The sequence below is a fragment of the Streptantibioticus rubrisoli genome, assembly GCF_024436055.1.
GTDB lineage: Bacteria > Actinomycetota > Actinomycetes > Streptomycetales > Streptomycetaceae > Streptantibioticus_A > Streptantibioticus_A rubrisoli.
Genome location: NZ_JANFNH010000004.1, coordinates 226038 through 283194, shown reverse-complemented (window position 1 = coordinate 283194; position 57157 = coordinate 226038). Strand labels below are relative to the sequence as shown.

The following is a 57157-nucleotide window of genomic DNA, read 5'->3' as shown; positions in this document are numbered from 1 at the left end:
GCCGCCAACATCGCGGGCGGCGCGGCGCTGCTGGCCTACTACCAGCAGGCGCTCGGCCAGCCGCTGAGCGCCGGTCCGTCCGCCTGGTTCGGCGCGGTGGCCCGCTACTCGGGCGCCGATGACACGGCCACCGCGGTGAACTTCGCGACCGATGTCTTCCAGACCATCCACGACGGCGCGTCCCGTACCACCGACAGCGGCCAGCACCTCACGCTGGCCGCCCAGCCGAACGTCAAGCCCGATCCCAAGCAGGCCGCCAAACTGGGCCTGCGCACCGCGGACGCCAGGAACACCGAGTGCCCGCAGTTGGTGGCCTGCGAGTGGGTCCCGGCGCCCTACGCCCGGTACGGGCCGGACGCCAACGACTACGGCAACCACGATGTGACCAACCGGCCGCACGACTCCTCGGTGGACTACATCGTCATCCATGACACCGAGGGCACCTGGGACACCACGCTCAAGCTGGTGTCGGACCCGCGCTACCTGGGGTGGCACTACACCGTGCGCTCCTTCGACGGCCACATCGCGGAGCACATGAGCACCAAGGACGTGGGCTGGCACTCGGGCAACTGGTACGTCAACTCCAAGTCGATCGGCGTCGAACACGAGGGGTTCCTGGCCGATCCGGACGCCTGGTACACCGAGGCGATGTACCGCACCTCGGCCCGCCTGGTGCGGTACCTGGCGCACAAGTACCGGATCCCGCTGGACCGTCAGCACATCCTGGGCCATGACAACGTGCCGGGCACCGAGCCGTCCACCGTCGCGACCATGCACACCGATCCGGGTCCGTACTGGGACTGGGCGCACTACTTCGAGCTGATGGGCGTGCCGTTCCAGCCGTCTCCCGGCGCGGGCGGCGGGCTGGTGGTGATCGACCCGGACTACGAGGCCAACCAGCCGTTCTTCACCGACTGCGGCGGCAGGGACCTGTCGTGCGCGCCGCACGGTTCCGGGGCGGTCCGGCTCCACAGCGCGCCCAGCGAGACCGCGCCGCTGGTCAGGGACGTCGGGCTGCACCCGAACGGTGACTCCACGACCGGCGTGAACGACACCGGAGCCCGCGCCTCAACCGGGCAGCAGTTCGCGGTGGCCGACCAGCGCGGCGACTGGACGGCCATCTGGTACCTGGGCCAGAAGGCGTGGCTCCACAACCCGCACAGCGCCCCCGTGGCGATCGGCAGACGCGGCTGGGTGGTCACCCCGAAGCCCGGCCGCCCCTCGGTCCCGGTGTACGGCCGGGCCTTTCCGGAGCCGTCCGCGTACCCGCGGGGCGTCACCGCGCAGCAGCTAGTGCCGCTGCAGTACGCGCTACCCGCTGGCCAGCGGTATGTGATCGGCGACTGGATGCGCGGCGAGTACCTCTTCTCACCGTCCTTCGACCGGTCCAGGCAGACCTGGGTGCGCGGCAAGGTGTTCTACTACGAGATCCAGTTCGGCCACCGGATCGCCTACGTCAGGGCGGACGACGTGGTGATCCACCCGTCCACGGGCGACTGATCCGGCGCGCAAGACAACGGCGCCCTCGGTCGGAACCGAGGGCGCCGCTTCGCGTTCAGCCCTGCTGGAACATCTCCGCCGGGAGCGGCTTGAGCAGCTGGTACAGGTCGTCGGTGATCGGCCGGTCCCAGGTGGCGATGGTGACCTGGACACCGTCACTACGGTCGAACTGGGCGCAGGCGATGCGGCTCTCGCTGACCTTGATGCGGCGGACGATCAGCAGGCTGTCGCCGTGCATCACCGGGGTGTCCTCGCGCTCCACCTCGTGCACCGGCTCGTCGTTGCCGAGCGCCGCGAGCAGCTGCGCCACCTCGAACGGCACCTGTCCCTCGGCCAGCTCGCGGGCGGGCGAGCCCTCCGGCAGGTTGCCGATCAGCATGGCGGGGCCGCGACCGCCGAACAGGTCGTAGCGCAGGAAGATGCCCTGGCAGCTGCCGTCGGGTCCGGGCAGCAGCCCCGCCCCGAGGTTGCCCGGCCAGTCACCCGGGTCCATGGCCAGAACGTCGAAGTCCGGGCCGGTGGGCGTGGCGGCGCTGCGTCGGCGGAGGAAGGACATGCGCACATGGTACGTGCCCCGGGCGCGCGAGCGAGTCCGGGGATGAGGGGCGCCCCCGCCGGGGGCGACGGGTGTGCCCCGGCCTTGACCCACGTGGTCGCGGTGCGCCGGGCGCGCTGCGCCGACGGTACGTACGTCCCGCGAACCGCCGCTCGAAGCCGTCGGCGGTGAACGAGGAGTCGCATCCACCGTCCGGGGCGACGCTGAGGACGACCGTCCGCGTCCCGCCCGGCTGGACCGTGAATGAACCGCTGCGGGGCCGAAGGGGCGGACCGTGCGCGTCGATGTCGTAGGGGGCCGCCGCCGTGGGTCAGCGCATTGAAGCAGTCCTGTCAGCTATCTGCGACAGGGGCGGAGCACCGAAGCCACGGTCGTCCTCGAGGGCGCCGAAGTAGTGGTCGAAGGACCGGTTCTCCCGCACAGGGACGATGACAAGCCCAACATCGCTCAGGATGCCACCGCGGTCCGCGCCCAGGCAGATCAGCTCGAACTGCCCCTGGACGACGAGGAGTTGCAGTACGGCCCGGCCGAACTGTGGCGGCACCCCCGTCCAACTCGCCGCCTTCCACCGGGATCCCGATCCGTACCGGACTCGCGGTGATCGCCGCCGACCGGCGGATCCCCGCGCTCACACGATCTGTCTGTGGTGGTCACCCGGGTCACCCGGCAGCTCACCGTCGTCCATGAGGGCGAGCTGCCGAAGGTGTTGGCCAGAATGGTCAGGTGAGGTCGAACTCACCGTCCCGGGCGCCGAGTACGAAGGCGTTCCACTCCGCCGGGGTGAAGATCAGCGAAGGGCCGTCCGGGTTGCGACCGTCACGCATGGCGATGTAGCCCTCCACGAAGGCGATCTGCACATCGCCCTTCCCCTGGTTGCTGGCCTGCCATACCGCCCCCGACAGATCGAGTTGCGGCTTCTTCCCGCTGGCCAAGGGCTGTCCGGTCTTGCTGTCAGCCACGTCCGCTCCTTCCGGCATTGATGTCCGCGGCCCAGCCTAGCGAGGGCGGGCGGTGCCCGACAGCCGTTCACCGAGGCCGGACGGCCCTGCGGTCACACATCGGGACGCTCGCTTCCCACCAGCCACATCGAGAAGAACTGGGAACCGCCGCCGTAGGCGTGGCCGAGCGCCAACCGGGCGCCGTCCACCTGGTGTTCGCCCGCCTGCCCACGCACCTGCAACGCGGCCTCGGCGAACCGGATCATGCCGGAGGCACCGATGGGATTGGTGGACAGCACACCGCCCGACGGGTTGACCGGAAGATCGCCGTCGAGTTCGGTCACCCCGCCCTCGGTGAGCTTCCAGCCCTCGCCCTCGGCCGCGAAGCCGAGGTTCTCCAGCCACATCGGCTCGTACCAGGAGAACGGCACGTACATCTCCACCACGTCGATCTCCCGGCGCGGTTCACCGATCCCGGCCTGCCGGTAGACGTCCGCGGCGCAGTCCTGACCGGCCCGCGGCGAGACGTAGTCCTTGCCCGCGAACATGGTCGGCTCACTGCGCATCGCGCCACCGCGCACCCAGGCGGGCGGACGCGGCGCCCGCCGGGCCCCGGTGGTGTCGCTGAGCACCAGCGCGCAGGCGCCGTCGGAGGACGGGCAGGTCTCCAGATAGCGAATGGGGTCCCACAGCATGGGCGAGGAACGCACCTTCTCCAGCGTGATCTGCGGGTCGCGGACATGCGCGTACGGGTTCTTCAGCGCGTTGCGCCGGTCCTTGTAGGCGACCAGCGAGCCCACGCTCTCCGGTGCGCCGCTGCGCCGTATGTAGGCCCTGACGTGCGGGGCGAAGAAACCGCCCGCGCCCGCCAGCAGTGGCTGCTGGAACGGGATCGGCAGCGACAGGCCCCACATGGCGTTGGATTCCGACTGTTTTTCGAAGGCGAGGGTGAGCACCGTGCGGTGGACCCGGGCGGCGACGAGATTGGCGGCCACCAGTGCCGTGGAACCGCCGACCGAGCCCGCGGTGTGCACCCGCAGCATGGGCTTGCCCACCGCGCCCAGGGCATCGGCCAGGTACAGCTCGGGCATCATCACGCCCTCGAAGAAGTCCGGCGCCTTGCCGATGACCACGGCGTCGATGTCGCGCCAGCCCAACTCGGCGTCCGCCAGCGCCCGTTGGGCCGCCTCCCGGACCAGTCCGGCGATCGAGACGTCGTGCCGGGCGGCGACGTGCTTGGTCTGGCCGATCCCTATGACGGCCACCGGTTCCCTGCTCATGAGGCCTCCAGTACGGCCACCAGGTTCTGCTGCAGGCACGGCCCCGAGGTGGCGTGCGCCAACGCCCGCCCGGACTGGCCGCGATGGATACGGGCGGCGGCCTCGCCGAGCCGGATCAGCCCGGTGGCCATCACCGGGTTGGCGACCAGCGCGCCGCCCGACGGGTTGACCTGCACGGAGTCGTCCAGATCCAGCACCCGGCGCAGTAGGGCCTCCTGGGAGCTGAACGGGGCGTGCAGTTCCGCGGTGTCCACCGGGGCGTCGAAGGCCCCGGCGCACTCCGCGGCCAGCCGGGTGGACGGCGAGTCGGCGAGGTCGCGCACCCCGAGGGAGTGCGCCTCGATGCGGTGGTCCATGCCCCGGATCCAGGCGGGTCGCGGGCACAGCCCGCGAGCGGTGTCCCCGGCGGCCAGCACCACGGCCGCGGCGCCGTCGCTGATCGGCGGGCAGTCCTGGCGGCGCAGCGGCCGTACGGCATAGGCATCGTCATGCGCGCCGTACCGTGTCGCGATGTCGGCGAGCTGGCGCTCGTCGGTCAGGCCCGCGTCGATCAGCGACTGTGCCTGGAGCGCGGCGAGCGAGACCGAGTCGGGCCACAGCGGCGCCACGTAGTACGGATCCAACTGCCGTGTCAGCACATCGCGTAGCTCGCCCGCTGACGACTTGCCGTAGGCGTAGACCAGCGCCGTCTCAGCCTCGCCGGTGAGGATCTTCACCCATGCCTCGTACAGCGCCCACGCGCCGTCCATCTCGACATGGGACTCGGCGATCGGCGGCCAGGCGCCGACCCCGTCGAGCGCCATGGTGAACGAGAAGGCGCGCCCGGCGAGATAGTCACTCGACCCCGAACAGGTGAAGTCGATCTGGTCGGTGGTCAAGCCCACCTGCCCCAGCACCTGGTGCAGCACCGGCATCAGCATCTCGACCTCGGACAACTGCGAGCTGTCCCGCAGGTGTTCGCTCTGCCCGAAGGCGACGATCGCCACGTCACGGGTCACAGCAGCTCCTTGTAGCTGTCGTAGTCGGCGTCGGGCTCACCCGTGGGCCGGTAGTGGTCGGGGTACCGGCCACCCTCGGTCCACACCGGCTCCACCCGCAGCCCCATCCGCACCTGGTCGTACGGGATGCCGCCGATCCGGCCGTGCAGCGCCAGGTCGGCGCCGTCCAGGGCGATGTGCGCGTAGACGTAGGGGACTTCGATGTCCAGGTTCTTCGCCTTGATGTTGACCACGCAGTACGTGGTGACCGTGCCGCGCGGCCCCACCTCGACCTGCTCGGCGGTGGCCACCCCACAGGTCGGGCAGGCACCGCGCGGCGGAACGTAGACCTTGCCGCAGGCCGGGCAGCGCTCGCCGACGGTGCGGTGCCCGGCGAGCGCGTCGAGGTAGCGGGACTGGGCCCGCCCGGGCGAGTACGTGTAGTCGAGCCGGGCGGGGGCGACGATCCCGCTCACCGCGTCGGCGAACTCACCGCCGAACACCCGGGGTTCACCCCCGACCGCACCCCCGTCATCGGGCTCGAAGCAGGCGATGTCGGTGATGGCACCGCTACGGTCGGCGGCCCAGCGGATCCGTACCCGCATCCCGGTGTGGACGGCTGCGGCCTCGAGGGCGTCCAGTGCGTGCAGCATGGCGGTGTCGGCGCCGTCGAGCCTGACCAGCGCCCACGCGAACGGCCGGTCAAGCGGCTGGTGTCGGCGCGGCCGGGGGTTCCAGGCCCAGCTGGTGACGGTGCCGGTGGCGGCGACCTCGACCAGTTCGCGGATCTCCTCGGCGGTGACCGGGTCGTACTCGACCGGCGGCACCAGCACCCTGCCGTCGCGGCAGCGCACCCCGAGCACGGTGCGCTCACGCAGTCCGGTGAGGAAGGCGCTCTGCACCGGGCCGAGGGAGCGGGTGAACGGGAACTCCACGACCAGCGGCGCCCTGAGGGCTGGGGGCATGGCAGTATCTCCTTCCGTCACGCGCGCCGGTACTCGGCGGGCCGCTTCTCGGCGAAGGCACGGGCGCCCTCCTTGGCGTCCGCGGTGGCGAAGATCGGCCAGCCGCGCCGCAGTTCGCTGGCGAGCCCCTCGGTCTCGGACAGTTCCGCGGTCTCATAGACCGAGGCTTTGACCGCCTCGACGGCCAGCGGACCGTTGGCGTTGATCAACTCGGCGATCTCCAGCGCCTTCTCCCGCGCCGTGCCATCGGGGACCACCTGCCCGATCAGCCCGATGCGCTCGGCCTCCCGCGCGCCGTAGGGGCGGCCGGTGAGCAGCATCTCCAGTGCGTGGGTGCGGGGTATCTGCCGGGCCAGCCGGACGGTGGAACCCCCGATGGGGAACAGCGCGCGGCGCACCTCGAACAGCCCGAAGACCGCGCTCTCCCCGGCCACCCGGATGTCGGTGCCCTGGAGAATCTCGGTGCCGCCCGCCACGCAGTGCCCCTCGACGGCGGCGATGACCGGTTTGCGGGGACGGTGGTGGCGCAGCATCGCCTTCCAGTGCAGATCGGGATCGGCGGTGAGCCGATCCCGGTACTGCTGCCCGTCCAACTTCCCGCCCTCGGACAGTGCCTTGAGATCCATACCGGAGCAGAACGTTCCGCCCGCGCCGGTGAGCACCACCGAGCGGATGGCGTCGTCCTCGTCGGCCTCCACCCAGCCGTCCCACAGTCCGACGAGCATCGGCAGCGAGAGGGCGTTCTTCGCCTCCGGCCGGTTCAGGGTCAGTACGAGTGTCGCGCCGAGGCGCTCCACGGTGAGGTGTTCGGTGCCGCCCATGGCATCTCCTCCAGTCGTGGACTCAGTAGAACAGGTTGCAGTAATACCTTCAACAGCAAATCTAACGCTTAGTCAGATCGGTCTCATCCCAGGCCTTCACACCTCCCACGAACGGCGCTCTAATGGGGCCGGACCCCCGGGTGCCGGTCAGGAGGAGCCGTGGAGTACAACCTCGCCGACCTCTTCGAATCCGTCGTCGACGCCGTACCGGACCGCGAGGCGCTGGTGTACGGCTTCGACTCGGAGCGCCGACTGACCTACGCCGAACTGGACGCCGCGGCCAACCGGATCGGCCACCACCTCGCGGCGGCCGGTGTCGGCCCGGGCCAGCACGTCGGACTGCACCTGTTCAACGGCGTCGAGTACCTGCAGACCGCCCTGGCCTGCCTGAAGATCCGCGCCGTCCCGGTCAACGTCAACTACCGCTACGTCGCGGAGGAGTTGGCGTACCTGTACCAGGACGCGGACCTGGTCGCACTGATCCACGACGCGGAGTTCGACGACCGGGTCGCCAAGGCGGCCGGAAGGTGCGTCACGCTCCGGCACGTGGTGCGCGTCGGCGACGACACGACGGGACCGGCCGCCGTCTCCTTCCAGCAGGCGGAGGCCTCAGGATCACCCGAGCGGGACTTCGGGCCACGCTCCGCGGACGACCAGTTCATCATCTACACCGGCGGCACCACCGGTATGCCCAAGGGCGTGATGTGGCGGGCGGAGGACCTGTTCTTCTCCGGCCTCGGCGGCGGCGCGCCGACCGGCGAACCGGTCAGGCGGCCAGCGGAATTGGCCGAACGGGTGGCGGCGAGCGGCGACGGACTGGTCTTCTTCCCCACCGCGCCGCTGATGCACGGCACGTCGACGCTCACCGCGTTCATCGGCTTCTTCTTCGGCCAGAAGGTGGTCATCCACCGCAAGTTCGTTCCGGAGGAAGTCCTGCGGACCATAGAACGCGAACGGGTGACCAGCGTCTCACTGGTCGGCGACGCGATGCTGCGGCCGTTGACCGACGCGCTGGGCGGCCCTGTGAAGGGAGTCGACTGCTCGTCGCTGCTGACCCTCTCCAGTTCGGGGGCGATCCTCTCCGACACGGTGCGCGCGCAGTTCCAGGCGCTCGTCCCGAACGTACTCATCCTCAACAACTTCGGCTCCTCCGAATCCGGCTTCAACGGCACCGCGACGGACGACTCCGGGCCGCGCCGGGGCTTCCGTTTGAAGGTCAACCCACGCACAGCCGTGGTGGACCCCGACACCCACCTGCCCGTCGCCCCGGGCCAGACCGGCCACCTGGCCCAGCGGGGACACGTCCCGCTGGGCTACTACAACGACCCCGAGAAAACCGCACGGACCTTCTTCCGCGACGCGTCCGGTGAACGCTGGGTGTTGCTGGGCGACCTGGCCACGGTGGACGACGACGGAATCGTGACGGTCCTGGGGCGCGGCTCGCAGTGCATCAACACCGGTGGCGAGAAGGTCTTCCCGGAGGAGGTCGAGGAAGCGGTCAAGTCTCATCCGCACGTGTACGACGTCCTCGTGGCGGGTGTCCCCGACCCCCGCTGGGGCAGCCATGTGGCGGCCGTCGTCCAACTCCGCGACACCGAGGGAACATTGACCCTCACCGACCTGCAGACCCACTGCCGCACCCGCCTGGCGGGCTACAAGATCCCGCGCACGCTCGTCATCACCCCCCAGATCCACCGCTCCCCAAGCGGCAAGGCGGACTACCGCTGGGCCGCGGCCATCGCCATGGCCGCGGCCAACCCCACGTGACACCCCGGCCGGAGCACGGCGGCGGCCCCAAGACGCGGGAGTGGTGCCGCAGCCTGCGGACGGTGATCAGATCCGCGGCCAAGTGATCGACTGATCGTCGGGCGTAGCAGCCCGCACGTCCCGAAGCGCGGCAATGTAGACGCCTACCCATGGGACGCAGCCCTCGACGCGCTGCCCGCATAGGCCCTGGACGCGATGAGGCCCTGCACCGGATGCTCTTCCGGGCAGGGCCTCGATGGTGTCGATCAGATCCACTCGTCGGGCCAGCCGTCGCGCCTGAGGAACTTCTCTGCGGCTTCGCCGAACAGGAGGAGACCGGCGAGCGTCTCCGGCCCCGCGGAAGCGATCGCGCGGACGTACTGCACATCTCCGGTGACCAGGGTGACCTTGGCCCCGTCGTCATCCACAGCCAGTAGGAGGCCGTAGCCATCTGCCAGTGGCGGAAGATCGACGGCTTTGCAGATACGGCGGTAATGAGCCGGGCCGCCGACATCCTGCGGGGTGGCGAACGCGATTTCGCGAGGCGTGAGCATGAAGCGCTCCTCCGGTCGACCTGGACGGGTTACTTCTTGCTGCGCTTCGCCATCCAGACGTGTTTCATGGCCCATCCGGCGGCCAGGACCAGGCCGACGAGGGTGACGCCGATGAACGGCAAGTTCGCCCCCCAGGGTGCTGTCAGTCCACGGCCGCGCAGCCCGACGGCGCCCCGGCGTGGACTCGGCAGGCACGCGACGGAAGACGACCCCCAACCGGCAGCAGCCCAAAGGGGATCGCACTCCCCGCAACCCAAATGACCACTCAGCCCCCGCCCCCGACCCGCACACAGACAGCGCGCTCAATCGCCCCGCAGCCGCCGCTTGTAGAGCTTCCCGTTGGGGTCCCGCGGCATCTCCGCGACGAAGTCAACGGACTTGGGGCACTTGTACTTCGCCAACACCCGCCCGCAATGCGCCATGAGCTCCCCCGCCAACTCCGCCCCCGCGACCGCACCCGGAGCCGGTTCGACCACCGCCTTGACCTCCTCCCCCCAGTCCTCGTGCGGCACGCCGAACACCGCCGCGTCGGCCACCGCCGGGTGGGTCAGGAGCGCGGCCTCCACTTCGGCCGGGTAGATGTTGACCCCACCCGAGATGATGAGGTCGATCTTCCGATCGCGCAGATACAGATAGCCGTCCTCGTCGAGGTACCCGAGGTCACCCACCGTGAAGAAGTCCCCTATCCGGTTCTTCCGGGTCTTGTCCTCATCCTTGTGGTACCGAAACCCTCCGGTACTCATCGACATGTAAACCGTCCCCAACTCCCCGGGCGGTAGCCGATTCCCCGCGTCATCGAAGATGGCGATCTCGCTGATCGGCCAGGCGCGCCCGACGGTGCCCGGTTTCTTCAACCACTCGGCGGCGGGAGCGAAGGTCCCGCCGCCCTCGCTCGCGGCGTAGTACTCCTCAACGCACGGCCCCCACCACTCCAGCATGGCCCGCTTGATGTGTTCGGGGCACGGCGCGGCGCCGTGGATGGCGTGCCGCATGGACGACACGTCGTACCGCCGTTTGACCTCGTCGGGCAGCGCCAGCAGCCGGTGGAACTGCGTCGGCACCATGTGCGTGTGCGTGCACCCGTAAGCGTCGATGACGCGCAGCATCTCCTCGGGCGCCCATTTGTCCATCACCACCACGGGGTGCCCGATGTGCAGTGCCGCCGCCGCGAACTGGAGCACCGCGGTGTGGTACAGCGGCGAACACACCAGATGCACGTTGCCGTCGAACGGCTTGATCCCGAAGAAGCCGAGGAATCCGCCGAGATGGGTCTCCTCCGGAGGCCTCCCGGAGAGCGGACGCCGAATCCCGCGCGGCCTTCCGGTGGTCCCCGAGGTGTAGTTCATCACCCCACCGGCTGTACGACCCGGCGGCGCCGTGGACGGCTGCCCGTCCAGCAGTTCGGCGTACGGCCGAAACCCCGTAGCACCGCCCACCGAGAACCGCTGGCCTGCCGGTAGCGCCGCCTCGTCGGCCGCGGCCCGTGCCTGCTCCGCGTACCGTTCGTGCGCGATCAGCACCTTGGCCCCGGAGTCCGCGACGATCCACGCGATTTCCGGCCCGACCAGATGGTGGTTGACCGGCACCAGGTAGAACCCGGCCTGCGCGGCGGCGAGATAGGCGGTGAAGAACTCGACGCCGTTCGGCAGTACGACGGCGAACGCGTCACCGGTACCGAGCCCGGCGGCCCGTAGACCGTGCACGAGTTCGTTGGCGGCGGCGTGCAGCCGCCCCGCGCTCCACCGCTCGCCGTCCGGAGCGACCAGCATGGTCCGGTCCGGGTCCTGTGCGGCCTGCGCCCAGAATCTGTTGGCGATCGTGGTCATCGGGGGCGACCTCCTTCACGTCCGGCGATCCGGTTGACACGGGTGATGGCCCGCTCGAAGCCACGGACCAGGTCGTCGAAGACCGCCCGGACCGGGCGTTCGGTGTTGAGCCGCCCGACGATCTGGCCGACGGGCGTACCGAGCAGCGGCTCGACCTCGTACGTCTGGATGCGGGAGACCGCCTCGGCGACCAGCAGCCCCTGCAGCGGCATCGGCAGCGGATCCGGGGTCGCCGGATCGTCCCACGCCTCGGTCCAGCGGGTGCGCAACTGGCGGGCGGGCTTGCCGGTCAGGGCGCGGGAGCGGACGGTGTCCCCGGACCCGGCGGCGAGCAGCTTCCGGGTGAGCGCCGGTGAGTTCAGTTCCGCCTCACGGGTGGTGAGCCAGATCGAGCCGAGCCACACGCCCTGGGCGCCGAGTGCCAGCCCGGCGGCGACCTGTTCGCCGCTGCCGATGCCCCCGGCAGCCAGCACCGGAAGGGGGGACACCGCGGCGACCACCTCAGGGGTGAGCACCATGGTGGCGATCTCACCGGTGTGCCCGCCCGCCTCGTAGCCCTGGGCGACGACGATGTCGATGCCCGCCTCCTGGTGGTGCCGGGCGTGCCGGGCGCTGCCGGCCAGCGCGGCGACCAACGCGCCGTTGGCGTGGGCGCGTTGGATGACATCGGGCGGCGGCGACCCCAGTGCGTTGGCGAGCAGCTTGACCGGGTGGCCGAAGGCGACGTCGAGTTGGCGGCGGGCGACCTCCTCCATCCAGCCGGTGATCCGCCAGCCGGACTGCTCACCGACCGGCAGCTCCGGCACGCCATGGCGGGCGAGGGTGTCCTTGACGAACCGCCGGTGCCCTTCGGGGATCATCGCCTCGATCTCGGCGACGGTGACGCCCTCGACCTTCTTCGCGGGCATCACCACGTCGAGCCCGTACGGCCGCCCTGCGGTGTGCGCGTCCAGCCAGTCGAGGTCGCGGGCGAGGTCGTCGGCGGCCCCGTAGCGCACCGCGCCCAGTACGCCGAGGCCGCCCGCCTGGCTGATGGCCGCGGCGACCGCGGGGAACGGCGTGAAGCCGAAGATGGGGTACTCGATGCCCAGCCGCTGGCTCAGCTCCGTCTCCATGGGGGGCAGGATGCCGCACACCACCGACAAGGGGAAGAGATTTTCTGACGTAGCGTCAGTTCGTTAGGTGGCTGTGGTGGCGTACTCCCGGCGGATCGCCGCCACCCTGCGGTACAGGTCCACCGCCTCGGCGCCGCGGCCCAGTTGCTCCAGGCAGTGCGCCTCGTCGTTGCGGCTGGTCAGGGTGTCCGGGTGGTTGGGGCCGAGCGCCCGCTCCCGCCCCTCGGCGACCACGCGGTAGATGCCCAGGGCCTCGTCCCAGCGGCCCAACCAGCCCAGCGCGACGGCGACTTCGCGCCCGCTGACCAGGGTGTCGGGATGTTCGGCGCCCAGCGCCCCGGCGCGGGCCTCGTACACCTGGTGGGCCTCGGCGAGCGCCTCCTTCCAGCGGCCGAGCCTGCCGAGGTTGACGCCCATGCCGTGCCGGGCCCGCAGCGTCTCGGGGTGTTCGGCCCCCTGGACCCGCGCGCGCACCGCGGCCAGATCCCGGTAGAGCTTCAGCGCCTCCTCACTGCGCCCGAGCCGCCCCAGGCAGATGCCGACCTCGTAACGGGCGGCCAGGCTGTCCGGATGGTCCGGACCGAGGCTGGCGGAGCGGGCCGCGACCACGTCCCGGTACTCGGCGAGCGCGTCCTCCCAGCGGCCCAACTGGCCGAGGGTGTAGGCGACCTCGAAGCGGGTGACCAGGGTGTCCGGATGCCCCGCGCCCAGCACCCGGGACCGGGCGGCGGCCACATCGCGGGCCGTCTCGTAGGACTCCTGGAGCCGACCGAGCCGACCGAGGTTGAAGGCGAGGTTGTGCCGGCAGCGCAGGGTGTCGGGGTGCTCGGCGCCCATGGTGCGCTCCCGCGCGCCGAGCACCTCGGTGTAGACCTGGTGGGCGTCCTCGTGGCGGCCGAGCCTGCCGAGGGCGAACGCGGTCTCCTGGCGGGCGGCGAGGGTCTGCGGATGGTCGGCGCCCAGTGCCCGGCTACGGGCGGCGACCACCCGCTCGTACTCGTTCAGCGCCTCCTGGGCCAGGCCGAGTCGGCTGAGCGCGAAGCCCAGTTCGTAGCGGCTGGCCAGCGTCTCGGGGTGCTCGGCGCCGAGCGCGTCCTCGCGGGCCTGGGCGACGGCGCGGTGCACCTCCACCGCCTCGCTCCAGCGGCCGAGCCTGCCCAGGCTCAGGGCCGCGTTGTGCCGACTGGCCAGCACGGCGAGCAGTTCGGGATCGGCGGCGTGCCGCGGCCGGGCGGCCCAGGCGGCGTTGTACCAGGCTCCGGCGAGCGGGGTGTCCTCGGCTGCCGGGCGGGGTCCGCGGCAGCCGATCGCCTGCGGTCCACCGGTCAACGTACGGGCCCAGTGGGGCAGTTCGCTCGCGCGCTCCGCGCTCGCCTGGATGGCGGCCAGCCGCTTGCCGATCACCTGGGCGTCCTGCGGGCGGTCGTCCGGCTCCTTGCCGAGCAGGTCGAGGATCAACCGCTCCAGCGGCTCCGACAGTTCGGGGCGGCGCTCGCGCGGCGGTTCGGGGGCGGTGTCCCGGTGCCGCACCAGTACCGCCCAGGCGTCGTCCATGTCGAACGGCGGGGCGCCGGTGGCCAGTTCGTAGAGCACACAGCCGAACGAGTAGAGGTCGCTGCGGTGGTCGACCTCGCCACCTGCGATCTGCTCGGGCGACATGTAGTGCGGGGTGCCCATCGCCATGCCGGTGCCGGTCAGCCGGGAGGTGAAGCCGATGTCGTGGCCGAGCCGGGCGATACCGAAGTCGCAGATCTTCACCGTGCCGTCGGGCACGCGAATGATGTTGGCCGGTTTCAGGTCCCGGTGCACCACTCCCTGGGCATGGGTGTACGCCAGCGCGGCGGCGACCTGCTCGGCGATGTCCAGTAGGTCGGGCACCGGCAGCGGGATGCGCTGTCCGTCCTCCAGCAGTTGCAGCAGGTTGCGGCCGTCCAGCAGTTCCATGACGAGGTAGAGCACCCCGTCGTCCTCGCCGAAGTCGTGCACCACGGTGATGCCGCGGTGCTGCAGCGAGGCGGCGACCCGCGCCTCGCGGCGGAACCGCAGCTCCATCGCCCGCGAGTGCGCGGGGTCGCTGGAGGTCTTCATGGGCTTGAGGCACTTGACCGCGACCTTGCGGCCCAGCGCCTCGTCCTCGGCGCGCCACACCTCGCCCATGCCACCACGGCCGATCAGCTCGATCAGCCGGTATCGCTCCCGGATCAGCCTGTTCTCCCCCATCGCAAGTCGCCGCCCCCCGTTGTTCCGCTTCCGTCACCCGGCGTTTTCCAGTATGGCCGCGCCGTGCAGGGTACGGCACGGCGCATCACGGCCGGGTTCGCGCACCCCGCTTTGGCGCCGCGTGCGTTTGGCGGGGACAGACCTGGGGAAGGGGCGGTCGGTCAGCGGCGGACCCTCGGCATGCCAAGGCCGATCCACGAGATGATCTCCCGCTGGATCTCGTTGTTCCCGCCGCCGAAGGTGAAGATCACCGCGCTGCGGTATCCCCGCTCCAACTCCCCGTGCAGCAGCGCCCCGGCCGACCCCTCCTTCAACGGTCCGGCCGCCGCGGCGACTTCCATCAGCCAGGCGTACGCGTCGCGCCGGGCCTCCGAGCCGTAGACCTTGACCGCGGAGGCGTCCTGCGGGGTGAGCGTGCCGCGCTGCAGGGCGTCCACCATCTGCCAGTTGAGCAGCTTCATCGCGTCCAGCCTGGCGTGGGCGCGGGCCAGCCGGGCGCGCACCCAGCCGAGGTCGATGACCCGACGGCCATCGCCGAGCTTGGTCTGGGCGGCCCAACGCCGCACGTCGTGCAGGGCGCGGACGGCCATGGTGCCGTGCGCGGCGAGGGTGACGCGTTCGTGGTTGAGCTGGGTGGTGATCAGCCGCCAGCCCTTGTTCTCCTCGCCGACCCGGCGGGTGACCGGCACCCGGATGTCCTCGTAGTAGCTGGCGGTGGTGTCGTGCCCGGCGAGGGTGTGGATGACGGTGCACGAGTAGCCGGGGTCGCTGGTCGGGACGAGCAGGATGCTGATGCCCTGGTGCGGCGGCGCGTCCGGGGCGGTGCGCACCGCGAGCCAGACCCAGTCGGCGGTGTCGCCGTTGGTGGTCCAGATCTTCTGGCCGTTGACCACGTACTCGTCGCCGTCGCGGACCGCGCGGGTCTTCAGCGCGGCCAGATCGGTTCCCGCGTCGGGTTCGCTGTAGCCGATGGCGAAGTCGATCTCGCCGGAGAGGATCTTCGGCAGGAAGTACGCCTTCTGCTCGTCGGTGCCGAACTGCATGATCGTCGGACCCACGGTGTTGAGCGCCATCAGCGGCAGCGGCACCCCAGCCTGCGCGGCCTCGTCGAAGAAGACGAACTGCTCCATGGGGCTCAGCCCGCGCCCGCCGTACTCCACCGGCCAGCCCACGCCCAGCCAGCCGTCCGCGCCGAGGCGGCGGATGGTCTCCCGGTAGAAGGCCTTCTGGCCCGCCGGGTCGCGGTGCCGGGCGTAGGCGTTGTCGGGCACCAACCTACCGAAGTAGGCGCGCAGTTCGTCACGCAGGCGCTGCTGCTCGGGGGTGTAGTCCAGGTGCACGGCCCCTCCTGAGGTCTGGTGTGCCCGGCGGTCCCGCGGTGTCGGCGCACAGAGTAGAACGCGTTGCAGAAACCTGGAAGGGGCGCACAGCAGAGCCACTTGACGCCTGTGCGAAGGGCCTCGGCCGATCGCGGCCCGCGGCCGCGGGCCACCGGTGGACGAGGATCCGCCGGAGGCTACGGCTTGCGGGCCACCGCCGCATAGCAGGACGCCTCCGCCGCGCTGACCGCCTCCGCACCGCGTGGCTCGTCGGGACGCCACCGGTGCGAGACGGTGATGCCCGGCTCCAGCAGCTCCCAGCCGTCAAAGAACCGTGCGAACTCCGCCCGGTCCCGCAGCCGTACCGGGGTGCCCGCCGCCCGGTAGATGGCGGTCACCTCGGCCAGCGCCTCGGGCGCGAAGTCGGCCGTGGCGTGCGAGACGGCCAACGTACTGCCGGACGGCAGCGCCCGCTTGAAGTGCTCCACGACGGCGTGCGCACCGCCGCCCCGCTCGTCGTCGACGAAGTGCAGCAGGGCGTTCAGGCTGAGCGCCACCGGCCGCGACAGGTCCAGGGTCCCCAGCAGTTGGGGCGCCGACAGCACCGCCTCGGGGTCGGTGACATCGGCCTCCACATACGCGGTGCGGCCCTCGGGGCGGCTGCGCAGCAGCGCGGCGGCATGGGCCAGCACGATGGGGTCGTTGTCGGTGTAGACCACCCGCGCCTCGGGCGCGATCCGCTGGGCGACCTCGTGCAGGTTGGGCGAGGTCGGGATGCCGGTGCCGATGTCCAGCCACTGGCGCATCCCGGCCCGGGCCAGGGCGCGGGTGGCGCGGTGCATGAACTCCCGGTTCACCCGGGCGGCGAGCCCAGCGGCCGGGAAGACGCCGAGGACCTTGACCGCGGCCTCCCGGTCGGCGGCGAAGTTGGTCCTGCCGCCGAGGAAGTAGTCGTAGATACGGGCCGAATGCGCCCGGTCCAGCCGCAGGTCGACGCCGGACGAGCCGAGTCCGTACTCGCTCATGACCGCCCCTCCCGTGCCGAACCGATGCGAACCCGGAGTTGGAGTAGTCATACCATTACGCTGCGGAAGATTTTTACGGGGCCGCGTTACACACCAGGACCGTTTGTCCGATTGGCTGACAGGCGAGGGCGCAAGCCCCCTCGAACCGACGCCGCCGTCCGTCAGCGACGGGCGCGGTCGTGAAATCCAGCAGAGGACCGTGTGAACACCAATCCCCCGCACCCATCCGCGTCCGACGGCCCGTCCGGCCCTCCGCTGCGGCAGCCCGTGCGCCGCCTGGCCTTGACCTTCGAGGCCTTCCACGACACCCACCACCTGCTGTGGCTGCGCTACGCCCATCTGCACACCGGCAGCCGCGCCGCCGCCCTGCGCATCGAGGGCGCCATATCCCGTCAACTCGCCGCCTGTTGGCCGCATGTGCTGCGCCAGGAGTCGGTGCCGTTCTACGCCTGGACCGTGCTGAAGGAACACGTGGCCAACTGGCTCAGCGCACACAACCGTCCGGTGGCGCTCACCGAGACCGCCGCCTTCGACGCCGTCTCCCGGGCACTGCGCGAGGCGCAGGAGCAGTTCGCCGTCCTGGAGAGCAGGCTCGGACTGTACTCGGCCATCTCCGAGTTACCCGAGCGGCAGTGCGACGTGATCGTGCTGCGCTTCGCGCTGGGATACGACGACGCGTTCATCGCCGCCTTGTTGGGAGTGGAGGAGAGCACCGTACGGTCGCATGTCAGCATCGCGAGGAGGAAACTGGCGGCACGGCTGGGGATTCCGTGGCGGGAGTGAGGGGGGCCGGACGGATGCGTTCACGCCGCGCTGGCGAGAGCATCGAGGCGCTGCTCGGCACGGCCGAGGTGCTGGCGCACGAGTACGAGGACTACGACCCGGTCGCCGCCCGGGAGGCGGTGGCCCGCAGTATGGGCACCGCGGGCGCCGCGCCCCCCACCACCGCGCCCGAACAGGCCCGGCACGAACTCGACCTGGCCTGCGCGCTGGTGCTGGGCGCGCCGGAAGCGGCGGCCAGTTTGGACCGGCTGGTCGACCACGAGCGGATCGACCCGGAGGGCGCCCTGGTCTTCGGCGCCCTGCTGCATCTGGCCGGTCACGGCGAGGCGGCCGAGTTCTGGTGGCGGTTCGCGGCGGGCGGCGGCAGCCGTACCGCGGCCTACTGCCTGTTCCTGGACCACCGCCGCCGCGGCGAGTTCCGTGACGCCGACCACTGGCGCGGTCAGGCCACCCGGCCGTCGGGCGCCGCGCACCCGCATCGCGCCCCCGAACGGGCCGACGGACCGCTGCTGCTGTCGGAGTCGGCGCGCCGCGACCTGCTGGTGCAGTGGCACCGCGGCCGCACCCCGCGACTGCCCAGAGCACTGCGCGGCGCCATCGCCCGTCTCCACGACGACTGCGCCGAGGGCGACTTCGGCCGCATTCCCCGGCCTGGCCCCCTCTCCTCGCTCACGGCCGGGGACCGTCCGGTGTGAGGGAGCGGACCCGCGCGCCGTCCGAAGGCCAACTTCCGCGAGCCGCTCGCCGCACGCGAGCGGCCGCTCACCAGCTCCTGGACGGCGCCGGGCGCAGTCTCGCAAGGCGGTTGCCCAAACCGACGATCAGCGACATGAAGAAGACGAACACCGCCGTGACGACCAGCGTCCAGGTCGTCACATGGCGGTAGCCGCCCGGCTGGCGCGGGTCCAGGAAGTCGTACGGGTACCAGTGGGCGAACGGCCCGCGCAGCAGCGAGTACGCGAGATACACCAACGGGAAGGCCAGCCACGGCAGTCCACGCACCCAGCGGATCGGGCGGGCGGGCGGCCCCGCCAACCAGTCGGCCAGCGCCACCACCGGCATCACCGCGTGCATCACGATGTTGGCCCAGACGATCACGTCGCCGCGTTCCTGACCGGCCAGCAACGTCCAGTAGACGACCCCGGTCACCGCCAGGTACACCGCGGCGGCGCCCCGCCACGCGTCACCGATCGGGCCGCGCCCGGTCAACAGCGCCAGCCCGCCGACCAACAGCACCGCGAAACCGAAGAGGTTGGACAGATTGGTGAAGTAGGAGAACCAGTTCGCCGCACCCTCACCGATGTGCAGCGCCTGGTCAAACGTCACAGCAAGCGCACTGGCCGCAAGCAGCGCGACCGCCACCCTGGCTGCCCCAAGGCCCCTCGTCATGGCCGACATGGGCGCACGCTACTCCAACGGGTAAGCCGAATCGAGGGTCGTACGGCCACCGCCTCGGTGAAGGGATGCGACCCGCGGCGGCCGCCCGCCAAGGCCAAGGCGGCTGTGATCTCCGCGCTCAGGCCATGGTGACCCACAACTCCGGGCGCTTCCGGACGACTTCGACGGTGACAGTGCGGCCGTCCCCACCATCAGGCGAGCGGTGAATCCCCTTTCACACAGGGAAGGACATCGCGCGCGTATGGAGGGTCTATTCGATTGCGCCCGCAGCCAATGACTTGGAAATGCGTCGTGCCTTCATGGAGCAACTCCTCGAAGAACGCGTCGGTGGGAGGGCGCTTGGCACTTCCGGGCCTGGCCGTCTGTGGCAAAGCGCCCACGGGTCAGGGAACAATCCACGGCATGGATGACGCGTTCTCTGGAAGCATCTCGCCGAGGCAGCACGGCAGATGATGGCCGACCACAGCCGCCGTTGGTGTGAGTGGCGGGCATGGGAAATCCAGCACGGCACCATCCGGGCGACGCTGGGCTTGTTGCGAACGGAAGAGGGCGGACGCCGAAGTGCCTTCTACGGGGACGGTCGCCTCAGACCACTGTGGGACATCGGTAGCCGCACTGCCGACGGGCAGCGGGAGCTGAACATCGCGGCGTTGTGGGTGGAGTTCGCCCCACAGCTCGGTCCTGGACAGACCGCCGACGTCCGGCTGGCCCCTCTGCACCCCGAGCACTGGAGGCACCTGAAGACCGGCGACGTGATCACCATGCACGAGGGCAGACCTGCCGTCGGCACGGCCACGGTCATCGAGGTCCTGCCTCCTCGCATCTGAGTCCCGCCTCGGGGAGCGCCGCGCTCTACAGGATGCTCCAACGACCCTCGTACACATGCCAGTTGGACACCTGGATCAACCCACAGGTGGTCAACGCGCACACCACGATCACGATGAGGGATGAACATACCAGCCGCCAGTCGGTACAGCGGTTTTCCATACGCAACACTCCTTCTTGCCGGAGTCTTTGCCCGGCATCCCTCTATGTCCGTAGGAACCGCTATGACCGCAGGAACCGCCATGAGCATCCGCAAGACCGCCACCACCGCCGCCCTCGCCGCCGCGATGACCATCGGGGCCGCCGGGGCCGCCAGCGCCTCCGCCGCGCACCACGGCCCCAACGATCACATCAGCTCCCCCAAGGGCGTCGCAGGTCTGGTCTCGGTCGTCCCCAACGTCCAGGTGCTGTCGCCGACCGTCGCTGACTCCGGGAACGACGCCAACTAAGCCCAGCGACACCACACTCCGCCGACCCGGCTAGCTCCTCCCTGACCGGGTCGGCACCACCAGGGGGGCCGCGCGAACCCCAACTCCCAGGAGACGCGCGGCCCCTCTTCTCATGCCCGAGGTCCGCTTCCCGAGGTCGCTGGCCTGGAGGGCAGCGTTGTCGTCGCCGCCGAGGAGCAATCGGCCAGGTCCTCGGACACGCCAGTGAAGCCAGTTACCCGCTTGAGCGGGTGTTCCCTACCCGGTGCCCACCCTCGCTCCCCCCCTACCCTGGCGATGCCCACGGGCCACCCCCACCCCGTACGCACCAGGCCCGAAGGTCCTTGACCGGGCACCGGCAGGCTGGTGGGTTGGTCGGCGAAGTCGGCATGGAGTCGGCAGCAGACCGTCAGAAGGCGCGTCGGGGCGAAAACACGTCACCGAGAGCGCGAACCCAGAAGAACAGACCACGACCTGCGAAGATGCGATGCACGGCCGAGGTTCCCGAGCTAGGGCGGAGACGCACATGAAGATGCTGATCAACGTTCCGGAGACGGTGGTCGCCGATGGGCTGCGGGGGCTGGCCGCGGCGCATCCGGAGTTGACGGTGGATGTGGAGAACCGTCTCGTGGTGCGCCGGGACGCGCCGGTCGAGGGCAAGGTGGGGCTGGTCTCCGGTGGCGGCAGCGGGCACGAGCCGCTGCACGCGGGGTTCGTGGGCCGGGGGATGCTGGACGCCGCGTGTCCCGGCGAGGTCTTCACCTCACCGGTGCCCGACCAGATGGCACGGGCCGCGGCGGCCGTGGACAGCGGGGCCGGAGTGCTGTTCGTGATCAAGAACTACACCGGGGACGTGCTCAACTTCGACATGGCCGCGGAACTCGCCGAGGACGAGGGCGTGCAGGTCGCCAAGGTCATCGTCAACGACGATGTGGCGGTCACCGACAGTCTCTACACAGCCGGGCGGCGCGGCACCGGTGGCACGCTGTTCGTGGAGCGGCTGGCGGGCGCCGCCGCCGAGGAGGGCGCGCCGCTGGACCGGGTGGCCACTCTCGCGCACCGGGTCAACGACGGCTGCCGCAGCTTCGGCGTGGCGCTGAGCGCCTGTTCCACCCCGGCCAAGGGCGGCCCGACCTTCGAACTGCCGCCCGGCCAGCTGGAGTTGGGCATCGGCATCCACGGCGAGCCGGGCCGTGAGCGGCGCGCGATGATGACCTCGGGGGAGATCGCGGACGCCGCCGTCGACGCCGTGGTGACCGATCTGCGGCCGGATGGTCCGGTCTTCGTGCTGGTCAACGGGATGGGCGGCACTCCGCTGCTGGAGCTGTACGGGTTCAACGCCGAGGTGCAGCGGGCGCTGGGCGAGCGCGGAGTGCCGGTGGTGCGTACCCTCGTCGGCAACTACGTCACCTCGCTCGACATGGCGGGCGCCTCGGTCACGGTGTGCCGTGCCGACGACGAGCTGCTGCGGCTGTGGGACTCGCCGGTGCGCACGGCCGCGCTGCGCTGGGGCTGTTGAGCCGCCGTCGGCCAGGACCGAACCCGTACACAGGAGGAACGCACCCGGAATGAATACATCCGCATCTGGCACCCCGGATCCAGCGATCGACTCCGCGTTCGTGCGGCGCTGGCTGAGCCTGGCGACGTCGGCCATCGAGCACAAGTCCAGCTGGCTCACCGAGCTGGACTCCGCCATCGGCGACGCCGACCACGGCACCAACATGCAGCGCGGGTTCGCCGCCGCGTCCGCGGCCGTCGAGCGGGAGCCGTCGAACACGCCCGGGGAGGTCCTCACCCATGTGGGGCGGCAGCTGATCAGCTCGGTGGGCGGCGCCGCCGGACCGCTGTACGGCACCCTGCTGCGCCGGGCGGGCAAGGCGCTGGGCGACCAACCGGCCGTCACTCCAGAGGAGTTGTGCGTCGCCCTGCGGTCGGGGGTGGACTCGGTGGCCCAGCTCGGCCGCTCCGAGCGCGGCGACAAGACGATGCTGGACTCGCTCTACCCCGCGGTCGAGGCGATGGAGTTCGCCCTCAGTTCCGGCTCCGGGCTGCTGGCGGCGCTGGCCGCGGCCCGTACCGCGGCGGACGAGGGCGCCGCGGCGACCGTGCCGATACTGGCGCGCAGGGGGCGGGCGAGTTATCTGGGTGAGCGCAGCATCGGCCACCAGGATCCCGGTGCGACCTCGGCCGCGTTGCTGATCGCGGCGTTCGCCGAGGCGGCGGAGGCGGTATGACGAGGCGACGGGTCGGCGTGGTGCTGGTGTCGCACAGTGCCGAGGTCGCCGGGTCGGTGGCGGAGATGGCCCGCTGCCTGGCGACGGGCGGCGCCGCGGCCGCGGTGGCCGCGGCGGGCGGCGCCGAGGGCGGGGGCATCGGCACCAGCGCGGAGCTGATCAAGCGGGCGGTCCACCGGGTCGACGCGGGCGTGGGTGTGGTGGTCATCGCCGACCTGGGCAGCGCGGTGCTGACCGTCAAGGCCCTGCTGGAGGACAAGGAACTGCCGGACGGCACCCGGCTGGCCGACGCGCCCTTCCTGGAGGGCGCGGTGGGTGCCGTGGTCACCGCCGCCGCGGGCGCCGACGTGGCGGCGGTCGCCGCCGCGGCCGAGGAGGCGTACGGGTACCGCAAGGCGTGACGGGGTGGTCTTCGCGTCGCGGTGAGTCCGGCACCGCCGGTCCGCGCCGGAGGGTTGCTCACCCTCGCGTTGGGCCAAGGAGCCGGGGGGCGAGGCCCAGACACACTTCGGGCACGGTCCGCGCGGGGCTTGGGCTCGCCCCCAACGGTCGAGGGGTTGCCCCGGAATGGTGGTGCTCACCCTGGCCCCACCGGGCTCGCCTCCAACGGTCGAGGGGGTTGCCACCAGGATCAAGCCACCGTGGCGCCGGGCAACCATGCGGCGTGGGTCAGCGGTGCCGGACCGGCCGTACCCACTCGCCGCCCATGCCCGGCGCTGGCCAAACGTGTGGCCCGGCGGTGCCGGACCAACCGCGACCGCCCGCCCCGAAAGCAAGGAGCTAGCCAACTGCCCCTTCGAACCAGGTCGGTTCGTCCGCCAGCGCCAGACGGATACGCCCCAGGCATCCGTCGCCGAGCGGCGGCAGCTCATCGAGGGCGAACCAGCCGACGTCGATGGACTCGTCGTCGTTGACCCGCGCCTCGCCGCCCACCGCGCGGCAGCGGAACGTGATCGTCATGAACTGCACCTGGTCGCCGTGCGGGTAGACGGTGGGTTCCTCGGCGTAGACGCTGATCACTCGTTCGGGTACCGCGCGCACCGCCGTCTCCTCGTACACCTCGCGCACCACCGCCTGCGCGGGCTGCTCACCGGGCTCGGGGATACCGCCGACGATCGTCCACTGTCCGTTGTCCGAGCGGCGCACCAGCAGCACCCGCTGCCGGTCGTCGAGGACCACGGCGGAGACACCCGGCAGGAACACCAGCCGCTGGCCGATGCTGGCCCGTAGCTCGCGCAGGAATTCAGGTATGGCCACCCGCAGAGCATACGAGGAACTCCCCGCGGGAAGCCGCGCGTTCGCCCGGCGGTCAGGCGTCGCCGAGCGCGCGCGTCGCGCGGTTGCCCAACCGCGCGCGGACCGCCAGCAGCGCCTCCTCCGCGTGGTCCACCGTCACGGTGAACCGGCGGCCGTCGCCCAGATCGAGCAGCAGGCCGGGCCCGCGCCGCACCACCACGGCGGTGCCCATCTCGGGCCGCCAGCGGTACCCCCAGCCGCCCCAGTTGCACGGGCTGACCGTCGGTACGAGATGGGCGGAGTCCACCTGGTCGAGCGGGATACGGCGGCGCGGCAGGCCGATGTGGCCGCAGCGCACCTCAAGGCACTCGCGGTCCACCCGTACCCGCACATGGGTGAACGCGATCGTCCCGAACAGCACCAGCAGCCCGGCCGCGAGGCAGCCGACCACCGACATGGCCAGCGGGGCGATCCCCGAGGTCCACGGCGAGTCGACGGCCAGCTCGATGCCCAGCGCCATGCACCCGGCGCCCACGGCTGCGAGCAGCCACTGGACCCGGTTGGTCGCGTGCCCGGTCCACACCTCGGGCTCGGGGTTCTCGGCGGCCCCTGCGCAGCGGGAGTCGTCCATGTCTCGGAGCGTACTCGGAGCGCGGCGCTTCGGCACTCAGTGTGCGCAACCGCGCTCAGTGGGTGGCGGCCGCCCCGGCGAGCGCGCGGCCCTCGGCGTAGGCCAGCGCCGCGGCCTCCAGCGGTTCCGGGCGGCCGTTGAGGATGACGGTCAGGCCGCCGGTGGGCTCGGCGTCGGGCGCGGGGGCGGCGCCGATCCGGCGCAGCGCCTGGGCGGCGACCGCCTCGGCCGATCCGTACATGACGACCTCGGGGGCGCCCGCGGGCTGGACGGCGGCGCGGATGCGGTCGGTGACCAGTTCGTAGTGGGTGCAGCCGAGCACGACGGAGCGCACGTCGCCGGGGGTGCGCTGGGCGGCGGCGGCGACGGCCGCGTCGATCGCGTCCTCGTCGGCGCTCTGCAGGGCGTCCGCGAGGCCGGGGCAGGCCACCTCGGTGACCCGTACCCCGTCGGCGAACTCGGCGATCAGCGCGCGCTGGTAGGCGCTGCCGGTGGTGGCCGGGGTGGCCCAGATCGCCACCGGGCCGCCCGCCGCGGCGGCGGGCTTGACGGCCGGAACCGTGCCGATCACCGGAATCTCCGGCTCCAGATGCTGTCGCAGCGCGGGCAGCGCGTGCACGGAAGCGGTGTTGCAGGCCACGATCAGCGCGTCCGGACGCTCCGCGGCGGCGGCGGTGGCACAGGCCAGCGCGTGCTCGGTGACGTACTGCGGGGTACGCGGCCCCCACGGCATGCTCGCCGGGGCGGAGGACAGCACGAGGTCGGCGTCCGGACGCAGCCGACGCAGCGCCGCGGCCGCCGCCAGCAGACCGATCCCGGAGTCCATGAGCGCGATCTTCACTGCGGCGTGCCTCCCGGTGTCGTGTTGTCGCTGCGGTCCGACCTGGCCTTCTGGGAGCCGTCCGGCCGGACAGCGCCCCGGCAACTCTAATAGATCGTCTTGTCCGCTCTTGGCCCCGGCTCGGGCGCGAGCGCACCGCGGTGCGGCAGACTGCGCCGGTGACCTTGTGGACCGTGATCGCTGTTGTCTCACTGTTGTGCTGGCTGTGGCTGCTGTTCGCACAGGGCTTCTTCTGGCGTACCGACGTGCGTCTGCCGCCCTCCGCCGATCCGGCGGCCTGGCCCACGGTGGCCGTGGTGGTGCCCGCGCGGGACGAGGCCGAGGTGCTGCCGGTGAGCCTGCCCTCGCTGCTGACACAGGAGTATCCGGGGCGGGCCGAGGTCTTCCTGGTGGACGACGGCAGCTCGGACGGCACGGGAGCGCTGGCCCGTACCCTCGCCGCCGAGCACGGCGGGCTGCCGCTGACCGTGACCTCGCCGGGAGAGCCGCCCGCGGGCTGGACCGGCAAGCTGTGGGCGGTACGCCACGGGATGGCCACCGCGGCCGCCGCGTACCGGGCGGAGTACCTGCTGCTGACGGACGCCGACATCGCGCATGAGCCGTGCTCGCTGAGGGAGTTGGTGGCGGCGGCGGTCGGCTCGGACCTGGACCTGGTCTCGCAGATGGCGCGGCTGCGGGTGGTGACGGTCTGGGAGCGGCTGATCGTTCCGGCGTTCGTGTACTTCTTCGCCCAGTTGTATCCGTTCCGTTGGGTGAACCGGTCGGGCCGCACCGCGGCGGCGGCCGGGGGTTGTGTGCTGATCCGGCGGGAGGCGGCCGAGCGGGCCCGGATCCCGGAGGCGATCCGGCAGGCGGTGATCGACGATGTCGCGCTGGCCCGCGCGGTGAAGCGCTCGGGCGGCCGTATCTGGCTGGGGCTGGCCAACCGGGTGGACAGCGTACGGCCCTATCCGCGGCTGTCGCAGCTGTGGCGGATGGTGTCCCGCAGCGCGTACGCCCAACTGCGGCACAACCCGGCGCTGTTGCTCGGCACGCTCGCCGGTCTGCTGCTGGTCTACCTGGTGCCGCCGGTCGCCGCGGTCGGCGGCGCGGTGGCCGGTGACGCGGTGGTGTGCGCGGTGGGCTTCGCGGCGTGGGCGGTGATGGCGGGCAGCTATCTGCCGATGCTGCGCTACTACCGTCAACCGCCGTGGCTGGCGCCGCTGTTGCCGCTGACGGCGCTGCTGTACGCGGCGATGACCGCCGACTCGGCGGTGCAGCACTACCGCGGGCGTGGCGCGGCCTGGAAGGGCCGTACCTATCCGCGTCCCGAGGCCGCCGCGGCATCGGACCAGCAGGGGTAGGGCGGACGACACGGCACGTGGCCGCCCGCGGACCTCGACGGTCCGGGACGGCCACGTTTCATGGATGCCGGAGGAAGCGGTTCGTCAGGCGTGCGGTCCTGTCGCTAACCAGGACTCACTCGCCCGTACGGCGACGGCGCAGCGCCCAGGCGCCACCACCGATGGCCGCGGCGGCGAGAGCACCGCCAGCACCGGTCTCCAGCGCGTTGCCGTTGTTCACCGAGCCACCCTCACCAGCCTTCACCCCACCCATGGGGTAGCTGCCACCGCTGCGCCGGCCACCGTTGTAGCCGCCGCCGTTGTTGTAGCCGCCACCGTTGTAGCCGCCACCGTTGTACCCGCCGCCACCGTTGTACCCGCCACCGAAGCCGCCGCCGTGGCGGTGGTGACGGCGGTGGTGACGCCGCTCAACGACCTGGATGTGCGTGCGGAAGAAGCCGTCGTGCGGGCACCGACCGGTGATCAGGAAGTGCCTGCGGTGCCGACGGTGGTGACGGTGGTGGTGGTGGCGGTGCCGGACCGGGCCGACCCAACCGCCCCAGCGGTCGTCGCGGTCGGCCTCACGACGGTGGCCGTGGTGCTTGTACTCGACCTTGCCGGACCCCACGTACAGCCGCTCGTCGCGGTCGCGGTCGTGGTGGTGCCCCTTCTCGTCACGGTCGCGGAAGATGCCGTCGCGGTGGAGCGTGATGTGGTCGCGGCGGAACGCCTCGGAGAAGGCGCGGATGGTACGGACGTCGTCGGCCTGGGCCCGGGGGCAGCGGACCCGGACGTGGACCCGCTCACCCGACCAGGCGACCTTGGGGTGGACCTTGATGTGAGCACGCCGGTGCTGGTGGTGGCGGTGGTGATGGTGGTGGTGGTGGTCCTCGCCGATTGCGTACGACGTGGGAGCCGTGAGGCTGATGACTGAGGCCGCGCCCGCAAGGGTCGCGATGGCCAGGCGCATAGTGCGCATGTGTGATCTCCGATTCCCGGGCGCAGCCGCAGACCCATACCGCCTGCGTAGCCATATAACTACGCCCCGTCATATCTGACGATATGGAGGCACCTGACGACTCGCCACTTAAGATCGGCATAAGGGTGAAGAAGATTAGACATCTACCACTAAACCATGACATATCGCCTGATCAGAGGCTAGTTAAGAGGCCGTCAGAAATTTCCCTGACGGCACACCAGATGGGCTAGTGCTTGCGCCCCGGAGTCCAGTTCATGCCCCATCCGTACGCCTGGTCGACGGTGCGTTGCGGGCTCACGCCCGGCCGCGGCACGAGGTAGCGGGCCTCCCGACGCACCACCAGTTCCCCGCCCTCGTTGCTGATCAGGGCCAGGGCGCAGACGGTGGACGGCACCGTGCACTCGTCCAGGAAGAACTCGATCGGCGCACCGTCCCGCGGCGTCAGCGTGGTGGTGGCGTGCAGGCCCGCGAAGCTGCGGGCGCCCTCGTAGATGGTGACGAAGACCAGGATCCGGCGGAACGCGCGCTGGTGGTCGAGGTTGATGGTGAGATTCTCACCGCTGTCCACCGCGCCGGTGCGGTCGTCGCCGTCCAGCTGGATGTACGGGGGCCGGTTCAGCGCGCCGAACGCGTTCCCCAGCGCCTGGACAACTCCCCTGGTCCCGTCGGTGAGTTCGTACAAGGCGCACAGGTCCAGGTCGATCGCCGTGGAGTGCGAGCCGACCAGCCCGGCCTTGCGCAGCCAGCCCTTCGGCTGCTGGCGCGTCTGCCAGTTGAGGTTGACCCGCATGGCGCCTGACGTGCCGCCCTGCTTCGTCAACGAGACCGAGGGTGCATCCTTCGTCAGGGTGACCTTTGCCAGCCGTACGGGGGGTGCGGGAGGCGAAAGGGGTTGCGCGAGGGCGGCGGGGGGCGCGGAAGCAGGCTCGGGCGCCGCCTGTGGCTCGGGGGGTACGAGCGCGTTCGCCGATATGCCGAAGTCGGCCGCAAGGCCGTCGAGCCCGGTGTCGTAGCCCTGGCCGACAGCCCGGAAGCGCCACTGCCCGGCGCGCCGGTAGAGCTCCCCCAGCACCAGCGCGGACTCCACCGTGGCGTCCGCGCACTCGAAGGACGCCAACTCGCCGCCCGCCACCGGGTCCGTCAGCCGGACCCTGACCGCCAGTTGGCCGAACGTTCCGCCATCCGCGGAGGCGACCAGCACGATCCTGTCCACACCCGGCTCAACCACCGTCAGGTCCACCAGCAGGCCGTCCACCCGCTCCCCGTCCACCGCTCGCCCGCCCTCGTGGCGCACACCCCTGGACGGGTGCGCCCGGCCAGGCGTGACGACGTCCGCCCGGCTGTCGGCCAGCAGCAGCGCGTGAACCTCGGTGCGCGGCGCCCCGGGGTTCGTGCGCCGTGCGAACTCCACCCGCAGCGGCCTCGCGGGCACGGGCACGTTGGCCCCTTTGGGCATGGACATGAACTCCCCCTTCGTACAGCCCGGGACACCCCCGGCAACTCCCCTTAAAGGGCGGCGTTTACACGATCAAAACACCGCCGGGCGACCGATTTTCACAGATTCGATCGCATTGGGGACCAACGTTCACTCACGGAGCCTCAAACAACCCTCTTACCGGACTCCCCATCCAGCACATCGTGGGCTTAACTTATGGAGCATGACCACCCCCCGCGGCACCTATGGCGGCGGCTACTACGCCTCGTCGTCCTTCCCGGACACCCCCATCTACGACAGCCTGGTCGCAGAGCGGGGCACCCCGCAGATCGCGCCCATCCGGGTTCCCTCGGCGTATGACTCCAGCAGTCATCTGCCCGCGCTCCCGGCGGCACTCCCGGCCCTTCCCTCCGGGCCGTCCACCCACACGCCCCAGCAGGGTACGTACACCGGCTACCTGCCGAACACGCCGCCCGCTGCCTACCAGCCCCAGCCCGCGCCCGCGCCGTACATCCCGCAGCAGGCGACCGCCCCGCGCGGCTACCCCGGCGGATATCCGGCCCAGGCCCCGCAGCAGGGTCCGGCTCCCACGGGGTACGAGGCGGTGCGTCCGGTCGTACCGCGTCCGGTGCCGCCGCGCCAGGTTCCCGGCGGTTTCGGGGACGACGGCTACCAGTACCGCCGCCCGTACAACGGCCAGGGGTACTGACCGGTCGCACGGACTCGTTCGGGTGGCACACGTCCTGTCAGTGGCTGCTGGCACCATGGCCACATGAGGACACCACACCTGAGCGCCCTGCACGTGTACCCGGTCAAGTCGGTAGGTGGACTGGCGCCCGGCGAAGCGGCCGTCGAGCCGTGGGGGCTCGCCGGGGACCGGCGCTGGCTGCTGGTGGACGGCACGGGCCGGTTCCTCACCCAGCGGCAGCTGCCGCGCCTGGCGCTCGTCCGGGCCGAGCTGCTGCCGGGCGGCGGGGTGCGGGTGAGCGCGCCCGGGATGGCGCCGCTGGACGTCGCCGTGCCGGAGCCGGTCGGCACGACCGCGGTGCAGATCTGGCGGGACAAGGTGGAGGCGGTGCCCGCCGCGGCGGAGGCGGGCGCCTGGTTCGGCGCGTTCCTGGACGCCGAGGTGGCGCTGGTGCACCTCGACGATCCGGCCCGCCGCAGGCCGATCGACCCGGACTACGCGCGGCCCGGCGAGACGGTGAGCTTCGCGGACGGCTATCCGCTGCTGCTCACCTCGACGGCGTCGCTGGATGCCCTCAACGCCCTGATAGCCGAAGGCCGGTTCCCCGAGGAGGGGCCGCTGCCCATGGACCGGTTCCGGCCGAGCGTGGTCGTGACCGGCACCGAGCCCTGGGCGGAGGACGGCTGGCGCCGGGTGCGGATCGGCGAGGTCGCCTTCCGCGTCGTCAAGCCGTGCGCCCGCTGCGTCATCACCACCACCGACCAGCGCACCGCCCAACGCGGCCGGGAACCCCTGCGCACGCTGGCCCAACACCGCCGGTTCGGCGAGAAGTTGGTCTTCGGACAGAACCTGATCCCCGAGCACCCCGGAACCGTTCGGGTCGATGACCCGTTCACGGTGCTGGAGTGACGTGACGCGTCAAGGCGGTGCTGCGGTCACGCCCCTTAGTGGGGTGTTTCGGCCGACTTGCGGCCCGCCCCGCGCGTACGCCGTGCCGTGTGCGGTACTTGGACGTGCGAAGGGGGTGTGGTGCGATGCGATCGGTTCCCGGGCTGTGGCGCTGGCGGCGCAATCCGCTGCGGCGCCGCAGCGACGTGATCGAGGCGTGGGCGAGCCTGTTCACCGTGGGCCTGGTGGCCGTCGGCGCGCCCCTCGCCGGGCTGGCCGCGGGCCACAGCGTCGGCTCCGACCTCCAGCGCACCATACAGCGGCAGCGGGCCGAGCGGCACCGCACCACCGCGCAGGTGGTCGCCGTCGACCGGCACCCCCTGCCGGCGGTCGACTCCGATGCCGCGCACGGCCAGGACGGCACCCGGGTGGCGCTGGTGCGCTGGCGGACGCCTGACGGGGTGTCGCGCACCAGCGTGCTGCGGATCGAGGCCCGGCATGGGGTGGGCGATCCGGTGGCGGTGTGGACCGACCGGCGCGGACGGCTCACCGAGCGCCCGATGGATGAGTCGACGGCCACCACCAACGCGGTGGCGGCCGGCTTCGGCGTGGCCGGTGCGGCGGCGGCACTCGCCTGCGGTGCACGGCAGTTGCTGGGCTGGCGGATCATGCGCAGACGGCAGGCGGACTGGGCGCGCGAGTGGGCCCGGGTGAGCGAGGACTGGGGCAGGACGGGCGCGGGCGGTTGACGCCATGGGAACGTCGGCGTGATCACAGGCGTTCCGAGGCGAAAAGGCGACCGGTGTTGTCCGCCCGAACCCGCCCAACTGTGCTGATTCCCAAGCTTCTCCGCGTGCGTCGGCACCCCCGGCGCGCGCTACGGTGGAGCACCGGTCGCAGGGACGGATCCCAGGGCAAGAAGGTGGGGGGCAGAGCAGCACCATGGCACAGGGCGTGGCTCAGGTGACGCACACCAGCACGTCGCGGTGGCGGCGCCGCACCGGCGAGTACGACACCCTCGCCGCGGCCCTGGAGGCGGCGGGCGACGGCGACGTCGTGGCGATCACCCCCGGCACCTACCGGGAGAACCTGGTGGTCGAGCGCGCGGTGACGCTGCGCGGCGCCGAGGGGCCCGGCTCGGTGCGGATCGCCCCGCCCGGCGGTGTCGCGCTGACCGTTCGTGCCTCCGCCACGGTGCAGGACCTGCACATCGAAGGTCAGGACACCTCCGCGCCCGCGCTGCTGGTCGAGGGCTGCGCGCCGGAGTTGCAGGGCCTGCGGGTGGTCACCCGCTCCGCGGTCGGCATAGAGGTGCGAGACGGCGCCCGGCCGACGGTGCGGCGCTGCGCGGTCGACAATCCGGCGGGGCTCGGGGTGAGCGTGCTGGACGGCTCGGGCGGGGTGTTCGAGGAGTGCGAGGTGATCGCGGCCGGGCAGTCCGGCTTCGCGGTGCGCGGCGGCTCCTCGCCGCGCCTGGAGCGGTGCCGGGTGCACCACGCCACCGGCGCGGGCCTGACCGTGACCGGTGACGGCAGCACGGCGGAGGCCGTCGGCTGCGAGGTCTACGAGATCAAGGGCACCGGAGTCCAGGTCGCGGGACGCGCCACCGGTCATCTGACCGACTGCCAGGTGCACCGCACCACCGGCGACGGGGTGACCCTGGACACCGACGCGGTGCTCACCATGGCCGACTGCGATGTGCACGACGTGCCGGAGAACGCGATCGACCTGCGCTCCCGCTCGGTGCTGACGCTGACCCGGTCCACGGTGCGCCGCTTCGGCCGCAACGGCCTGTCGGTGTGGGACCCGGGCACCAGGGCGGACGCCAACCGGTGCGAGATCCACGACAGCACCGGCGACTATCCGGCGGTCTGGATCAGCGACGGGGCCGCCGCCGTCTTCGACTCGTGCCGGGTGCACGACGTGCCCGACGCGCTGTTCGTGCTGGACCGCGGTTCCCGCGCCGACGTTGTCGACAGTGATATCTCGCAGGTCCGCAACACCGCGGTCTCGGTGAGCGACGGCGCGACGGTGGAGTTGGACGACTGCAGGATCCGCGAGGCCGCCACCGGCGCCTGGTTCCGCGACCACGGCAGCGGCGGCACGCTCGCCGCGTGCACCATCGACGAGACGGCGACCGGTGTGATCGTCACCAAGGGCGCCGATCCGGTCCTCGAGCGGTGCGGCGTGAACAACCCCGCCGAGTCCGGCTTCTACGTCTCGGCGGGTGGCCGCGGCACCTTCACCGGCTGCACCGTCACCGGCAGCCGGGGCTACGGGTTCCACATCATCGACGGCTGCCGGTCCACCGTGACCCGGTGCCGTACCGAGCGCTGTGCCCGGGGCGGGTACGAGTTCTCCGAACCGGGCCCGATCGCCGAGGGCTGCACCAGCGACGAGAGCGCCGAGCGCCGCCCCGCCCCCGACACCGCCGCGGCCGCCACCGACGGCCTCCCCCCACACCCCGCCACGACGGCGGCCACCGCACCGGCGACCGCTGTCCGCTCGTACGGCCTGCTCGGCGGCGTCCCCGAACCCCGCAGGCCCGAACCGCGCAAGCCGGAACCGCCCGCGCCGACCGCCAGCACCCGCTCCTCGCAGGACGTGCTGGGCGAACTCGACGCGCTGGTCGGCCTGGAGAGCGTCAAACGGGAGGTGCGGGCGCTCATCGACCTGATCGCGGTCGGCCGCCGCCGTCAGGAGGCCGGGCTGAAGGCGCCCTCGCTCCGCCGCCATCTGGTCTTCACCGGCTCCCCCGGTACCGGCAAGACCACGGTCGCCCGGCTCTACGGGGAGATCCTGGCCGCCCTCGGAGTGCTGGAGACCGGGCACCTGGTGGAGGTCTCCCGGGTGGACCTGGTCGGCGAGCACATCGGGTCGACGGCCATTCGCACCCAGGAGGCGTTCGAGCGGGCCCGCGGTGGGGTGCTGTTCATCGACGAGGCGTACGCCCTCGCGCCGGAGGACGCCGGGCGCGACTTCGGCCGGGAGGCGATCGACACCCTGGTGAAGCTGATGGAGGACCACCGCGACGCGGTGGTGGTGATCGTCGCCGGGTACACCGCGGAGATGGAGCGCTTCATGGCCGCCAACCCCGGCGTGGCCTCGCGCTTCTCGCGCACCATCGCCTTCGGCGACTACACCCCCGAGGAACTGCTGCGGATCGTCGGTTCGCAGGCGGACGAGCACGAGTACCGGCTGGCCGAGGGCGTGGACGAGGCGCTGCTGAAGTACTTCACCGCGCTGCCCAAGGGGCCGACGTTCGGCAACGGCCGCACCGCCCGGCTGACCTTCGAGGCGATGGTCGAGCGGCACGCCGGGCGGGTGGCGCAGCTCGCCTCCCCCACCCATGACGACCTGCAGTTGCTCTACGCGGAGGATCTCCCGGAACTGCCCTGAGCCCGGCTGCGGCCGCGTGCGAAGATGGCCCTGCGCGGGGCGGCGGAACAGCGGGTCGATGGAAGGGACGGGGGAGCAGGTGGGCGACAACCAGAACCTCCTGGCCGAGCAGCGGCGTGCGCTGATCCTCGACGAGGTCAGGCGGCGCGGCGGGGTGCGGGTCAACGAGCTGACCCGCAAGCTGAACGTCTCGGACATGACCGTGCGCCGGGATCTGGACGCGCTGGCCCACCAGGGCGTGCTGGAGAAGGTGCACGGCGGCGCGGTCCCGGTCGCCGAGGCGAGCACCCACGAGCCGGGTTTCGAGGCGAAGTCCGGCCTGGAGCAGGGCGCCAAGGAGGCCATCGCCAAGGCGGCCGCCGCCATGGTGGTGCCGGGCAGCGCGATCGCCCTGTCCGGCGGTACGACGACGTACGCGCTGGCGCACCATCTGCTGGACGTGCCGGACCTGACCGTGGTGACGAACTCGGTTCGGGTGGCGGACGTGTTCCACTCCGGCCAACGCCGGGTCGGCGGAAGCACCCAGTCGGCGGCGCGCCCCGGTGCCGCGACGGTGGTGCTGACCGGTGGGGTGCGCACCCCGTCGGACTCTCTGGTCGGGCCGGTCGCGGACCGGGCGATCCGGTCGCTCCACTTCGACGTGCTGTTCCTGGGCGTGCACGGGCTGTCGGTGGAGGCGGGCCTGTCCACGCCGAACCTGGCGGAGGCGGAGACCAACCGGCACTTCGTCCGGTCGGCGCGCCGGGTGGTGGTGATCGCGGACCACACCAAGTGGGGCACGGTGGGCCTGAGTTCGTTCGCCACCTTGGAGGAGGTCGACACCCTGGTGACGGACGCGGGGATACCAGAGGTGCTGCGCGCCGAGATCTCCGAGCACCTGGCGGACCTGGTGGTCGCGGGCGAACCGGATACGTGACCCGGCGTCAGGTATCGTTGCGGCCGCCACCGCCCGCCATCCGTCTGGAGGTACCGCCATGGCGCGCCGACTGCGTCCTGTAGGGCTGGACTTCGTCACCTCGGCCCAGGTACGGCTGGTCTTCGCGGCCGGATTGGCGGCCGAACCCGCCGCCGTCTACCGGGCGTTGGCGGTGGACACCGAGGGCTGGACGCAGTGGTTCCGCGCGGTGGTCTCGGCCCGGCCGACCGACGGCGGCCGGCGGATCGGCCTGATCGGCGGCGTCCGCTTCGCCGAGACCGTGCTGGAGGCGCGGCCGGACGAGCGGTACGTGTACCGGGTGGACGTCACGAACGTGCCAAGCGTCAAGGCCATGGCCGAGGAGTGGCGGATCACCCCGCTGGCCAGCGGCGGCACCCGGGTGCAGTGGACCTTCGCCGTGGACGCGCCCGCGTCCGTACGCGTGCTGCTGCGGTACGCGCACCCAGGGCTCGGCCGTGCCTTCCGGGACGCGATGTGCACCCTGGACCGCAGGCTGGCGGTCGCCACGGCCACCGCCTGAGCCGTTACCGGTACTCGGCGAGCCGCGGCCGCACCCCGGCCAGGACGAGTGCGGCGGCGCCCGCCAGCGTTCCGGCCGGGACGGCGGGCCAGCCGTCCAGCGCCTGCCCGGCGGACGCCATCCGCACCTCGAAGTCGGCGCGCCGGGCCTGCTCCAGGCCGTCGAGCCGGGTGGCGAAGTCCCAGTAGTCGAAGGCCACATGGCCGCGGCCCACGTCGGTGAGGACGACGGCCGCGTCGTCGAGCCGTCCGGCGGCGAGCAGTCGGCGCAGGGCCGCGTCGTCGGCCCGGACGGCGGCCAGTGACGTCAACGCGGCGGCGTACCGCGGCAGTTCGAACGCGCTGGTGCCGGGGCCGGGGGTGAGCAGGCCGTCGAGGCGACGCATCTGGGCGTCGTAGTCGTCGCGGTAGGCGGCGCCCGCGCCGGGGCCCTGGACGAACCAGCGGCTCTGCGCGGCCGCCGCGTCGGCCGCCGCGGTACGGGCCTCAGCGAGCCGCACCCACGGCCCGAGCCCCTGCTCGGTCGCCCGGTCCGACTCCCCCGCGGCCGTCAGCAGACCCGCCGCACCGGTCACCACGACGGCCAGTACGCACAGCGCGGCCACCGCGAGCGGCGGGTTGAGCCGCCGCCGGTACCGCACGGCGAGGTCGCGCTGCCACCACACCAGCACGCCCAGCGCCAGCGCCCCGAAGACGCCCAGCACGACGGCGTACTGGCGCTCCTCGTCCCGCACCCGGGCGGACAGGCTGGCCGCCTGCCGCTGGTAGGTCCGGTTCAACTCGCCCACGGCGGGCAGTAGTTGGTCCCGCATCACCGCGCCCGCCTGCGCGGACAGGTCAACCGCCGGGGTCGGCGGACGGCCCGCCTCCGGGTCGGCGACCTGGTCGTCGGCGTACTGCGCCTGCCCGCTGAGCTCGTCGTACCGGCCCAGCGCGTCCAACACCGCCCGCACCCGGGTGGCTTGGGCGGGGTCGCCCCCGAGTTGCCGCAGCGCAGCGCTGATCTCGGTGCGCCGCTGGTTGGCTGTGATCAGCGCCAGCACCTGGTCTCCGACCGGGACATCGGGCTGCCCCGGTGCGTGGCCCGGGATCAGTTCGTCGGCCCGCTCGGCGTCCAGGTCGGCCAGCGCGAAGTGGAGTTCGGCGGCGACCGCGGCCCGGTCCGCCACCGCCTGACGCAGCGCGGCGGTGCCGTCGCGCGCCGTGCCGAAGCCGAGCACGGCGGCGGTGCACAGGGCGCCGACGGCCAGCAGCGCCGCCATGGCCTGGACGATCAGTCGTACCGGCCCGGTCAGCCGGGGCATTCGTCTTCGGCCACGGGTCATGCCGGGACGCTAGGAGCGCCGTGCGTCCGGAGGGTGACGTTCCTGGGGGTTCCGGGCGACCCGCGCGTCACGGAACGGCCCCGCGAGCACCGGGAGTTCAGCTCGGCCAGGAACCGGTGGCGAGGAACGTGTCGATCGCGGCCGTGTACGGGAGGATGTCCAGCCCCTCGCGGGCCAGCCACTCGTCCGAGTAGTACTTGTCGAGGTAGCGGTCACCGGGATCGCACAACAGCGTGACCACGCTTCCGGTGCGCCCCTCGGCCAGCATCTCGGCGACGATGCGCAGCGCGCCCCACAGTCCGGTACCGGTGGAACCGCCCGCCTTCCGGCCGATCGCCCGGTCCAGGGCGCGCACCGCCGCCACCGAGGCGGCGTCGGGCACTTTCATCATCCGGTCGATCGCGCCCGGTACGAAGCTGGGTTCCATCCGGGGGCGGCCGATGCCCTCGATGCGGGAGCCGCGTTCGCAGGAGACGTCCGGGTCGCCGTTGACCCAGCCGTCGAAGAAGCAGGAGTTCTCCGGGTCGGCGACGCACACCCTGGTGTCGTACATGCAGTAGTGGACGTAGCGGGCGATGGTCGCCGAGGTGCCGCCGGTGCCCGCGGTGGCCACGATCCAGGCGGGCTCCGGATAGCGTTCCTTGCGCAGTTGTTGGTACATCGATTCTGCGATGTTGTTGTTGCCCCGCCAGTCGGTGGCGCGTTCGGCGTAGGTGAACTGGTCCATGTAGTGGCCGCCGGTCTCCTGCGCCAGCCGCGCGGAGACCTCGTACATCGTGCGCGGATCGTCCACCAGATGGCACCGTCCGCCATGGAACTCGATGAGCCGCTGCTTCTCGCGGCTGGTGGTACGCGGCATCACCGCGATGAACGGCACACCGGTCAGCTTGGCGAAGTAGGCCTCGGAGACCGCCGTCGATCCGCTGGACGCCTCGATCACCGGACGGCCGGGCCGGATCCAGCCGTTGCACAGCCCGTACAGGAACAGCGAACGGGCCAGCCGGTGTTTCAGGCTGCCGGTGGGGTGGGTGGACTCGTCCTTCAAGTACAGGTCGATTCCCCAGTGTTCGGGCAGTGGGAAGCGCAGCATATGGGTGTCCGCGCTGCGGTTGGCATCGGCTTGGACCTGGCGGACGGCTTCTTTGAGCCAGATGCGGTATTGCTGGTCGGAACGGTCCACGTCCATCGTGGGAAGGGGCTCGCGGGGGCTGTCGGCAGCACCGCTGCCAGCGTCTTCGACGGTGTCCACCGGGCTGCGCCTCCCGCTCGTCGCCGTTCCCGGCCGCGTTGCCGGGCACTGGTCGATCATAGGCAGCCGTTGGCCGACGGGCGCACCCTGGCGCATCGCCGCGACGGCGCCCGGCGGGCCGGTGTCCGCCATACGGGGGCGTACCCCGAAATGGCGAGGGAGCGCGCAGCGGGAGTTGCGGAATGCGCCTCCCGGGGCGAACCTGGTCCCGCACACGGAGTACAGAAACCGTGACTCTGTGTGCTCCCGCACAGGCTTTCCCAATCGAGCGGGGCGGGGCACGGTCCCGGAGGTCGGCCCCCACCGCGAAGGGAGTCGCAGCCGTGATCAATACCCAGCACAGCCTGCGGTGCGCCGTACGGCTGGAAGCCCTGCCCCATCGGATCGGACAGGTGCGCCGAATCGTTTCTGCACAACTTCGGTACTGGGAGCTGGAACAGCTCCTCGACACCACGCTGCTCGGCATCACCGAACTGCTCGCCAATGTGCACCGCCATGCCCAGCCCGACAAGCAATGCACCGTCGAACTGTCCTATGACCGGGGCAGGCTGACCGTTTCGGTCACCGACAACGATCCGCGCCCGCCGTCGATCGCCCTGGGGACGGACGCGTTGGACACCTCGGGCCGCGGCTTGGCGATGCTCGCCGCGCTCAGCGACGGCTGGGGCACCCGGCCGAACGCCGACGGTGACGGCAAGGTCGTCTGGTTCACCCTCGCCCGCCGCACCCCCACCGTGGCCCCGCTGCACACTTCGGCCCCGGTGCGCCCGGCGACGGTGATGCTGGGCAAGCGCGGCTTGCCGGTCGCGGCTTCGCTGGCCTGAGCAGGTCGGTCGAAGTCCGCTGCGGTTCGGTAGCGCTCTGACGGGGCGCGGGGAACCGCGCGACCAGCCACCAGGGTGCTGCAGACGATCGACGGCACAACGCCGCACTCCCAGCGGAGCGCTTACCGGGCGGCTACGGGCCTGCGCCGCCGGGATCCGGCGGTGCCAGGCTCACCGGGCGGCCAGCCGGGGCGGGCTCGCGGGGGTGCCCATATGGGTTGATCGCGGTGAAGCACCCTCGGCGCAGCCCACGGTCACCCCGTCGAGGTCCGCGCTTATGTGTCGCCGCTGCCGTAAACCTCTACGGCGTCACGCACTTGGGCGGCGTACGCGACGGCGCGTGCCGCACTGGTGGTCATCGCGCACCGCCGAACCGCTCGTCCAGCACGGACAGCCTGCGCCAGTACTCGTCCTCGTCGATCTCACCGGCCGCGAACCGGCGCCCGAGCACGGCCACCGGCGACTTCTCGTCCGCACGCGGTGCGAACGGCCGCGCCCAGGGACCGCCCCTGCCGCGCCACACGGTGCGCCGCAGCACGGTCACCACACCGATCACCACGGCCGCCCACACCAGTGGGAACAGCAGGATCCAGGGACCGGGTCCACCGTCGTGCCAGGGGGCTGCCAGCACGTTCATCACGTTCAACTCCTCGATGGTGCCGGTCGGTTCGGTGACCGGTTTCCGGTCCGCGGCCACGGGCGGTCGCGGACACCATCGAGCGTCGTGCGTCGAGCGGCTGCGGTCGTCATACGGCGGGCGCCACTGTGCGTACCCCGCCCGGAGTACCGGAACCGGCGGCGGCTGCTACCCGGCGAGGGCGTCCAGCGGGTCGTCGAGCACCGGCTGCCAGGCCAGTTCGGCGGCACCGACCAGGCTGTTGTGGTCCAGCGAGCAGCTCAGGATCGGCACCGAGCCGCTGCGTCCCCACAGACTGCGGTCGGCGACGACGGCGCGCAGCCGCTCTGGGTCGGCCTCGAACAGGTACCGGTGCAGGCCGCCCAGGGCGATGCGGTCGGGGTTGAGCACATTGACCAGTCCGGCGAGTCCCGAACCGAGCCGGTCGATGAGCACTTCCGCGGCGGACCGCACCCGCGGATCGTCGTACTCCGTGCGCAGCAGTCGGGCGGAGCTGTCCAGCAGCGAGACCTCGGGGCCGGTGGGCCGTCCGGCGGCCTCCAGGAAGGCCACCGGGTCGACCTCGACGTCCAGGCAGCCGCGGCTGCCGCAGTGGCAGGGGCGGCCCTCGGGGTTGACGGTGAGGTGGCCCACTTCCAGGGCCAGCCCCGAACTGCCGGTGTGCAGACGGCCGTCGAGCACCAAGGCGCCGCCCACACCACGGTGCCCTGTGGCGACCACGAGCAGGTGCTGGGCGCCGCGTCCGGCACCGTGCCGGTGCTCGGCGAGCGCGGCCACGTTCACGTCGTTGCCCACGAACGAGGCCACCGGCGCACCGCTCGGCCCTGTGACGCCGTGTGCCTCGATCTGCTCGGCGAAGACATCGCGCACCGGCGCGCCGGCGGGCCAGGCGAGGTGGAGCGGGTTGAGGGCGGTCCCCTCGGGTTCGGCCACCGCGGACGGCACCGCGAGCCCGGCGCCCACGCAGTCGCGTCCGGTGGACTTCAGCAGTTCCGCACCGGCGGCGACCACCAGGCCGAGGACGTGCGCCGGGTCGGCTGGCACCGTCATGCAGCCGGGCGTGGTGGCGATGATCCGCCCCCCGAGGCCGACCAGGGCGGCCCGGAAGCCGTCGGCGTGCACCTGTGCGGCGAGCACCACCGGCCCATCGGGGTCGACTTGGAGCCGGTGCGAGGGTCGGCCCTGCGAACCGGCCTCCACGGTGGGGCGGGTGTCCACCCTGATCAGCCCGAGGCTTTCGAGTTCGGCGGCGACCGCACCCGCGGTGGCCCGGGTCACCCCGAGTTCCGCGGTGAGCACCGCGCGGGTGGGCGCGCGCCCGGTGTGTACGAGCGCCAGCGCGGGGCCCAACGCCGCGCGCCCCCTCTCAAGCCTTGTCCGAGTCTGGGTCACGGTCCTATTCTTACTTTGTGCCGACGCTAAACAAAATACGGGCGGTCCTCAACGGAACCGCCCCCCACCTGTCCGGTACCCCACTCACCGCACTGCGCACCGCGATCACCGCCTTCTTCGCCGTGGACGGATTCGTCTTCGCCGGATGGGTGGTCCGCATCCCCGCCATCAAAGCCCAAGTCGGCGCCTCCTCAGGCGCGTTGGGCCTGGCACTGCTCGGTGTGTCCGCCGGGGCGGTCGCCACGATGGTCATCACCGGGCGGCTGTGCCACCGGTTCGGCAGCCATCCGGTCACCGTGGGGTGCGCGGCGCTGCTGGCGCTCAGCGTAGCGCTGCCGCCGCTCACCCACTCGGCGCTGGCCCTGGGACTGGTCCTGCTGGTCTTCGGCGCCGCGTACGGCGGGCTGAACGTCGCCATGAACAGTGCCGCCGTCGAGCTGGTCAGGGCGCTGCGCCGCCCCGTCATGCCGGGTTTCCACGCGGCGTTCAGTTTCGGCGGCCTGGTGGGCGCCGGGCTCGGCGGACTGCTCGCGCCGCACCTGTCGCCGACCCGCCACCTGCTCCTGCTCACCCCTCTCGCACTGCTCGTGACAGCGGTCGCGGGCCGGACACTGCTACGGCACCCGACACCGCACGCCCAGACGGCGCACTCGGCACCCGCGCGCCCGCGCTCCGGTTCCGGCGCCCGCTGGCTCGTCGCCGTCTTCGGCCTGATCGCGCTGTGCACCGCGTACGGCGAGGGGGCACTGGCCGACTGGAGCGCGCTGCACCTCACCCAGGACCTGGGCAGCGGCCCCGGCCTCGCTGCGGCGGCCTACGCCCCGTTCGCGCTGGCCATGGCCGTGGGGCGGCTGTCGGGCACCGCGCTGCTGGAGCGTTTCGGGCAGACCCGCACCCTGGTCCTCGGCGGCCTGACCGCCGCGTCCGGGATGCTGCTGGGTGCGCTCGCGCCGCTGCCGTGGCTGGTGCTGACCGGGTTCGCGGTGACGGGACTTGGGCTGGCCAACATCTTCCCGGTGGCCATCGCCCGGGCGGGGGCGCTGGCCGGGCCCGGCGGGGTCGCCGCAGCGTCCACGTTCGGCTACGGCGGCATGCTGCTCGGGCCGCCCTCGATCGGGTTCCTCGCCGAGGCGATGGGTCTGCCGCTGGCGCTGACCACGGTGGCGCTGCTGGCGGCGGTCGCCGCGCTGATCGCGTTCGCGGTGCGCAACGCGGAGCCGTGCCCGGCCGATTGACGCCGGGCGCGCGGGCCGTTGTCAGACCCCCCTGCGATCATGTGGCCATGGAGACATCCGAGTTCATCGAAATCCTCCGCCATGAAGGCGAGTTGCTGGCGGACGCGGCGGAAGCGGCCGGGTGGGAGGCGTCCGTGCCGCCGTGTCCCGACTGGCGGGTGCGTGATCTGGTCGCGCACACGGGCGGCGTACACCGCTGGGCGACCGGCTTCGTGGCGGGGGCGACGCAGCCCGCGCCGCTGGTGGTCGACGCCCCGCCGGACGAGGCGCTGGCCGCCTGGTTCCGGGACGGCCACCGCCAGTTGCTGGAGCGGCTCGCCGCGGCCCCGGCCGACCTGGAGTGCTGGACGTTCCTGCCCGCCCCCTCTCCACTGGAGTTCTGGGCCCGGCGGCAGGCACACGAGACGGCGATCCACCGCTTCGACGCGGAGGCCGCACTGGGCAAGGGCCACGCCCCGTACGGCACGCGCTTCGCGCTGGACGGCGTCGACGAGTTGCTGACCGGCTTCCTGGCCCGCTCCCGCAGCCGACTGCGCTCAACGACACCACGGGTGCTGCGGATACGAGCGGTGGACGGCCGGTCCGGCCCGGTCGACTGGTGGCTGCGGCTGTCCCAGGACCCGCCGCGTGTGGAGCGTACGCACGGCGAGCCGCCCTCCGGCGCGGGAGCGCCCGACTGCACCTTCAGCGGCCCGGCCACCGCGCTCTACCTCGCGCTGTGGAACCGCACGCCGTACGACGGCATCGAGGTGACCGGCGATGCCTCGCTGGCCGAACTGTGGCGTACCACCTCGGCGGTGACCTGAACCAGTCGGATCAGCCGAGCCAGCCGGGCCGCACCAGCCCAGACTCATAGGCAAGCACGACGAGTTGGGCGCGGTCCCGGGCACCGAGCTTGACCATGGCCCGGCTCACATGGGTCTTGGCGGTGAGCGGGCTGACCACCAGACGGCGGGCGATCTCGTCGTTGGACAGCCCGATGCCGACCAGCGCCATCACCTCCCGCTCCCGCTCGGTGAGTTGCTCCAGGCCCTCGGCGGCCGTCGGCTCCTTGGAGCGCGCGGCGAACTCGGCGATCAACCGCCGGGTCACACCGGGCGACAGCAGCGCGTCCCCGGCCATCGCGGCCCGTACCGCGCGCAGCAGTTCGTCCGGTTCGGTGTCCTTCACCAGGAATCCGGTGGCGCCGGAACGGATCGCCTCGAAGACGTACTCGTCCAACTCGAAGGTGGTGAGGATGACGACCTTGACGTCCGCCAGCGCCGGATCTCCGGTGATCCGACGGGTGGCGGCGAGTCCGTCGAGGGTCGGCATGCGGATGTCCATCAGCACGACATCCGGCATGAGCCGGGCGACTTGGCGCAACGCCTCCTCCCCGTCGGCCGCTTCACCGACCACCTCGATGTCGGGTTGCGCGTCCAGCAGCGCACGGAACCCAGCGCGCACCAGTACCTGATCGTCCGCCAGCACCACCCGGGTCATCGGCCCTCCTGCGCGCCCATGTCGTCCAGCCCGGTCAACGGCAGCGTGGCGACCACCCGGAATCCGCCGTCGTCGCGCGGACCGGCCTCGACGGAGCCTCCGAGGGCCGCAGCCCGCTCCCGCATGCCAATCAACCCGTTGCCGCCTCCGGAGTCCCCGCCCGCGGTGGCGGGTCCATCATCGTCGATCCGCAGCTCCAACTCCTCTGGCCGGTAACCGATTCGCACCCGGGCGGTACGGGCACCCGAGTGCCGCACCACGTTGGTCAGCGCCTCCTGAACGATCCGGAACGCGGCAAGGTCCACCCCTGGCGGCAGCTTCCGTGCGCCTCCGTCCACGTCAACGCTGACCTGAAGTCCGGCAGCCGCCGCCTGCCCGGCGAGTTCCGGAATCCGGTCCAGGCCCGGTGCGGGGGTCCGGGGCGCCGAGCCCGGCGAACGCAGCGCCCCCAGCACCTGCCGCACCTCGCCGAGCGCCTCCTTGCTCGCGGCCTTGATGGTGGTCAGCGCGATCCGCGCCTGCTCCGGTCGCTCGTCGATCAGCGCAAGGCCCACGCCCGCCTGGACGTTGATCACCGAGAGGCTGTGCGCGATCACGTCGTGCAGTTCACGGGCGATCCGCAGCCTCTCCTCGTCGGCCCGGTGCCGTTCGGCCTCGGCACGTTCCCGACGGGCGCGGACGAACTGCTCGCGGCGCACCCGGATCAGTTCGGCGGCGGCGCCCAACGCCAGCAGCGAGGCGGCGATGCCGAACTCCGGACCCCAGCCCTGGGCGGGTTGACCAGCGGGCGGCAGCCAGCGGTAGAGCCAGTGGCCCACCAGCAGATGGCCCGCGTAGAGCCCGATCGCCGCGGTCCAGGCATCCCGGCGGCGCTCATGGACGACAGCGGAGCAGAACGCGACCAGGAAGCTGAGGAAGAACGGCCCCCAGGCAAAGCCCGCGGCCAGATAGCCGAGGGTCACCGCCATCGTGCCGTACCCGGCCACCCGTGGCAGCCGCAGCCGCAGTACGAGCAGTGCGGGTCCGGCGAGCAGCAGGGCGTAGCCGAGGGCGTTGAGATGGACCCGGTCGATCGCGTGGCGGCTGGCGACGGTCGAGCCCACCACCTGGATGAGGGCGACGACGAGCGAGGACCGCACGGGCCAGCGGACGGGCGAGTCCGCCTGGTGCCACCAGGGGGCACCGCCCCGTGGCAGGCCAGCCCACGGTGCGCCGCCGTGCCACTCGCGCCGGGGCGCCCGATCGTCGCTCATGCCGCAACGCTAGACGGGGCCGGGCCGCGGCGGCGTCCCACGCCCGCGGTGATCGTCCGTACTCCCGGGGAAGTACGCGGCGGCCCGCCGTCCTACAGCCCCACCTGTCGGGCGAGCGCCGCGCAGGAGTGGTCGAAGAACGCGTCGCGGGCTTCCACCACGCGATGGAAGTGGCCGAAGACCTCGAAACCGATCAGACCGAAGAGCTGCGACCAGACGGCGGCCAGCCCGGCCAGCGTGGGCTCCGGCAGGTCGGCCGCCAACTGAGCGGCGAACCGTTCGACATCGGTGCGCAGTTCGTCGGGCAGCGGTTCGCCAGCGGGGGCGGTCAGTTCGCCCGCGGCATACGCGTCGCGGGCGACCGCCACCAGCGCCAGGCCCACGCGGGAGGCGGGCGCGATGGTGTCCTGCGGGGCGGCGTATCCGGGCACGGGCGAGCCGTACAGCAAGGCGTACTCGTGCGGATGCGCCAGCGCCCAGGCTCGCACCGCGCGGCACACCGCTATCCACCGGGCGTCGGGAGCGTCGTCGGCGGTCTCGGCGAGAGCGGCTTCGGCGGCTTCGCCGACGGCGTCATAGGCGTCGATGATCAGCGCCGTCAGCAGCTCGTCGCGGTTGGGGAAGTAGCGGTAGAGCGCGGAGGAGACCATGCCCAACTCCCGCGCGACGGCCCGCAACGACAGCTGGGCAGCCCCCTCGGCGGCCAACTGCCGTCTGGCCTCGTCCTTGATGGCGGCGGTCACCTCGATGCGCGCGCGTTCCCTGGCTCCTCGGATCACACTCATGGCCCCAGTCTGCCATTCACCCGGAGCATCGGACAATAACCAGATCGCAGGAAACAAAAGAGAGCAGTGCTCTTGCATGGGCGCGCTGACGGTGCCACACTGATCTGGAACGAGAGCACCGCTCTCACCTTCTGAGGGGGACCGCCATGACAGAGCAGCGCTATCTCAAGCCCGGCCGGATCGAGGTTCGACTCCTGCACAACACCGTCGGCTGGCTGACACGCCACGGCATCAGCATCGCGGGCTCTCGCGAACTGGCGGTGCGGGGACGGAAATCCGGCGAGTGGCGGCACAATCCCGTCAATCCAGTCACCGTTGGGTCAAACCGCTTCCTGGTCGCACCCCGGGGCCAGACCCAGTGGGTGCGCAACCTGCGCGCGGCGGGCGAGGGCGAACTGCGGGTGGGCAACCGCATCGAGCGGTTCACCGCCGAGGAGGTGCCCGACAACGAGAAGCCCCCACTGCTCCGCGCCTACCTTGGCCGGTGGCAGTGGGAGGTCGGCGCATTCTTCAAGGGGGTCAACCGCGACTCCTCGGACGAGGAGCTTTTGCGCATAGCTTCTGACCACCCGGTCTTCCGCATAACCGAGCAGGCTTGACCCCGGCGTGCCATCCGACCAGGGACGCTAGCCCAACCCCGACAACAGCCGCCCGGCCACAGGGTGGTTGCGCACGATCTCGGCGAGCGACGTCGAACCGTTGGTGATCCCGGCGAAGGCCTTCCACGCGGGCGGAAGCGAGATCAGCGCCGAGTGCAGCAGACCCGGGCGGCGCTCGAAGACCGACAGCATCCGGCGGCCCACCGCCATCTCCGCACCCAGACCGGCCTTCACGGCGAACGCGTAGTTGAGCGCCTGCCGACGCGCGTCCACCGCGTCCTGCGCCTCCGCGATGCGTACCGCCCACTCGCCTGCCATCCGCCCGGAGCGCAGTGCGTACGAGATGCCCTCACGAGTCCACGGCTCCAGCAACCCCGCCGCGTCACCGCAGACCAGCACCCGACCGCGGGAGAGCGGCGAGTCGTCGGCCCGGCAGCGGGTCAAGTGGCCGGACGAGACGCTGGCTTCGAAGCCCGCCAGGCCGAGGCGGGCGATGAAGTCCTCAAAGTAGCGCTTGGTCGCCTCACCCTGTCCACGCGCGGAAATCACTCCGACCGTAAGGGAGTCGCCCTTGGGAAAGACCCAGCCGTAACTGCCGGGCAGCGGGCCCCAGTCGACCAGCACCCGGCCCGCCCAGTCCTCCGCCACTGAAGCGGGCACCGGAATCTCCGCCTCCAAGCCGAGGTCCACCTGGTCGAGCTTGACCCCCACATGAGCGCCTATCCGGCTGGCGCTGCCGTCGGCGCCGACGACAGCGCGGGCCAACAGCGTCTCACCGGTGCTGAGCACCACCGCCACCGTCCGGCGATCGGGGACGGCAGGCCCGTGCTGCTCGACCCGGGAGACCTGGGTACCGGTGCGCAGCACGGCACCGGCGCGTTGGGCGGCCTCGGTCAGCCGGGCGTCGAACTCGGGCCGGTTGACCAGCCCGAACAGCGTCTGGCGGGAGCGACGGGTACGGGCCATCCGGCCGTTGAGACTGAAGGTGACCGCGCACACCCGGTCCCGCAGCGGTAGTTCGAAACCGGGCGGCAGGGCGTCGCGGGACGGGCCGATGATGCCGCCACCGCAGGTCTTGTAGCGCGGCAGTTCGGCCTTCTCCAGCAGGAGTACCCGTCGCCCGGCGGAGGCCGCGGCGTGCGCGGCGCTGGCCCCGGCAGGCCCGGCGCCCACCACGACGACGTCCCAGACCTCCGGGTGCCCGCCGCTCTCCCCGCTCCGCGCTGCGTAGTCGCTGCTCACGTGTGTTCCCGCTCCCGCTCCGTCTGCCGGTCTTCCGGCATCCTATGGCGCGGCGCGGATTGGTCCGCTATGGGACCATCGGCTGCGCGGTCACCCGCACCCACCACCAATCGCACCCACAAGGAGCGCCCATGTCGCAGGCCTCGCACGCCCTCCTCGCGGAGACAGTCGCCGCACTGATGCCCCGGGCGAAGGCCGAACTCGCCGAGTTGGTGTCCTACCGTTCGGTCGCCGACCCGCGCCAGTTCCCCAGGAGCGAGTGCGAGAAGGCCGCGCTCTGGGTGGCCGACGCTCTGCGGGCGGAGGGTTTCCAGGACGTGGCGCTGCTCGACACCCCGGACGGCACTCAGTCCGTCTACGGCTTCCTGCCGGGGCCTGAGGGAGCCCCCACGGTGCTGCTGTACGCGCACTACGACGTGCAGCCGCCGCTGGACGAGGCGGCGTGGGTCAGCCCGCCGTTCGAGCTCACCGAGCGAGACGGCCGCTGGTACGGGCGCGGTGCCGCCGACTGCAAGGGCGGACTGGTGATGCACCTGACCGCCCTGCGGGCGCTGCGGGAGCACGGCGGTGTCCCGGTTTCGGTGAAGGTGATCGCCGAGGGCTCCGAGGAGCAGGGCACCGGCGGTCTCCAGCAGTACGCCGAGGCACACCCCGAACTGCTCGCCGCGGACACCATTGTGATCGGCGACACTGGGAACTTCCGGGTCGGGCTGCCCACCGTCACCGCGACGCTGCGCGGGATGACGCTGGCTGAGGTCACCGTCGACACGCTGGAAGGCAACCTGCACTCCGGCCAGTTCGGCGGTGCCGCGCCCGACGCGCTCGCCGCTCTGATCCGGATACTCGACTCGCTCCGTGACGAGTCCGGTGCCACGACGGTGGACGGCCTTGAGCCGGACGCGAGTTGGCAGGGGCTGCAGTACGGCGAGGAGGAGTTCCGCGCCGACGCCAGGGTGCTCGACGGTGTGGGCCTGATCGGCACCGGCACCATCGCCGACCGCCTGTGGGCGCGTCCCGCGGTGACCGTGCTGGGCATCGACTGCCCGCCGGTGGTGGGTGCCACCCCGTCGGTGCACGCCAGCGCCCGTGCCCTGGTCAGCCTGCGGGTGCCGCCGGGCACCGACGCCGCCAAGGCCCAGCAGGCGCTCAGCGCGCACCTTCGGTCTGCGGCGCCGTGGGGCGCGCGGGTGGAGGTCACCCAGTGCGGCCAGGGCCAGCCGTTCCGCGCGGACACCTCCAGCCCGGCGTACACCGCCATGGCGGAGGCGATGCGCGCGGCCTACGACGGCACCGAGATGCAGATCGCGGGGCAGGGCGGTTCCATCCCGCTGTGCAACACCCTGGCGGCGCTCTACCCCGAGGCGGAGATCCTGCTGATCGGTCTGAGCGAACCGGAGGCGCAGATCCACGCGGTGAACGAGAGCGTCTCGCCGCAGGAGTTGGAGCGGATGTCGCTCACCGAGGCACTGTTCCTGGCCAACTACGCATACAGCAAGCGCGATTGAGGAAACAGCGCCGAACTGGCAGCGATCAAGGCGGTTGATAGCTAATCAACCGCTGCGACCGGTTCGCCCGCTTCCAGATTAATCGCCCTACCTTGGGCGCGGGCGCGTAGCGCCCAGTGGAGGCGGGCGAACCGCTCGGCCGGTAGCAGAACAGCCGCCTCGTCCTCGGTGACGAAGCGCCAGCCACGCAACTCGGCGGCGGGCAACAGCAGCCGCCCGGCATCGGTGGCGGGCAACGAGCCGCCGTCGAACAGCAGCCGCAGCCCACCGAAACCAGGCGGCCGTGGCGGCTCCCAGTCGACCACCAGCAGCCGTAGGCCCGCACCGGTGCCGAGGTCGACGCCGAGTTCCTCGGCGACCTCACGCAGCGCGGCATGGGTGGGCGGTTCGCCGCGCTCGACCACTCCGCCTGGAAACTCCCAGCCCGGTTTGTAGGTCGGGTCGACGAGCAACACGCGGTCGAGTTCGTCGAACAGCAGCACCCCGGCCGCCACCGTCTCCCGGGTCGGCTCCGGCGTCTGCACGATGCCGCAGGCGCCCGCCCCCTCCCCCACGGCGGCCGCGACGCGCTCCGCGACCTCGCGCGGCGGCGCGTCCCCGATGTCGAGGACATGGGCGTCCCGGGTGAGCCAGGGCAGGGCCGCACGGTAGGCGGCGAGATGGTCCAGGCACCAGCGGCGCATCAAAGCGCTGGCCTCGGGGTCGCCCGGCACCTCCTCGCGGTGCGCGATGCGCTCGCGCAGGATCGTTTCCTCAGCCCGCAGCAGCACATGTCTCACCGGGATTCCCCGGGCCGCCAGCGCCCCGAAGATCTCGTCCCGGTAGTCCTGGCGCAGCAGCGTCATCGGCGTGACCAGCGGCCCGCCGGTCTCCATCAGCAAGGCGGCCGCGGTGTCCACGACGAGCCGCCGCCAGGAGGGCAGCTCCTGGTAGTCGGTGATCTCGCCGAGTCGTTTCTCCGGCAGCAGTAACCGCAGTGTGCTGCCGATCAGTTCGGGGTCGTACAGGGTGCTTCCGGGTATCAGGTCGATCAGTTCGCGCGCGGCGCTGGTCTTCCCCGCACCGAACGCGCCGTTCAGCCAGACGATCACGGTGCCCCCTCCTCCATAGCCCCCTAAGAAGTGCCCGGGCGGCACGGTCGAGCAAACGCGCGGGCCACGGTAGGACAGCAACGGCCCCCACGCCACCCGCCCTCATCCAGCCACCGTCGAAACGAACGCAACCAAACAGCACCGCCGCACCAATCCTCCTCAGGAATCCGAACGCTCCCGGCCGAAACTCATCTCATTCCAACAACGCCCAGCTACCCCTGGACCGACCGGAAGGAGGCACCACGGTCACGCTCCGCTCGCCACCGTGGCCACAACGAAAAGCCCTAGCCACGTTGGCCGTGTCCTTGTTGGGCGCCGCCGGGCTGACCGCCCGATGGACCTCCGCGCCACAACCGGCAAGCACCCACCGCCAACTCCCCGCAACAACGGCGAGGACCACCACCGCGCTGCTCAACCCCGGCCTGCCCCGCACCCACCCACGGGCTTCAACAATCGGCCCAGCAAGCACTGCGGCCCCGACTCCAACGGAACGATGGCCCAAGGCACCGCCACATACCCAGCTTCGAAGCGGCCGGTTACCAGCGCGTCAACCCCAACGGCGCCCAGGCACTGCCAAACCGCGACTCCAACGGCCCTTCGGCGCCCAATCCCGCGCGATCCCCGCACGCCACCAATGCAATTGCCGATTACGGGCACGCCAAGTGACCGAAGCGGGGCATCCACACTAGTGCGGGCAAGAAGACCCGCATCAGCAAGGGCTTCCCCGGCGCTGGGAGCCAGGAGCGCTCCGACGCACAGCAGGCCGCCGACTGCGGCGTTGACCACCTCAGGTACGGCAACTGCAACAGGCTGGGAGTGGACGCCCCAAGCAGCACCAGCGACACAACACGAGCGAGCGACAACTGAGCGAGCGACAACTGAGCCAGCTGCACGATGGTCCCACCACCGGTCGACGGCGGCCACGCCGCAACGCCGTTCCACGAAACGAACCCGCCGCGGCGGATCACCACAAGACCACCGCGATTGCCTCACCCACCGCAGCGCATACACCCGTGCGAGGCCTATGGCAGCCCAAGGACCGCAGCAGCTCCGGAACCACCGCAACCGTCCCGCCCACAGGCGCCGCACCGCACCGCATCCCAGCCACCCCGCAAGCAAGGGCAGTCAAACCACCGCCCCGTACGCCCTGCCGCTGCCCACCACTCGCGAGCAGCCACCCGTAGCCCAACCGGCAGCCAACACACCGCCGACCCCCCCCCAAGAACCACCCCCACAAACCACCCACCACGAACCACCCACAACAGACACCGACCCCCGGCGACTGACTCCGGCGAACGAGCAGCCGCACCGCACCCAATGAGCACACCGCAGGAAACGCCCCCGCAACCGCCAACCCCGGACCGCAACCAACTCCCGCACCAGGGTTCACGCGACCGAACGTCACCCTCGGCCCGGGACAGGGGACACAGGCGCCGCGGCGTAGGCAGCCGCAGCGGCGCCCACCAGCCCGGCGTCCGTGCCCAGTTGAGCCGGAACCACCTCGACCCCCGAGGCGAACGACAAGGTGGCGTACCGCCGAAGCTGCTGACGCAGCGGCGCGAACAGCACCTCACCGGCGCCCGCCACTCCCCCGCCGATCACCGCCACCTCGATCTCCACCAGGCTCGCGCAGGCCGCTATGCCCGCGGCCAACGCCTGCGCGGCCCGCTCGAAGGAGGCGCGGGCTACCGGATCCCCGGCCCGCGCCGAGGCGGCGACGGCCGCGGCGGTCGGCTCGGCACCGTCCTCCGGTTTCCAGCCCTGCTCCACCGCACGCCGGGCGATGTTGGGGCCGCTGGCCAGGCGCTCCACACAGCCGCGCGCACCGCACGGGCACGACGGCCCGTCGAGATCGACGCTGATGTGCCCGATATGACCAGCGTTTCCGGTAGGACCGGGGTGCAGCACGCCACCCAGCACAAAGCCACCCCCGACACCGGTGGACACCACCATGCACAGGGCGTTGTCATAACCGCGGGCGGCGCCCTGCCAGTGTTCCGCCGCCGCGATGGCCACCCCATCGCCCGAAAGGGTGATGGGCAGCTCTCCGGTCATCTCCCGGACCCGGGCGACCAGCGGGAATCCACGCCACCCCGGGACATTGACCGGACTGACGGTACCGTTCGAGGCATCGACCGGCCCCGCGCTGCCGATGCCGACGGCGCTCGCCCGCGCCCAGCGGGGGTCGGCGGCCAACTCGTCCAGCACCTCGGCGACCGCGCGCATCACCGTCTCCGCGTCCTTGGTGGCAGGGGTGCGCCGCTGGGCGCGTACAAGCAGTCGCCCGGTACTGTCGACCAGCGCTCCCGCGATCTTCGTGCCGCCGATGTCCAGGGCCACAACCGGCCCTTCGACGGCCGGGACCCGCACTGCGGCGCCTTCGCTGTGCATCGGTACGGTGTCTCCCTTGTCCACGTTGGCATCCCCTGCGGGTGCGAGCTCAGGGCGGTGGCGAGCCAGAGTAGTCTGGCCCTTGTTGACAACGTTGTCTAGCCCTAGGCTCACGTTACCCCGTGCGCTCGACGACAGGACTGCCGCCCGTGCCCGACTCCCGCTCCGCCGCCCGCCCCGCCACGACCGCCGTACGGTACGGCAGCCGCCCGACGATGAAGGACGTGGCTGCCAGAGCGGGCGTCGGCCTGAAGACCGTCTCCCGTGTGGTCAACGGCGAGCCCGGCGTCACCGCCGACACCGAGTCCCGGGTCCGTGCCGCGATAGAGGCACTCGGCTTCCGCCGGAACGACAGCGCGCGCATCCTCCGCAAGGGCCGTACCGCCAGCATCGGCCTGGTCCTGGAGGACCTCGCCGACCCGTTCTACTCGCCGCTCAGCCGCGCCGTCGAGGAGGTCGCCCGAGCCAACGGCAGCCTGCTGTTCGCGGGTTCGAGCGCCGAAGTCCCCGAAAGAGAGGAGGAGTTGGCGCTGGCACTGTGCGCCCGCAGGGTGGACGGCCTGGTGATCGTTCCGGCCAGCGATGACCACCGTTACCTCGAACCGGAGATCGCCGCAGGCATCGCCACCGTCTTCGTTGACCGCCCCGCGAGCCGGATCGAGGCGGACGCGGTGCTCACCGACAACGCGGGCGGTGCCCGGACCGCGGTCGCCCATCTGATCGCGCACGGCCACCGGCGGATCGGCTTCATCGGGGACCGTCCGCACATCCACACCGCGGACGAACGCGTTCGGGGTTATCGCGAGGCGATGGCCGCGCACGGCCTCGCCGTGCGCGAAGAGTGGGTGTCGATGGGCGGCACCGCGCCGGAGCGAGTACGGGCCGAACTGGAACGCATGGCATCCGGCCCGGAGGCCATCACCGCGCTGTTCTCCGGCAACAACCGGGTGACGGTCACCGCGGTGCGGGTCCTGTCCGAGCACGACCGTCCGATCGCGCTCGTGGGCTTCGACGACTTCGAACTCGCGGACCTGCTCCGGCCGGGCGTCACGGTGATAGCGCAGGACCCAGCTCGCCTCGGCCGAACCGCGGCGGAACTGCTGTTCCGCCGCCTGGACGGAGACACGGCACCCCCACAACGCGTCGAGTTGCCGGGCCGCCTCATCCCCCGCGGCTCCGGCGAACTACCCGCCCTCCAGCACTGACGTTAAGGAAATAACCCGCCAGCCCCGCTTCGCCGCAGCCCGCCCCTTGCCGTTGCGCACAGCTCGTCGCGGGTCGAGGAAGCACAGGGCCGGGGAGAGACACCAACCCCAACCTGCAGCGATCCAAACGGAACGCACGCACGCCGTTGCAGACCAAATGACCACGCCTCGCAGACGCACGACCACGTGAGGGGGCGGGGGCCCGGAGCCCCCGCCCCCGGCCCCCCAACCGCAGGCCGCGACGGACCCGCCTCACCGCAACCCCAGCAACCCCTCATGCCCCACCCCCGCCACAGCCGTGACCTCGGAGAGGTCAACGGCCCCGCACTCAACCCCCCGCAGCAGGTACCCACTGAGCGCCCGCGCCGTAGCAGGCTCGTCCATGACATCGCTGGACGCCCGAGCGACATACGCCGCAAGCCGCTCCGCCGCGGCCACGAACCCCTCGCGGTAGAAGGCGTAAACGGCCGCGTACCGGGTCGGTAGCTGCCCGGGATGCATGTCCCACCCCTGGTAGTAGGCCCGAGCCAGCGACCTGCGTACCAACCCGTAGTGCAACCGCCAAGCGTCACGCACCTGTTCGCCGCCGCCAACCGGCAACACGTTCGTGGAACCGTCCGACAGCCGCACCCCGGTACCCGCCGCGGCGACCTGCATCACGGCCTTGGCGTGATCGGCGACGGGATGGTCCATGGACTGGTAGGCCGCGCTCACCCCGCACGCCGCGCTGTAGTCGAACGTCCCGTAGTGCAGCCCGGTGGCCCGCCCCTCCGCCGCGTCGATCAGTCGCGCGACGGTCGCGGTGCCGTCCGGTCCGAGAATCGCCTGGGTGGTCTCGATCTGGATCTCGAAGCCGATCCGCCCGGGCTCAAGCCCGTGTGCCTTCTCGAACTCCTCGCACAGCCGCACCATCGCGGAAACCTGCTGGGGAAAGGTCACCTTGGGCAAGGTGAGAACCAGCCCATCAGGCAGCCCACCCGCCGCCATCAACGCGGTCAGGAAGACGTCCAGCGTCCGGATCCCGCGATCCCGAACCCCGGCCTCCATGCACTTGACGCGGATCCCGACGTACGGCGGCGCACCGCCCTCGGCCACCGCGTCGCAGACCAGCCGCGCCGCGCGAGCCGCCGCAGCGTCCTCCTCCGCATCAGGCCGCGAACCGTACCCGTCCTCGAAGTCGATCCGCAGATCCTCAACCGGCTCGCGCCTCAGCTTGGCCCGCACCCGCTCGTAGACCTGCGCGGCAAGCTCGTCGGACAGCCCCAGCGCGGCGGCGAACTCCCTGGCATCAGGCGCACACCGGTCAAGCAGGTCGAGCGCCTGCTCCCCCCACATCCGCACGGTGTCGGCGGCGAAGACATCGGCGGGCACATAGACGGTGTGCACCGGCTGCCGAGTACCGGGATCCCCCGGATAGCGACGGGCGAGCTCCGCGTCAACCCCCGCGAGGGAAGCGCCGACACTCTCCCGCACCGCCGCCGACAGGCTGGTCGCCACAGGTACACCGTCCGAACCCATCCGACACCCTCCACGCGATTCCGCAAACCGAAAAATCAACTCCGCCAGGCGGAGTTTCCCAGCGCCTCCTGACCAACGTCAATGCCCCACACCCAAGACCAAGCCCAACACCGCACGCCGACGAACCACATCAACGCCCACATCGGCGAACGGCCCACATCACAACCCACACCGACGACCAACGGCCAACGGCCAACGGCCAACGGCCCAGCTCAGTCAGGCGACAGCAGCCGCCCCCGGATGTGCCCGAATATGAGACTGGTCTCGGTGTGCTGCACAGCGGGATGCGTGGTGAGGTGGTCGAGGACGAAGTCCCGCAGCCCGTCGGAGTCCCGTACCGCCACCCGTAGCAGATAGTCATCGGCCCCCGAGACATGGAACAGCTCCACCACACCGGGCAGCCGCGGCACCTCCCGTACGAAACGATCCACCTGGTCCCTGCGGTGCGAGTGCAGCCGGACGGAGATCATCGCCTGGATGCCGAGCCCGAGCGCCTCGGGATCGAGCTCCACCCGGAACCCACGGATCACCCCGCGCTCACGCAGCGAGCGGACTCGGGCCAGACAGGTGGACGGCGCGACGCCGACCGCCGCCGCGATGGCACTGTTGGGCATCCGGGCGTCCTGGGCCAGCAGGCCCAGGATCGCACGGTCGACCGGCCCGAGGTCATCGCCCTGCTGATTCTTCGGCATACGGCCGAGAATGACCCTTGACACCGCACATTGCCAAGGCCCACCGGCCGATCCGCGAATTATCTGCGACGTCCCACCACTCCAGGCGCCGTTTTCTTCACCATGGCCCGAGCCGCGCACCGCCGCAGGCCGCGCACCGCCGCAGGCCGCACATCACCGCAGGCCAAAAGAACCACCGCAGCCCGAAAACCGCAGACAGAGGACCGCCAATGCAGCCGACCGCACTTCGCCCGGACACCGCCGCCGTACACGCCGGACGCGGGGACCTGCGCACACTGGGCGTGCATGTGCCGCCCGTCGACCTGTCGACGACCAACCCGCTGCCGGACGTCGAGATCGGCGGCGAGAGCTACGAGGCACTGGCGACCGGCGGCACTCCGTTCGACGGCGGCAGCCACGTCTACCAGCGGTTGTGGAACCCGACGACCGCCCGGTTCGAGGAGGCACTGGCCGAGCTGGAGGGCTGCGCCGAGGCGGTGGCCTTCTCCTCCGGCATGGCCGCCATCACCGCCTGCGTGCTCGCCGCCCGCGCCGAGGGCAAGGGCCATGTGGTGGCCGTCCGCCCGCTGTACGGCGGCACGGACCACCTGCTGGCCACCGGACTGCTGGGCACCGAGGTGACCTGGGCGCAGCCGGACCGGATCGCCGAGGCGCTGCGCCCCGACACCGGTCTGGTGGTCGTGGAGACTCCGGCCAACCCCACCCTGGAGCTGGTCGACCTGGCCGCCGTGGCCGAGCGGTGCGGGGATGTGCCACTGCTGGTGGACAACACCTTCGCCACGCCCGTGCTCCAGCAACCCGCCCGGCACGGCGCCACGCTGGTGGTGCACAGCGCGACGAAGTACCTCGGCGGCCATGGCGACGTGCTCGCCGGAGTGGTGGCGACGAACGCCGAGTGGGCACGGCGGCTGCGCCCGGTACGCGCCCTGACCGGCGGCATCCTGCACCCCCTGGCCGGGTACCTGCTGCACCGCGGCCTGCAGACGCTGCCACTGCGGATCCGCCACCAGTCCGCGTCGGCACACAAGTTGGCGGCCCGGCTGGCCGAACACCCCGCCGTCGAGCGGGCCTTCTACCCCGGCCTGCCCGAGTGCGACCCAGCTGGCCTGATAGGCCGTCAGATGTCCGGCCCGGGCGCGGTCATCTCCCTTGCCGTGCGCGGCGGTTACCGTGCGGCGGCCGCGACGGCGGCGGGCTGCCAGCTGATCACGCACGCGGTGTCGCTGGGCGGTGTGGACACGCTGATCCAGCACCCGGCGGCGCTCACCCACCGCCCGGTGGCGGCGGAGGCCAAGCCGAACGCCTCGATCCTGCGGGTGTCGGTGGGCCTGGAGGACGTGGAGGACC

Annotated in this window: 54 protein-coding genes (2 of these 54 only partly in view); 23 read left to right on the top strand and 31 right to left on the bottom strand. The window is 71.6% G+C overall.

Annotated features, from left to right (window positions below):
- Positions 1–1500, top strand: the 3' portion of a protein-coding gene (locus NON19_RS07840) for an N-acetylmuramoyl-L-alanine amidase (RefSeq protein WP_372514033.1). Its footprint begins 435 nt before the window's first position; 1500 of the gene's 1935 nt are visible here — the last part of the coding sequence; the start codon falls outside the window, past its left edge; the stop codon is at positions 1498–1500.
- Between the two features lie 55 nt (positions 1501–1555).
- Here the strand turns inward: NON19_RS07840 and NON19_RS07835 are convergent, their stop codons facing one another.
- The 7 genes from NON19_RS07835 to NON19_RS07805 form a co-directional block, all read right to left on the bottom strand.
- The gene (locus NON19_RS07835) at positions 1556–2056 is read right to left on the bottom strand and encodes a hypothetical protein (protein ID WP_255925927.1); all 501 of its coding nucleotides are present in this window, start codon (positions 2054–2056) and stop codon (positions 1556–1558) included.
- A gap of 310 nt (positions 2057–2366) precedes the next feature.
- Complete coding sequence (locus NON19_RS07830; RefSeq protein WP_255925926.1) at positions 2367–2600, bottom strand: hypothetical protein; 234 nt, start codon at positions 2598–2600, stop codon at positions 2367–2369.
- Between the two features lie 175 nt (positions 2601–2775).
- On the bottom strand, positions 2776–3015 hold the full coding sequence (locus tag NON19_RS07825) for a DUF397 domain-containing protein (RefSeq protein WP_255925925.1): 240 nt from the start codon (positions 3013–3015) through the stop codon (positions 2776–2778).
- A gap of 92 nt (positions 3016–3107) precedes the next feature.
- The gene (locus tag NON19_RS07820) at positions 3108–4274 is read right to left on the bottom strand and encodes a thiolase family protein (protein ID WP_255925924.1); all 1167 of its coding nucleotides are present in this window, start codon (positions 4272–4274) and stop codon (positions 3108–3110) included.
- Positions 4271–5272, bottom strand: a complete 1002-nt coding sequence (locus NON19_RS07815) for a thiolase family protein (RefSeq protein ID WP_255925923.1) — start codon at positions 5270–5272, stop codon at positions 4271–4273. The genes NON19_RS07820 and NON19_RS07815 overlap by 4 nt, the downstream gene beginning before the upstream one ends.
- On the bottom strand, positions 5269–6216 hold the full coding sequence (locus NON19_RS07810; RefSeq protein WP_255925922.1) for a Zn-ribbon domain-containing OB-fold protein: 948 nt from the start codon (positions 6214–6216) through the stop codon (positions 5269–5271). Before NON19_RS07810 ends, NON19_RS07815 begins: the two co-directional genes overlap by 4 nt.
- A 17-nt stretch (positions 6217–6233) precedes the next feature.
- Positions 6234–7037: a crotonase/enoyl-CoA hydratase family protein gene (locus NON19_RS07805; RefSeq protein ID WP_255925921.1), complete on the bottom strand. Its 804-nt coding sequence runs from the start codon at positions 7035–7037 to the stop codon at positions 6234–6236.
- Positions 7038–7196: 159 nt separating this feature from the next.
- Here NON19_RS07805 and NON19_RS07800 point away from each other — a divergent pair, with 159 nt between their 5' ends.
- Entirely contained in the window at positions 7197–8804 is a 1608-nt protein-coding gene (locus tag NON19_RS07800) for an acyl-CoA synthetase (protein ID WP_255925920.1), read from the top strand.
- Positions 8805–9049: 245 nt separating this feature from the next.
- Here NON19_RS07800 and NON19_RS07795 read toward each other — a convergent pair whose 3' ends face one another.
- The 6 genes from NON19_RS07795 to NON19_RS07770 all read right to left on the bottom strand — a co-directional run bounded on the left by NON19_RS07795 (position 9050) and on the right by NON19_RS07770 (position 16842).
- Positions 9050–9337 (bottom strand): hypothetical protein, encoded by a 288-nt coding sequence (locus tag NON19_RS07795; RefSeq protein WP_255925919.1) that lies wholly within the window; start codon positions 9335–9337, stop codon positions 9050–9052.
- A 302-nt stretch (positions 9338–9639) separates the two neighbouring features.
- On the bottom strand, positions 9640–11163 hold the full coding sequence (locus tag NON19_RS07790) for an acyl-CoA synthetase (RefSeq protein ID WP_255925918.1): 1524 nt from the start codon (positions 11161–11163) through the stop codon (positions 9640–9642).
- Complete coding sequence (locus tag NON19_RS07785) at positions 11160–12278, bottom strand: NAD(P)H-dependent flavin oxidoreductase (protein ID WP_255925917.1); 1119 nt, start codon at positions 12276–12278, stop codon at positions 11160–11162. The genes NON19_RS07790 and NON19_RS07785 overlap by 4 nt, the downstream gene beginning before the upstream one ends.
- A 63-nt stretch (positions 12279–12341) precedes the next feature.
- A complete protein-coding gene (locus tag NON19_RS07780) occupies positions 12342–14498 on the bottom strand; it encodes a serine/threonine-protein kinase (RefSeq protein WP_255925916.1) in 2157 nt (718 codons plus the stop codon).
- Between the two features lie 161 nt (positions 14499–14659).
- The gene (locus NON19_RS07775; RefSeq protein ID WP_255925915.1) at positions 14660–15838 is read right to left on the bottom strand and encodes an acyl-CoA dehydrogenase family protein; all 1179 of its coding nucleotides are present in this window, start codon (positions 15836–15838) and stop codon (positions 14660–14662) included.
- Positions 15839–16014: 176 nt separating this feature from the next.
- Positions 16015–16842 carry an SAM-dependent methyltransferase gene (locus tag NON19_RS07770; RefSeq protein WP_255925914.1) on the bottom strand — a complete coding sequence of 276 codons (828 nt, stop codon included), beginning with the start codon at positions 16840–16842 and terminating at the stop codon, positions 16015–16017.
- A 201-nt stretch (positions 16843–17043) separates the two neighbouring features.
- Here NON19_RS07770 and NON19_RS07765 point away from each other — a divergent pair, with 201 nt between their 5' ends.
- Both NON19_RS07765 and NON19_RS07760 read left to right on the top strand, forming a co-directional pair.
- On the top strand, positions 17044–17625 hold the full coding sequence (locus NON19_RS07765) for an RNA polymerase sigma factor (protein WP_255925913.1): 582 nt from the start codon (positions 17044–17046) through the stop codon (positions 17623–17625).
- 14 nt (positions 17626–17639) lie between these two features.
- The gene (locus tag NON19_RS07760) at positions 17640–18320 is read left to right on the top strand and encodes a hypothetical protein (RefSeq protein WP_255925912.1); all 681 of its coding nucleotides are present in this window, start codon (positions 17640–17642) and stop codon (positions 18318–18320) included.
- A 67-nt stretch (positions 18321–18387) separates the two neighbouring features.
- On the opposite strand, the gene NON19_RS07755 is transcribed toward NON19_RS07760, so the two are convergent.
- Positions 18388–19023, bottom strand: a complete 636-nt coding sequence (locus NON19_RS07755) for a Pr6Pr family membrane protein (protein ID WP_255925911.1) — start codon at positions 19021–19023, stop codon at positions 18388–18390.
- A gap of 533 nt (positions 19024–19556) precedes the next feature.
- On the opposite strand from NON19_RS07755, the gene NON19_RS07750 reads away from it, so the two are divergent.
- The 5 genes from NON19_RS07750 (at position 19557) to NON19_RS07730 (ending at position 22911) form a co-directional block, all read left to right on the top strand.
- Positions 19557–19850 carry a hypothetical protein gene (locus NON19_RS07750; protein ID WP_255925910.1) on the top strand — a complete coding sequence of 98 codons (294 nt, stop codon included), beginning with the start codon at positions 19557–19559 and terminating at the stop codon, positions 19848–19850.
- 222 nt (positions 19851–20072) lie between these two features.
- Positions 20073–20297, top strand: a complete 225-nt coding sequence (locus tag NON19_RS07745; protein ID WP_255925909.1) for a hypothetical protein — start codon at positions 20073–20075, stop codon at positions 20295–20297.
- A 505-nt stretch (positions 20298–20802) separates the two neighbouring features.
- A complete protein-coding gene (gene dhaK, locus NON19_RS07740; RefSeq protein WP_255925908.1) occupies positions 20803–21795 on the top strand; it encodes a dihydroxyacetone kinase subunit DhaK in 993 nt (330 codons plus the stop codon).
- 49 nt (positions 21796–21844) lie between these two features.
- Positions 21845–22510 carry a dihydroxyacetone kinase subunit DhaL gene (dhaL, locus tag NON19_RS07735; RefSeq protein WP_255925907.1) on the top strand — a complete coding sequence of 222 codons (666 nt, stop codon included), beginning with the start codon at positions 21845–21847 and terminating at the stop codon, positions 22508–22510.
- Complete coding sequence (locus NON19_RS07730) at positions 22507–22911, top strand: PTS sugar transporter subunit IIA domain-containing protein (protein WP_255925906.1); 405 nt, start codon at positions 22507–22509, stop codon at positions 22909–22911. Before dhaL ends, NON19_RS07730 begins: the two co-directional genes overlap by 4 nt.
- 379 nt (positions 22912–23290) lie before the next feature.
- On the opposite strand, the gene NON19_RS07725 is transcribed toward NON19_RS07730, so the two are convergent.
- Genes NON19_RS07725 through NON19_RS07715 form a run of 3 tightly spaced genes read right to left on the bottom strand, consistent with a single transcriptional unit; the run spans position 23291 to position 25218 of the window.
- Positions 23291–23767, bottom strand: coding sequence for an NUDIX hydrolase (locus NON19_RS07725; protein WP_255925905.1), 477 nt, complete (start codon positions 23765–23767; stop codon positions 23291–23293).
- Positions 23768–23819: 52 nt separating this feature from the next.
- Positions 23820–24377 carry a hypothetical protein gene (locus NON19_RS07720; protein WP_255925904.1) on the bottom strand — a complete coding sequence of 186 codons (558 nt, stop codon included), beginning with the start codon at positions 24375–24377 and terminating at the stop codon, positions 23820–23822.
- A gap of 55 nt (positions 24378–24432) precedes the next feature.
- Positions 24433–25218, bottom strand: a complete 786-nt coding sequence (locus NON19_RS07715) for a glutamate racemase (protein WP_255925903.1) — start codon at positions 25216–25218, stop codon at positions 24433–24435.
- A gap of 158 nt (positions 25219–25376) precedes the next feature.
- On the opposite strand from NON19_RS07715, the gene NON19_RS07710 reads away from it, so the two are divergent.
- Complete coding sequence (locus NON19_RS07710) at positions 25377–26561, top strand: glycosyltransferase (RefSeq protein WP_255925902.1); 1185 nt, start codon at positions 25377–25379, stop codon at positions 26559–26561.
- 115 nt (positions 26562–26676) lie between these two features.
- On the opposite strand, the gene NON19_RS07705 is transcribed toward NON19_RS07710, so the two are convergent.
- Both NON19_RS07705 and NON19_RS07700 read right to left on the bottom strand, forming a co-directional pair.
- A complete protein-coding gene (locus tag NON19_RS07705; protein WP_255925901.1) occupies positions 26677–27519 on the bottom strand; it encodes a GVDTG sorting domain-containing protein in 843 nt (280 codons plus the stop codon).
- Positions 27520–27745: 226 nt separating this feature from the next.
- A complete protein-coding gene (locus tag NON19_RS07700) occupies positions 27746–28981 on the bottom strand; it encodes a TerD family protein (RefSeq protein WP_255925900.1) in 1236 nt (411 codons plus the stop codon).
- 196 nt (positions 28982–29177) lie between these two features.
- Here NON19_RS07700 and NON19_RS07695 point away from each other — a divergent pair, with 196 nt between their 5' ends.
- The 6 genes from NON19_RS07695 to NON19_RS07670 all read left to right on the top strand — a co-directional run bounded on the left by NON19_RS07695 (position 29178) and on the right by NON19_RS07670 (position 35386).
- Positions 29178–29663 carry a DUF6643 family protein gene (locus tag NON19_RS07695; protein ID WP_255925899.1) on the top strand — a complete coding sequence of 162 codons (486 nt, stop codon included), beginning with the start codon at positions 29178–29180 and terminating at the stop codon, positions 29661–29663.
- A gap of 63 nt (positions 29664–29726) precedes the next feature.
- The gene (locus tag NON19_RS07690; RefSeq protein WP_255925898.1) at positions 29727–30551 is read left to right on the top strand and encodes an MOSC domain-containing protein; all 825 of its coding nucleotides are present in this window, start codon (positions 29727–29729) and stop codon (positions 30549–30551) included.
- Positions 30552–30676: 125 nt separating this feature from the next.
- Entirely contained in the window at positions 30677–31279 is a 603-nt protein-coding gene (locus NON19_RS07685; protein WP_255925897.1) for an Rv1733c family protein, read from the top strand.
- A gap of 193 nt (positions 31280–31472) precedes the next feature.
- Positions 31473–33929, top strand: coding sequence for a right-handed parallel beta-helix repeat-containing protein (locus tag NON19_RS07680; RefSeq protein ID WP_255925896.1), 2457 nt, complete (start codon positions 31473–31475; stop codon positions 33927–33929).
- Positions 33930–34008: 79 nt separating this feature from the next.
- Positions 34009–34845: a DeoR/GlpR family DNA-binding transcription regulator gene (locus NON19_RS07675; protein WP_255925978.1), complete on the top strand. Its 837-nt coding sequence runs from the start codon at positions 34009–34011 to the stop codon at positions 34843–34845.
- 58 nt (positions 34846–34903) lie between these two features.
- On the top strand, positions 34904–35386 hold the full coding sequence (locus tag NON19_RS07670; RefSeq protein WP_255925895.1) for an SRPBCC family protein: 483 nt from the start codon (positions 34904–34906) through the stop codon (positions 35384–35386).
- Between the two features lie 4 nt (positions 35387–35390).
- On the opposite strand, the gene NON19_RS07665 is transcribed toward NON19_RS07670, so the two are convergent.
- Together NON19_RS07665 and NON19_RS07660 are read right to left on the bottom strand one after the other, a co-directional pair.
- A complete protein-coding gene (locus tag NON19_RS07665; RefSeq protein WP_255925894.1) occupies positions 35391–36710 on the bottom strand; it encodes a GlnX family signal transduction membrane protein in 1320 nt (439 codons plus the stop codon).
- Positions 36711–36807: 97 nt separating this feature from the next.
- Positions 36808–37896, bottom strand: coding sequence for a PLP-dependent cysteine synthase family protein (locus tag NON19_RS07660; protein ID WP_255925977.1), 1089 nt, complete (start codon positions 37894–37896; stop codon positions 36808–36810).
- Positions 37897–38282: 386 nt separating this feature from the next.
- Here NON19_RS07660 and NON19_RS07655 point away from each other — a divergent pair, with 386 nt between their 5' ends.
- Positions 38283–38783 (top strand): ATP-binding protein, encoded by a 501-nt coding sequence (locus NON19_RS07655; RefSeq protein WP_255925893.1) that lies wholly within the window; start codon positions 38283–38285, stop codon positions 38781–38783.
- Between the two features lie 355 nt (positions 38784–39138).
- Here the strand turns inward: NON19_RS07655 and NON19_RS07650 are convergent, their stop codons facing one another.
- Positions 39139–39420 carry an SHOCT domain-containing protein gene (locus tag NON19_RS07650; RefSeq protein ID WP_255925976.1) on the bottom strand — a complete coding sequence of 94 codons (282 nt, stop codon included), beginning with the start codon at positions 39418–39420 and terminating at the stop codon, positions 39139–39141.
- A gap of 168 nt (positions 39421–39588) precedes the next feature.
- Entirely contained in the window at positions 39589–40812 is a 1224-nt protein-coding gene (locus NON19_RS07645) for an ROK family protein (RefSeq protein WP_255925892.1), read from the bottom strand.
- Positions 40813–40829: 17 nt separating this feature from the next.
- Between NON19_RS07645 and NON19_RS07640 the strand changes: the two genes are divergently transcribed.
- On the top strand, positions 40830–42047 hold the full coding sequence (locus NON19_RS07640; protein ID WP_255925891.1) for an MFS transporter: 1218 nt from the start codon (positions 40830–40832) through the stop codon (positions 42045–42047).
- Positions 42048–42094: 47 nt separating this feature from the next.
- Positions 42095–42853 (top strand): maleylpyruvate isomerase family mycothiol-dependent enzyme, encoded by a 759-nt coding sequence (locus NON19_RS07635; RefSeq protein WP_255925890.1) that lies wholly within the window; start codon positions 42095–42097, stop codon positions 42851–42853.
- Between the two features lie 10 nt (positions 42854–42863).
- On the opposite strand, the gene NON19_RS07630 is transcribed toward NON19_RS07635, so the two are convergent.
- The 3 genes from NON19_RS07630 to NON19_RS07620 all read right to left on the bottom strand — a co-directional run bounded on the left by NON19_RS07630 (position 42864) and on the right by NON19_RS07620 (position 45567).
- Positions 42864–43529, bottom strand: coding sequence for a response regulator transcription factor (locus tag NON19_RS07630; protein WP_255925889.1), 666 nt, complete (start codon positions 43527–43529; stop codon positions 42864–42866).
- Positions 43526–44782, bottom strand: coding sequence for a sensor histidine kinase (locus tag NON19_RS07625; RefSeq protein ID WP_255925888.1), 1257 nt, complete (start codon positions 44780–44782; stop codon positions 43526–43528). Before NON19_RS07625 ends, NON19_RS07630 begins: the two co-directional genes overlap by 4 nt.
- 92 nt (positions 44783–44874) lie before the next feature.
- On the bottom strand, positions 44875–45567 hold the full coding sequence (locus NON19_RS07620) for a TetR/AcrR family transcriptional regulator (RefSeq protein WP_255925887.1): 693 nt from the start codon (positions 45565–45567) through the stop codon (positions 44875–44877).
- A 146-nt stretch (positions 45568–45713) separates the two neighbouring features.
- On the opposite strand from NON19_RS07620, the gene NON19_RS07615 reads away from it, so the two are divergent.
- Positions 45714–46166, top strand: coding sequence for a nitroreductase family deazaflavin-dependent oxidoreductase (locus tag NON19_RS07615; protein ID WP_255925886.1), 453 nt, complete (start codon positions 45714–45716; stop codon positions 46164–46166).
- Between the two features lie 27 nt (positions 46167–46193).
- Here the strand turns inward: NON19_RS07615 and NON19_RS07610 are convergent, their stop codons facing one another.
- A complete protein-coding gene (locus NON19_RS07610) occupies positions 46194–47408 on the bottom strand; it encodes a geranylgeranyl reductase family protein (protein ID WP_255925885.1) in 1215 nt (404 codons plus the stop codon).
- Positions 47409–47539: 131 nt separating this feature from the next.
- On the opposite strand from NON19_RS07610, the gene NON19_RS07605 reads away from it, so the two are divergent.
- Entirely contained in the window at positions 47540–48913 is a 1374-nt protein-coding gene (locus tag NON19_RS07605) for a dipeptidase (protein ID WP_255925884.1), read from the top strand.
- A gap of 41 nt (positions 48914–48954) precedes the next feature.
- Here the strand turns inward: NON19_RS07605 and NON19_RS07600 are convergent, their stop codons facing one another.
- Positions 48955–50004: an NUDIX hydrolase gene (locus tag NON19_RS07600; protein WP_255925883.1), complete on the bottom strand. Its 1050-nt coding sequence runs from the start codon at positions 50002–50004 to the stop codon at positions 48955–48957.
- A gap of 1401 nt (positions 50005–51405) precedes the next feature.
- Positions 51406–52395: an ROK family protein gene (locus NON19_RS07595; RefSeq protein WP_255925882.1), complete on the bottom strand. Its 990-nt coding sequence runs from the start codon at positions 52393–52395 to the stop codon at positions 51406–51408.
- 215 nt (positions 52396–52610) lie between these two features.
- Between NON19_RS07595 and NON19_RS07590 the strand changes: the two genes are divergently transcribed.
- Positions 52611–53600, top strand: coding sequence for a LacI family DNA-binding transcriptional regulator (locus NON19_RS07590; RefSeq protein ID WP_255925975.1), 990 nt, complete (start codon positions 52611–52613; stop codon positions 53598–53600).
- A gap of 252 nt (positions 53601–53852) precedes the next feature.
- Here NON19_RS07590 and NON19_RS07585 read toward each other — a convergent pair whose 3' ends face one another.
- Both NON19_RS07585 and NON19_RS07580 read right to left on the bottom strand, forming a co-directional pair.
- Positions 53853–55097 (bottom strand): DUF6986 family protein, encoded by a 1245-nt coding sequence (locus NON19_RS07585; protein WP_380608646.1) that lies wholly within the window; start codon positions 55095–55097, stop codon positions 53853–53855.
- Between the two features lie 233 nt (positions 55098–55330).
- Entirely contained in the window at positions 55331–55810 is a 480-nt protein-coding gene (locus NON19_RS07580; protein ID WP_255925880.1) for an Lrp/AsnC family transcriptional regulator, read from the bottom strand.
- A gap of 209 nt (positions 55811–56019) precedes the next feature.
- Here NON19_RS07580 and NON19_RS07575 point away from each other — a divergent pair, with 209 nt between their 5' ends.
- Positions 56020–57157: the 5' portion of a trans-sulfuration enzyme family protein gene (locus NON19_RS07575; protein WP_255925879.1), read on the top strand. Its footprint extends 38 nt past the window's final position; 1138 of the gene's 1176 nt are visible here — the first part of the coding sequence; it begins with the start codon at positions 56020–56022; its stop codon lies beyond the right edge, outside the window.

Coding starts and splice junctions, on each gene's coding strand:
- NON19_RS07835 (WP_255925927.1), bottom strand. CDS start 2,056: ATGTCCTTCCTCCGCCGACGCAGCGCCGCCACGCCCACCGGCCCGGAC.
- NON19_RS07820 (WP_255925924.1), bottom strand. CDS start 4,274: ATGAGCAGGGAACCGGTGGCCGTCATAGGGATCGGCCAGACCAAGCAC.
- NON19_RS07810 (WP_255925922.1), bottom strand. CDS start 6,216: ATGCCCCCAGCCCTCAGGGCGCCGCTGGTCGTGGAGTTCCCGTTCACC.
- NON19_RS07805 (WP_255925921.1), bottom strand. CDS start 7,037: ATGGGCGGCACCGAACACCTCACCGTGGAGCGCCTCGGCGCGACACTC.
- NON19_RS07795 (WP_255925919.1), bottom strand. CDS start 9,337: ATGCTCACGCCTCGCGAAATCGCGTTCGCCACCCCGCAGGATGTCGGC.
- NON19_RS07790 (WP_255925918.1), bottom strand. CDS start 11,163: ATGACCACGATCGCCAACAGATTCTGGGCGCAGGCCGCACAGGACCCG.
- NON19_RS07785 (WP_255925917.1), bottom strand. CDS start 12,278: ATGGAGACGGAGCTGAGCCAGCGGCTGGGCATCGAGTACCCCATCTTC.
- NON19_RS07780 (WP_255925916.1), bottom strand. CDS start 14,498: ATGGGGGAGAACAGGCTGATCCGGGAGCGATACCGGCTGATCGAGCTG.
- NON19_RS07770 (WP_255925914.1), bottom strand. CDS start 16,842: ATGAGCGAGTACGGACTCGGCTCGTCCGGCGTCGACCTGCGGCTGGAC.
- NON19_RS07760 (WP_255925912.1), top strand. CDS start 17,640: ATGCGTTCACGCCGCGCTGGCGAGAGCATCGAGGCGCTGCTCGGCACG.
- NON19_RS07755 (WP_255925911.1), bottom strand. CDS start 19,023: ATGTCGGCCATGACGAGGGGCCTTGGGGCAGCCAGGGTGGCGGTCGCG.
- NON19_RS07745 (WP_255925909.1), top strand. CDS start 20,073: ATGACCGCAGGAACCGCCATGAGCATCCGCAAGACCGCCACCACCGCC.
- dhaK (WP_255925908.1), top strand. CDS start 20,803: ATGAAGATGCTGATCAACGTTCCGGAGACGGTGGTCGCCGATGGGCTG.
- dhaL (WP_255925907.1), top strand. CDS start 21,845: ATGAATACATCCGCATCTGGCACCCCGGATCCAGCGATCGACTCCGCG.
- NON19_RS07730 (WP_255925906.1), top strand. CDS start 22,507: ATGACGAGGCGACGGGTCGGCGTGGTGCTGGTGTCGCACAGTGCCGAG.
- NON19_RS07720 (WP_255925904.1), bottom strand. CDS start 24,377: ATGGACGACTCCCGCTGCGCAGGGGCCGCCGAGAACCCCGAGCCCGAG.
- NON19_RS07705 (WP_255925901.1), bottom strand. CDS start 27,519: ATGCGCACTATGCGCCTGGCCATCGCGACCCTTGCGGGCGCGGCCTCA.
- NON19_RS07700 (WP_255925900.1), bottom strand. CDS start 28,981: ATGTCCATGCCCAAAGGGGCCAACGTGCCCGTGCCCGCGAGGCCGCTG.
- NON19_RS07695 (WP_255925899.1), top strand. CDS start 29,178: ATGACCACCCCCCGCGGCACCTATGGCGGCGGCTACTACGCCTCGTCG.
- NON19_RS07690 (WP_255925898.1), top strand. CDS start 29,727: ATGAGGACACCACACCTGAGCGCCCTGCACGTGTACCCGGTCAAGTCG.
- NON19_RS07685 (WP_255925897.1), top strand. CDS start 30,677: ATGCGATCGGTTCCCGGGCTGTGGCGCTGGCGGCGCAATCCGCTGCGG.
- NON19_RS07680 (WP_255925896.1), top strand. CDS start 31,473: ATGGCACAGGGCGTGGCTCAGGTGACGCACACCAGCACGTCGCGGTGG.
- NON19_RS07670 (WP_255925895.1), top strand. CDS start 34,904: ATGGCGCGCCGACTGCGTCCTGTAGGGCTGGACTTCGTCACCTCGGCC.
- NON19_RS07665 (WP_255925894.1), bottom strand. CDS start 36,710: ATGACCCGTGGCCGAAGACGAATGCCCCGGCTGACCGGGCCGGTACGA.
- NON19_RS07660 (WP_255925977.1), bottom strand. CDS start 37,896: ATGGACGTGGACCGTTCCGACCAGCAATACCGCATCTGGCTCAAAGAA.
- NON19_RS07650 (WP_255925976.1), bottom strand. CDS start 39,420: ATGAACGTGCTGGCAGCCCCCTGGCACGACGGTGGACCCGGTCCCTGG.
- NON19_RS07635 (WP_255925890.1), top strand. CDS start 42,095: ATGGAGACATCCGAGTTCATCGAAATCCTCCGCCATGAAGGCGAGTTG.
- NON19_RS07630 (WP_255925889.1), bottom strand. CDS start 43,529: ATGACCCGGGTGGTGCTGGCGGACGATCAGGTACTGGTGCGCGCTGGG.
- NON19_RS07625 (WP_255925888.1), bottom strand. CDS start 44,782: ATGAGCGACGATCGGGCGCCCCGGCGCGAGTGGCACGGCGGCGCACCG.
- NON19_RS07620 (WP_255925887.1), bottom strand. CDS start 45,567: ATGAGTGTGATCCGAGGAGCCAGGGAACGCGCGCGCATCGAGGTGACC.
- NON19_RS07615 (WP_255925886.1), top strand. CDS start 45,714: ATGACAGAGCAGCGCTATCTCAAGCCCGGCCGGATCGAGGTTCGACTC.
- NON19_RS07605 (WP_255925884.1), top strand. CDS start 47,540: ATGTCGCAGGCCTCGCACGCCCTCCTCGCGGAGACAGTCGCCGCACTG.
- NON19_RS07595 (WP_255925882.1), bottom strand. CDS start 52,395: ATGCACAGCGAAGGCGCCGCAGTGCGGGTCCCGGCCGTCGAAGGGCCG.
- NON19_RS07590 (WP_255925975.1), top strand. CDS start 52,611: ATGAAGGACGTGGCTGCCAGAGCGGGCGTCGGCCTGAAGACCGTCTCC.
- NON19_RS07580 (WP_255925880.1), bottom strand. CDS start 55,810: ATGCCGAAGAATCAGCAGGGCGATGACCTCGGGCCGGTCGACCGTGCG.